This window comes from Fulvimarina pelagi HTCC2506, from assembly GCF_000153705.1.
Lineage (GTDB): Bacteria > Pseudomonadota > Alphaproteobacteria > Rhizobiales > Rhizobiaceae > Fulvimarina > Fulvimarina pelagi.
The window spans coordinates 2899035-2956455 of record NZ_DS022272.1; the positions used below are offsets into that span (position 1 = coordinate 2899035).

Genomic DNA, 57421 nt, shown 5'->3' on the forward strand with positions numbered 1-57421 from the left:
CCAGAAAGCAAGACAGAAGCGCCGTTGGAACCGCGACGATTGCAGCGATGAGAAAGGCGTTCTGCATAAAGGGAAACTGGAAGGGCAAAAGCGCTGTCTCGATCACTGCAGCGCCTCCGTGCAGCCCTCTTCTAGCGCGCTCGGTTCATCCCGAAGGACGGTGGCTGCTTTCCTGCGCGCGGCAAGAAGGCCGTGTTTCGGGGCGAAGACGAAGGCGAGAAGGAAGATGAGTGTCTGGAGCGTGACGATGACACCGCCGGTTGCTCCATCAAGGAAATAGCTGACATAGGCGCCGACCGCGCTCGTCAGAGCGCCAATTATCACCGACAGGACGATCAGCTTCGGAAAGCGGTCGGCCAAGAGGTAGGCGGTGGCCCCGGGCGTGACCACCATGGCGATCACGAGAAAGGCGCCGACGGTCATCATGGCTGCGACCACTGAAGCCGAGAGGAGAACGAAGAAGAGCGCCTTGAGGCGTTCGGGCCTCAAGCCGACGGACCGGGCATGGTTCTCGTCGAAGAAGACGACCATCAGGTCTTTCCATTTCAGAAGGAGTACGCCGAGCGAAATCGTGCCGATCAAAGCGAGCTGAAACGTGTCCTCAGGGGTGATTGCGAGGATGTTACCCATGGTGATCGTCTGTATGGATACGGACATCGGATTGATCGAAACGAGGAACAATCCGAGGCCGAAGAAGGCGGTGAAGATGAGCCCGATGATCACGTCGATCTTGAGACCCGATCGTTCGGACAGGAACAGCATGGAGCCGGCCGCCAGCCCGCCCGCAATGAAGGCCCCCAAGGCGAAGGGAAGGCCGAGAATATAAGCGCCCGCCACGCCAGGGACGACCGAATGAGACAGGGCGTCCCCAATGAGGCTCCAGCCCTTCAGCATGAGATAGGCCGACAGAAAGGCGCAGACCCCGCCGACAAGAGCCGAAACCCAGATGGCGTTGGTCATATAGCCGTAGGAAAAAGGCTCCAGAAGAACGCTCATCGCTCACGCTCGTTGCCGCTCTGCGTCAGCGTCTGCGTCCGGTCGCCGTAGTGGACGAGAGGCCGTTCGTCGTCGGTGAAGATCGTCACCTCCCTGCTGTCGTCCTTGTGGTCGTCATGCAGCGTCTTTCCGCCGAGGGTGAAGTGGCGCAGGACTCCGCCGAACGCCCGTTCCAGATTGCCGCGCGTGAAGGTCGTCTCGGTCGGGCCGTAGGCAAGCACCGTACCCTTGACGAGAATGGTCCGGTCACAAAATTCCGGGACCGAACCGAGGTTGTGAGTCGATACCAGCATCACCCGCCCCTCGTCCTTCAATTCGCGAAGAAGGGCAACGATCTGGTCTTCGGTCTTGACGTCGACCCCGGTGAACGGCTCGTCGAGCAGGATCACCTGACCATTCTGGGCAAGGGCGCGGGCGAGGAAGACGCGCTTTCGTTGTCCGCCCGACAGTTCGCCGATCTGCCGCTCCCGGTATTCCCGCATGTTGACCCGTCCGAGCGCCGTGTCCACGGCGATGCGATCGGCCTCCGAAGGGCGACGCAGAAAGCCCATATGGCCATATCGCCCCATCATGACCACGTCCTCGACGAGGACCGGAAAGGCCCAGTCCACCTCTTCGGCCTGTGGTACGTAGGCGACCAGATTGCTTCTCAGTGCTTCTTTCACCCCACGGCCAAGCAGGCGGATCTCACCTTGAGCGACCGGCACGAAGCCCATAATCGCCTTGAAGAGAGTCGACTTTCCGGCACCGTTGACCCCGACGAGGGCGGTGATGGTGCCTTTCGGGATCGCAAAGCTCGTATTGCGCAGCGCCGTATGGCCGTTGCGATAGGTCACGGTCACATTCCGCGCTTCCAGACCGCTTCCTGTCTCAGCAGCATCGTGAGGCGCGTTCGGCAATCGCGTCGCATTCTTCAGCAAGTTCGGCTCCGTTCGAGGGCGCCATGGAACCGGCGCTATCCTCAGTGTCTAACAAGTGCTCCGAGCGTGATTCGATCCGTCGAAGCGCCAATGTGCGTATGCGTGTCTCAGTTCGTGGTCGCGGTCAGGCCATCCGCAACGGTCTCGGATGTCACACGCAGCAAGTCGAGATAAGTTGGGACCGGCCCACCTTCTTCCGAAAGGCTGTCCACGTAGAGGACGCCCCCATAGGCGGCGCCGGTTTCACGCGCGACCTGTTCGGCTGGCGCTGTATTGACGGTGCTTTCACAGAAGACGACTGGAATCTCGTTCTCGTTGACGCCGTCGATCACGGCACGCACCTGCTGAGGCGTTCCAACCTGATCGGCATTCATCGGCCAGAGATAGAGCTCCTTCAAACCGAAATCGCGAGCGAGATACGAAAAGGCGCCCTCGCAGCTCACCAGCCAGCGTCGGTCCTCCGGGAGTTCCGCGATCCGGTCCCGAAGCGGCTGGATCGTGTCGCGGATCTCCTGTTTGTAGGCCTCCGCATTCAGCTTGTAGGCCTCAGCGCTGTCCGGATCGTACTCACTGAGCGCTTCGGCGATATTGTCGACATAGACCATAGCGTTGTCGAGCCCCATCCAAGCATGGGGATTGGACTGTCCCTCATAGGAACCGGAGGCTATCGGGATCGGATCGATGCCGTCGGTCAGCGTCACAGAGGGAACGTCCGAAAGGTTCGCAAGAAACTGCTCGAACCAGAGTTCCAGGTTGAGGCCGTTCCAAAGGATGAGATCGGCGTCCTGCGCCCGAACGATGTCCTGAGGCGTCGGCTCGTAGCCATGGATCTCCGCACCGGGCTTGGTGACCGATACGACCTCGGCCTCGTCACCGGCGACGTTTTGAGCCATGTCGGCGAGTACGGTAAAGGTTGTGACTACCTTGAACGCGTCTTCCGATTGAGCGTGCGCTGGCAATCCAGCCATGGCGATCGCGGCAATACCCGTAAGCATTGCGCCGGCGCGCCGTATCCTATCGGTCATGATCGATTTTCTCTCTTCCCATGTACTCGTCAAAGCTGATTCCAGGACTGTACGAAGTAAGCTTCTTCGTTATTGCAAATCATTCTCATTCACACAAGGGCCCGATCCGAACGCTTGCCGGCGGTCGCCGACGCTTGTTTGCGCTCGCCCTGTTTTCCGGATTACATCGGTGCATGACGCGCGGCATCGAAACTCATGAGACATTGGATACGTTTGCGGAGCTCCTGCGCGACGCGGGCCTGCGTGTGACCAATCAGCGCGTCGCGATCATGCGAACGCTGTCGGGTGCCGAGGACCATCCGACCGCCGAGGAGATCACCGGCAAGGCGCGCGAACTGGATTCCACCATCTCCTTCGCGACGGTCTACCGGACACTGAGTGTTCTCGAAGAGCTTGGCCTCATCCGCAAATTGTCGCTGGAGAATTCCCCCGCCCGCTACGAACTTTGCGACAGCGAGGATCATGGTCACATCGTCGACCTCGACGACGGCTCGATTGTCGAATTCGAGGACGGTGCACTGACCGCGCGCTACGAGGCGATCGCCGCCGACCATGGTTTCGAGGTCGTGCGCTGCGTGACGATCATCGAAGCACGGAAAAAGAAGTCAGGTTGAGAGGCGACAGGTCCCCGGCGAACAGCACCTATTCTCCCGACGAAGCCTGATCCTTGCTCGAACCCAATTGTGTTCCGCCTGCCGCTAAGTTCGCTGATAGCGCAGAGCGTGAAAGGCACATTTCGAACAACATGTCTCCAGATCTTTTCGATCTGACGCGGGCCTAGGCGACGAGCCGGCTAGTCGCGTCAACCTTCTCTGTTTCTGCCGATTGCGGGCGTATGTGTTGCCTTCGAAAACATCGTGACCGCAGAAAGCCCGACATGAAGAGCCAATTCGCAAGCTCCGTGTTCAGAGCACGAGCGAAGATCCCGGTGAGCCTTCGGCTTGCGATAAAGCGGCGCTCATCCTACCAGAAGGCTCTCTGAATATACCCGCGAACCGGCTTTGAGTGTCCTCATGCCCATCGTTCAGCTCGACGAGTTCCTGATCGACCAGATCGCCGCCGGCGAGGTGGTGGAGCGGCCGGCGAGCGTCGTGAAGGAGCTGCTCGAAAACGCCCTCGATGCCGGCGCCCGGCGCATTCAGATCGCAACGGCGGGCGGGGGCAAGACGCTGATCCGCGTCACCGACGACGGCAGGGGCGTTCCGAAGGATGAACTGCGGCTCGCGGTGAAACGCCACTGCACGTCGAAACTTGCCGGCGGGCTCGACAAGATCATGAGCCTCGGCTTTCGCGGCGAGGCACTGCCCTCGATCGGCTCGGTTGCACGGCTCTCCCTCGCCTCGCGCGCCGAAGGCGCGTCAGAGGCCTTCGAGGTGAAGGTCGAGGCCGGACGCTGCGACGGTCCTATGCCGGCGGGGCTTTCGAAAGGGACCACTGTCGAGGTCCGCGATCTCTTCCAGTCCGTGCCCGCACGGCTCAAGTTCCTGAAGAGCGACCGCGCCGAGGCCTCGGCGATCACAGACATCGTCAGGCGCTCCGCCATCGCCTTTCCGGGCGTGCGCTTCGAACTCTCCGGTCCCGACCGCTCGCGCCTCGTGCTTGAGGCCGCCGCACCCGACGATCCCCTCGCCCGGATCAGCGACGTCGTCGGCAAGGATTTCGCCGACAACGCGGTCGCCATCGAAGCGGTACGCGAAGATGTTTATCTCTCGGGGTTTGCCGGCTTACCGAGTTTCGACCGCGGCAATTCGCTGGCTCAGTATTTCTATGTCAACGGCCGGCCGGTGCGCGACTGGATGCTGGTCTCCGCGCTTCAGGGCGCCTATTCCGACATGATGGCGAAGGGTCGCTATCCAGTCGCTGCCCTCTTCGTCGAACTCGATCCCGCCCTCGTCGACGTCAACGTCCACCCCGCCAAGGCCGATGTGCGCTTCCGCGATCCCCAGCTGGTGCGCGGGCTTATCGTGGGCGCAATCCGCGAGGCGATGGCGACCGAAGGCGTGCGCGGTTCGACGGTTGCCGCGAGCGGCCTCATGGCGCGCTTTTCCGCCGGCCCGAAGCGGGAGCCTCAGGAGCAGGCGGGGCGCTTCGACGGCTTCTCGCCTGGTGCTCCGGACATCGCCATGAAACCACGCCAGTCCTTCGGGGCGTCAAACCTTGCCGGATATGAGGCGACGAAGCGGCCGATGACTCCCTTCGATCCCGCGAGTGCCGCATATCGTCCATTCGAGGCGGGCGCCTTCACCGAAACGACGGATCGACAGGTTAGTTCGGGATTTGCCGAGGACGGTCAGACGCCTTTCGATGCGGGCCTGGCGACTGAGGTATTTGCCGGAACAGCCGACGCCGCTGTCGTAAAATCCTATCCTCTCGGCGCGGCCAAGGCGCAGCTGTTCGAGAACTTCATCCTCGCCGAGACGAAGGACGGACTCGTCCTCGTCGACGGCCATGCGGCTCACGAGCGTCTCGTCTACGAGCGCTTGAAGGCCGCGCTCCACGGCACCCAGATCGCCTCGCAGATGCTGCTTATTCCCGAGATCGTCGACCTTTCGGAAGGCGACGCCGATCGCCTCGCCGAAGCCTCGGAGGCGTTTTCCGTACTCGGCCTCCATCTGGAACGCTTTGGCCCCGGCGCGATCGCCGTGCGGGAGACCCCGGCGATCCTCGGCCAATGCGACGCCAAACGGTTGGTCAAAGACCTTGCTGAAGAACTTGCCGAATTCGGCACCGGGGACAGCGTGCGCTCACGGATCGACTCCGTCGCCGCGACTATCGCCTGCCACGGCTCGGTGCGGACGGGCCGCCGCCTGAAGCCCGAAGAGATGAATGCGCTCTTGCGAGAAATGGAGGTAACCCCTGGCTCCGGCACCTGCAATCACGGCCGACCCACCTTCATCGAGCTGAAGCGCGCTGATCTCGAAGCCCTTTTCAAGCGTTAGCCGGCCTGATCAGACCGCATTCTGGGCTCCGATGTACACGGCGTAGAGCACGAGCATCGCCGCCCCTGCCAACCGTCCGATCCGTTGGTAGGCGAAGAGGAAGGCGAGGCTTGCGAACGACAGCGCCAGCATCAGCGGCCCGTCGATCAAGGCAAAGCGTTCTGCGACCGCAATCGGTTCGATCATCGCGGTGACGCCGAGAATACAGAGAATATTGAAGATGTTCGAACCGACGACATTGCCGAGGATAACGTCGACCTCGCGTTTTCGCGCCGCGATGATCGCGGTGGCAAGCTCAGGCAGCGAAGTGCCAATCGCAACGATGGTGAGCCCGATCACCGCTTCCGAAATACCGAGGTGGAGGGCCAGCGAGGTCGCGCCATCAACCATCAAGCGTGCGCCGAGTACGAGCATCGCGATGCCCGCTAAAACCGCGGCAACCGCGATCAGCGGCTTCATCTCGGGTACCGCGACAACGCTTTCCGTGTTCCGCGAACGAGCGAGCCGCCGCTTTTCAGCGTGATAGCTCATCGCCAGATAAACGAGCAGTGCGGCAAACATTGCGGCCCCGGTAAATCGCCCGATTGTGCCGCCCTGAAAGATCAGGACGATTAGGGCCGAGGCAGCGAGCATCACAAGAAGGTCGCGCCGGATTGCCGGATCATCATTAATCAGCGGCACCATCGCGGCCGAGATTCCGACGATCAGCAATATGTTGGCGATGTTCGAGCCGACGACATTGCCGACTGCGATATCAGGTGCTCCGCCGAGGGCAGCCTGCACCGAGACGAGAAGCTCCGGCGCGCTGGTGCCGAAACCAACGATCACAAGGCCAACGATAAGTCGCGAAAAACCCGAGCGTTCGGCGATAGCGGTGCTCCCGCGCACCAGACCCTCGCCGCCGAAAAACAGGAGCACGAGGCCACCGGCGAGGAAGGCGATATCTCCGAATACATCCACTGGGCTTCGTTCCTCTATGCTGTTTGCTTGTCGCTCGGCTTTGGGGTCGGCAGGCAAGATGGGGACTGACGCCGCGAAATGTTAGGCACCGACAGCGTCAACACTGCCGGTTCGAATGCGAATGCGCCTCCGGTCGCAAAGGGCCGAAGGCGCGATCTTGTATTGGGAAGCAAGCGCGGAGCGGTCGGTAGACCGAAGGGCTCCGACATCGCTCGACCCGGAACCCGGAGAGCTGTCGCGAGATGCAGGAGTCAGTCAAGGCGCTGATAGCCGATCACATTATAGGACTCCCGCGGGGCGTGTCCGCCGGCTGAATGGCGTATCGTCGGCTTGTGCTTGACCTTGTACGTGCCCTGAATGCGAACCTGCCGGTGCTTCGGCCGGGAGATTTTCGCGCCGAGGACGCCGGCGAGAACTCCAATTCCAACGGCGATGGCAATCTCACGGTCCCGCGAACCCGCCGAGGCGGTGGTGGTGGAGACGGAGACGGCCGAGGTCGCGAGGATGGCGGCAGCGATTGTGGAGATGATGATTTTGCGGAGCATGGTTCTCAGTCCTTCTCGGTTTGGGGCGGTCACTTCCGTCCGCCGATAAGGAAATCATGACCAAAGTCTCGCAGGGTTTCAGTGACTTCGGTCACACCGCAAACGCCGACCCTTCCGATCCCATGCGGCGCTCTGCCCGATTTGCCTTTGAGCGCGAAAGCGGCTAGCGCCTGCGGTGCGTGAAGGACAGGCAACGGAATTCTTCGATGAACCGGATGGACGGCGGCGAAGCCAAGCTGAAGTACGGAACGCCCGATTTTCAGGTCGTGCGGTCCGGAGCCTATGTGCGCTGTGCGGTAACCGGCGAGCCGATCCCACTCGATCTCCTCAAGTACTGGAGCGTCGAACGCCAGGAAGCCTATCGCGACGCTGATGCCGTCTTCGAACGTGAGAAGCAGGTTCGCGCCGGTAAGGCCTGAGCGAGACGTTGTGAGCCGAAGAGCGTCAGACGCCGTAGCGGTGGCGATGAAATTCGGCGAGCGTTCGCTTCACGATGGAGCGGGCCGTGGTCTCCCCCTCGAAGCGAAGCGCTACCTCCAGAACCTCACATTCCTGGAGGAACAGCTGCGCCGCTTCATCGCCGGTCCTGAGACGCGCCGCGTCCTTCGCGGTCGTCACCAGTTGAAGCCCGCTCTTCCAGGCTTCTGCAGAAAGAGCTGCAATGTTTGCGGACGTATATCGGTGGTGATCCGGAAAAGCCCTGCTCCGTTCCACGTCGGCGCCACAGCGCTTCAGGCTCTCGACGAACTTCTGCGGATCGCCGATTCCGGCGAAGGCAAGGACCCGCATGCCCCTCAGCCGGTCACCGTCTTTTGCGACGAGATGCGCGCGGTGAACGGCATGGTTTGAGCGGGCAGCTTCACTTACGACCGCCGCACCAGCATCTCCAGAGCCTACGAGGAGGATTGCAGAGAGATGATTGAACTGCGCCTTCAGCGGCGCGCGGAGCGGCCCGGCGGGAAACACCTCCCAATTGCCGAGGCCGCGCCGAGCATCGACCACGAGAAGCGCGTAATCGGAGGCAAGCTGAGCGCTCTGGAACCCGTCGTCCAAGATGACGAGATCGCAGCCCGCCTTTTCGATCAGCAGATCGGCGGCCTTCTTCCGATTGCTGCAGACGGCAGTCGGCGCGATTTCGGCGAGAAGCAGAGGCTCGTCGCCCACGGCTGCGGCTTTATGGGTCTCCGGATCGACCAGCAGCGGCTTGCGACCACGCCGCTTGTAGCCCCGAGAGATGAAACCCGGCTTGCGGCCCAGCGTCTTCGCGGCCTCGGCGAGTGCGATCGCGGTTGGCGTCTTGCCTGCCCCGCCGACAGTGAGATTGCCGACGCATAGGACGGGAACCGGGAGCGCGGCGCGCTTGCCCTTCCTCAGATTGCGCGCGGCGACCAAGCCGTAAAGAAAGCCGAGCGGTGAGAGGAGTGTGGAGGCCGTCGTGGGAGCTGTCCACCAGAATGCTGGTGCCTTCACGATGCCCGCCCGTTGTGGGAACGCTTTTCGAGGCTGATCGCGAGCTTGAGCGGGTTGAGATAGGGCAAGAGAGCCTTCATCGTGCGTTCCTGGGCGCCGCGCATGGCTGCAACGCTCGTCTGGCCTGCGGTACCCATAGCAGAGCGCCGCTCGGGGTCTTTGAGCAGCGCATCGACTTCACGGGTAAGCCCGGCTTCGTCCTTGACGATTGCACAGGCCCCGTCCTCCAAAAGTCGTTGATAGACGTCCCGAAAGTTCTGCACGAAACGGCCGGAAAGCACCGCCCGACCTAGGATCGCTGGCTCCATCGGGTTCTGCCCGCCTTCACCCACCAGCGACTTGCCGATGAAGGCTATCTCCGAGAGCCTCAGATAAAGGCCCATTTCGCCCATCGTATCCCCGAGAAATATATCGGTCACATCGCTCGGCACGCCGCCCGTTGACCGCTGGACAACACGCAGGCCGGTCGATCGTAGCTCCTCGGCAATCTCGTTTCCGCGATCGGCATGGCGCGGCACGATGACCGTGAGAAGGCCCTTATGGCGGCGCTTGAGCCCGATATGGCAAGTCGCGGCAGCCAATTCCTCGCCAGAATGGGTTGAAAGCGCTGCCCAGACCGGACGGTCGCCGATCGCCGCCGAAATTTCCTTAAGCGCGTCCTCATCGACGCTCGGCGCCTCAGAGTCGGCCTTGAGATTTCCCGCGACGCTGACCAGACCGGCCCCAAGCAGCCGATAGCGTTCCGCATCGATCTCCGACTGCGCGATGATCAGCGCGAAATTCTCGATCAACGCCTCTGCGAACCAGTGCGCCTTCTTCCAGCGCTCGAAGGAGCGGTCGGAAAGGCGCGCATTGACGAGGACCTGTGGGACATTGCGCTCGGAAAGCTGGCGAAGGGTCATCGGCCAGAGTTCGCTTTCGGCGAAGATTGCAAGATCAGGTTGCCAGTGATCGAGGAAACGCCTCACGGCGGACGTGACATCGAGCGGTACATATTGGTGTATTACGCAGTCCGAGAGGCGCTTTTCGACGATATCGGCCGAGGTGCGCGTTCCTGTCGTCATCAGGACGCAGAGCCCGTCAGCGGATATCTGCCGGGCGATCGGCGCGACGGCGAGGGTCTCTCCCACGCTTGCGGCATGGATCCAGACCAGCGGCAAGCTTTCCGGCCGCTCGGCACCCGCATAGCCGAAGCGCTCGCGTTTCCTAATCCCGTCTTCCTTTCCCTGGTGCGTGCGATAGGCGAGATAGGGGTGAAGCACCGGCGAGATCACCGAGCCGAAGAACTTGTAGGCCGAAAGAGCGGCGCGTGCCTTGCCTTCGCTCATGTCGCGCTCACGCTTGCTATCGCCTTCACATTGGCGGCCTCGATCGCCTTTGTCACTTCTACCCGCTTGGCCTCCAATACCGTCGCATCGGCATCGGCCGGCACATGTATCGGCTCGCCAACGACAACCGCCATCCGTCCGAAAGGCAGGGGCAGGGTCGTCTTGTCCCACGAGGAGGCGACAATGTGGCGCCGGCTGGTGACAGCGGCGCTCGGCAGGATCGGCCGGCCGGAGATCCGCGCTAGTGTCACGATGCCCTGACCGGCATCGCGCGGCACGCCCTTCGGCACGTCGGCGATCATGCACACGCCATAACCCGACTTCAGCGCCTTGCGCAAAGCAATCACCGCTCGTGCCCCACCCTTTTCCGACCTCGTGCCCCCCTCGCGTCCACCCGACCCGCGCACGGTTTCGATGCCGAAGCGCGAGACGACCTGCGCGTTAATCTCGGCATCGGCATTGCGGGAAAGAAGCGCGACATAGGGGAGTTCGACCGGCCGGAAGATCGGCGCCAGCAGATGCTGCCCGTGCCACATGCCGACGATCGCTGGGTGGTGCTCGAAGATCCGAGCTCGCGCCGCCTGGAAATCCGTTGCGGGCTTCTGCGTGCGCTCGATAAAACGCATCAGGCGAAAGATTGCAGCGCCAGCCAACCGATTGACGAGCTTGGAGCGGCCGATCGAGCGCATCGTCTTACGGCGGAACTTACGCACGCGCTTGACGAATCCCCCTTTATGCGGGCCCTTCACGCGCGCTTTCGCGATCTCGCCGACGCCTTCCTCCATAGTTGGGGGTCCTGGTCAGGTCCTTTCGGGCGTCAGAAGCCGATGCATGTGAACGATGAAATAACGCATCGCCGCATTATCAACCGTCTGCTGCGACTTGGAGCGCCAAGCCGATAGCGCGCTCGAATAATCGGGGAAGATACCGACAATGTCGAGATCGTCGAGGTCTTTGAAGTTCACCGATTGAAGATCGTCCAGTTCGCCGCCGAATACGAGGTGGAGCAATTGTTTTGGTTTCTGCTCGTCCATCAGACTTCTTCGCCTTCTTCGCGTTTCGTTCGGCGGATACGACCGTCGCCGCGTTTATCACAGCCGTTACGGCGATTCCGCGGCATCCTTAAATGACCGCATCCGCGAGAGCGCGGGCATCTGCCATCGCCGCGTTCGAGGCCGCCACGAGAAGTCCATGCCGTCTTGGAAGGCGAGTGTAAAGAATGGGTGCACCATCCGCATCGGCCAGCGCGCCATTCGCCTTTTCCAAAAGAAGATCGCCAGCCGCGACGTCCCAATCGTGTGCCCGCGGCCGGATAAGCGTCGCATCGAGCCGCCCGGCCGCAACCTGGCAGAGTCGGTAGGCAAGCGAGGGCGCGCCGCGTTGAGCATCGACCGGCCGGTAGCCGGAACGATCGAGCCGAGAATAGGCCGATCGAAACTTGTCCGGCATTGCAATCGCCAGGCGTTCGCTCGGCTGGTCGCCTGTCAGCAGATGATCGCCCGCCAGCTTGGCATGGCCGGAGCGAGTTACCGTGAACATCTCGTCCGGCACCGGCGCATAGATCGCGCCGGCCAGCGGTCGATTTCCGGAGATCAGGGCAATCGAAACGCACCATGTCTGCTCGCCGCGCAAATAGGCGCGGGTCCCGTCAATGGGATCGACGATGAAAAAGCGGTCCTCATATGTCGTTGAAGTGAGCCTCTCCAGAACACTCTCTTCCGAAACCCATCCATACTCGGTCCGGGCGCCGAGAAGTCTCTCTTTCAGAAAGCGGTCGACCGCGTAGTCGCCTTCCGAGACTGGTGAGTTGTTGTCCTTCCACCAGATCTCCGGGTCTTTGCCGAAGAACGACATTGCGATGCGACCGGCTTCGCGCGCCGCATCTTCGAGAAGTTCGAGTTCGGCATCTTCAGAAGGAAGGGTTTGATCCACGAGACTTTTCAGCGCCCTGCGATCATCATCTGCGCGACGCGCAGCGTCGGCGCGACAACGGAGAAGCGGGTATCGAGATCGTCTGCGGCGGTCATGGAGAGGAGCATATCCTTCAGGTTGCCGGCGATCGTGATTTCCGAGACGGGCCGCGTCAGCTTGCCGTTCTCGATGAGAAAGCCGGAAGCGCCGCGGCTGTAGTCGCCGGTGACGAGGTTGGCGCCGTGGCCAATCATCTCGTCGACGTAGAGGCCGGTGCCTGTATCGCTGGTCAATTCATCCGACGACATCGCACCGGGGTTCAGGATGACGTTCGTCGCCGATGGCGAGAGCCCGGCGCCGGACCGGGAGGCACGGCCGTTTGTCTGAAGTCCGAGTTCGTTCGCCGTTGCGGTATCGAGCAGCCAGGTCTTGAGGATGCCGTTCTCGACAAGCGTCATCGGCTCGCCGGCTACCCCCTCCCCATCAAAAGGTTTGGAGCCGGGACGCCGCTTGAGGGTCGGCTCGTCGGTGAGCGTCATCGACTCGGGCAAAACCTGTTCGCCCATCTGCCGCTTCAGAAAGCTCGTACCGCGCGCGATCGCCGCGCCGTTGATGGCCGACACGAGGCTTGCGATCAGGCCTCGCGCGACCCGCGGATCGAAGATCACCGGTACCCGTCCCGTTGGCATGCCGCCGGGATCGAGGCGCCTGACCACACGCTCGCCTGCCCGCAGGCCGATCGCGTCGGGGGCATCGAGATCGGAATAATGGAGACGGCTGTCGAAGTCGTAGTCACGCTGCATACGCGTCCCCTCACCGCCGACCACGCTGACGGAGCGGGAAAAAGATGTCCGGGTCCGATGCCCTCTGAAGCCCGTGGTGGTCGCCAGAACGAGGCTGACGCTTCCGGCGCCAGCACTCGCCCCACCCGAATTGGTCACGCCCGGAACGGCTCGTGCAGCATCCTCCATCGCAAGCGCGGCATCCCGCAACTCGTCAGGCGAAACTTCGGTCGGATCGAACTGGTCGAGATCGATGAGGTCTTTGGCGAGCCGGTCTGGATCGGCGAGGCTCGCGTATTCGTCGGGCGGAGACACCTTCGCCATCGCGACCGCACGTTCGGCAAGCATCGACAGATCGGATCGGGTATCACCGGAAACGCTCGCGACGCGCTTACCGACGAAGACGCGGAGCGAAACGCTCTCGGTTTCCGAACTTTCCGTCTCTTCGACCTTGCCGAGCCGCACGTCGACACCCTTGCTCGTCGCAGTCGCGACCGCGACGTCAGCGGCATCCGCGCCCGCCTGTTTTACCCGCTCAAGGAGGCGTTCGGCGACATTCAAGAGCCGTGTCGTGTTCTGATCCATGAAGCTGCGATCCGTCGTGAGGCGTTAACCGGCATTTATAATCCGAGCTCACTGCCATCAAGGCTTCGCGTTTTGCGGTGAGGAATACTAGAGTGGCGGGTATCGCGGCGAAACGACGGAAGAGCTTTGGAACACGCGAACAGCTATTTCCTTGAAATCATCCTGCTTCTGGGCGGCGGCATCGTCGCCGGGACGCTGTTCAAGCGAATCGGTCTTGGCACCGTCCTTGGATATCTCATGGCCGGCATCGCGATGGGTCCTCTTCTCGGGCTGATCCACGACGGAGAGGAAATCCTTCATATCGGCGAACTCGGTGTCGTCTTCCTGCTCTTCATCATCGGTCTCGAACTGAAACTGTCGCGACTTTGGGCGATGCGTCGAAGGATCTTCGGCCTTGGCGCAGCGCAGGTTCTGGTCACGGCCCTCGGCATCGGTGTCATCGCCTTCCTGCTCGGATTCCAGGTGCCGACTGCAATCGTCATCGGTTTCGGATTGGCGCTCTCATCGACTGCGTTCGGCCTGCAGATTCTCGAAGAACAGGGCGAGACCAACACCCGGCACGGCCAGTCGGCCTTTTCGGTTCTTCTCTTCCAAGACCTCGCGGTCGTGCCGATCCTCGCGATCATCCCGTTCCTGGCGCCCTATTCCTCCGATACGCAGATCGACGTTGTCCAGATTGCGGTCTCGGTCGCGGCCGTGGTCGGCCTCATCGTCGGCGGCCGCTTTCTCCTCAATCCGCTCTTCCGCATCATGGCCTCGGCCGGTGCGCGCGAAGTCATGCTTGGCGCCGCTCTTTTCGTCGTTCTCGGGTCGGCCATGCTGATGGCGGCAGCGGGCTTCTCCATGGCGATGGGCGCCTTCATTGCCGGCGTGCTGCTGGCAGAGTCGTCCTACCGCCATGAACTCGAAGCAAATATCGAGCCGTTTCGCGGCCTCCTGCTCGGTCTATTCTTCATCGGCGTCGGTCTCTCGATCGATATCGCAGTCCTATTCGACGACTGGCAGATCATTCTCCTTGCGACGCCGATGCTCATGATCAGCAAGGCGGCACTGCTTTACGGGCTTGCGCGCCTGTTCGGCGAAGGCCACGACAGCGCGGTGAGGGTTTCGGGGCTCCTCTCCCAAGCCGGTGAATTCGGTTTTGTCATCTTCTCGGCCGCTGCAGCGGACCGGATTTTCTCGGCAGAGATCTCGTCACTGCTTATTGCTATCACGACCTTGTCGATGGCGCTGACACCGCTCTCGACGTGGTTCGCGAGACTCGTCCTTGCTCGGGGGGAGGACGAGAACGAAGAGGAGATGGACGAGGATTTTGAAGGCGCCGGCTCGGACGTCCTTCTGATTGGCTTTTCCCGCTTCGGTCAGATGGTCGCCCAGGTGCTTCTCTCGAGCGGCCGTGAAGTGACCATCCTCGATTCTTCGGCAGAACGAATTCGAACGGCGACCAATTTCGGATTTCGCATTTTCTTCGGCTCAGGAATGCGCAAGGACGTGCTGGAGGCGGCCGGCATACGCCGCGCCAAGATCGTTGCGATCTGCACCAACAAGCAGGAAACCACGAACCGCGTCGTCGATCTCATCCGCGAAGAGTTTCCGAATGTGAAGCTCTATGTGCGCGCCTACGACAGGAACCATGCACTCGCCCTGCGGGCTCGGGGTGTCGATTATGAAATTCGCGAGACGGTGGAATCCGCTCTCGCCTTCGGTGGTGCGACACTCACCTCGCTTGGTGTCGAGGACCCGTTGGCGCGGAGGATCATCGAAGACGTCCGGCGCCGCGATGCGAAACGCCTCAAGCTTCAGGAGTCAGAGGGCACGACTGCTGGTGCCGATATGATCATGACTCAGGCCGTGAAACCAGAGCCGCTTGTGGAACCGCATGCCGCCCTTCAAGCCGTCGAGGACGCCGGCGACGGATCGGAAAACCAGGGCGAACTTGTTGACAATACCGCACCGCGACGCAGGCGCCGCGGCCGCCCGTTCCGCGGCCGTAGGCTAAGTTTCAGGAACCAGGCCCAGCGGTGAGAAACCGCTTCTCACCGATCTTGGCAGTTCAATCCTTTGGTTCATGCAACTCGGAAGCGAGCTTCATGACCTCGGAGCCGTCGTCCTGTTCTATGAGATAGGCCTCGTTGCCTTCCTCGCCGTGCCGAGTGATTTCCGAGCCGTCGATTGTCTTCGTGACACTCTCGGCCCAGTGATCCTTGACCTTGCCCTTCGCTTCGCCGTTGCCCCAATCCCAGGCGACGTACTGACCTTTCTGAAAAGCGACCATGGCTCATATACCTCCGTTCGATAACGGTGCCTAAAGCGGCAGCAGGCGCCCTTCGTTCCGACGAAGAACGGTTTGTCGCATTGGCGGCGCCCGCCGACAGGCCAAGTAGACGCGTCAATTGGTAGCGTTCCGGAACCGCTTTCAGCTCCACGGGTTTCGAGACTCGTTTTCAGCTTAATACGGAACGCCCGACCGAAATCACATGGACGCCCGTCTCGCCCATCACGCCGAAATCGTCGGCCTCGCGATCGTCGATCCGGAAACCTTCGAGATCGAGCGGCAAAAACTCGATGAGGGCCATCGTATCTGTTTCCTGTCCGGTGAGGACGTCACCGACAAACGGTTGAAACAGCGGATCGAGGAACTGGTCCTGCCGCCGGCCTGGGAAGACGTTCGCATCTGCATCGACGGCAACGGCCATATCCAGGCAATTGGTCGAGACGAGAAGGGCCGGCTGCAATACCGGTATCACGAGCGCTGGGTCGACGTGCGGAATGCCGTCAAGGCGGAGCGGCTCATGCGCTTCGGTCGCGCGCTTCCCAAGCTCAGAACCGTCGTATCGAAAGACATGAAGCGTCGAAAGCGCGACAAGCGTTTTGCTGCGGCGACCGCGACGCGGCTCGTCGATCTCGCCGCCATGCGTCCCGGCCACGAGAAATACGCCGCCGACGGCGGTCGCGGCGTCGCTTCGCTGCGCCGGAAGAACTTGCGTATCTTGAAGAACCGGATCGCCAAGCTGAGTTTCAAAGGCAAGTCAGGCAAGCAGCACGAGATCGAGATCGGAGACAGGACACTGGTCAGAAACCTCGAAATCGTTCGCAAGGGTCAGGGTTCGCGCCTCTTCAAGTTCCCCGGTAAGAAGCAGAAGAGCCGCACGATGACGGCCGGCGTGCTCAACACCTATATGCGCGAGGCTTCCGGCAAACGCATTTCCGCGAAAGATTTTCGGACCTTTCACGGGACGGCCGAGGCACTGCGCTTCCTCTGCACCGATGAAAAAGCGCTCGAAGCGGAAAGCGAAGCCAAGCGCAGGAAGGCCGTTGCAGCCGCCATGCGCTCTGTCTCGGAACGCCTTCGCAATACGCCGGCCGTCGCACGCTCCTCCTACGTTCACCCGCGCATCGTCTCGGCCTACGAGGAGGGAAGGTTGTCGCCTGACCTCATGAAAGGCCGTCGGCGGAAGGGTCTCAATCAGGAGGAGACCGGCTTGATGCGTTTTCTGAAGGCAACGACGCCGCGATAGAGCAGACGATAGTCGGGACGACCTCGTCGCTAGAAGCGGCTAACGCGCGACGGCCGAATTCTCGTGCTGCTTACCTGAACGATCAGTACCGATCACCTCGATGAACGCACCGGTCTCGACGCCTCGATGGCGGGCTTCGACGGTATTATCGATCGCGTATTTCACGTCGTCTTTGATCGGACTGGTCGCATCCAGGATCTCCTGAGCTCTCAGGAAATCGAGCACCCGGTATGGCGAAACGCGCGGGCGGACTAGAATCGTTGGCGGGTCGGAGCGAATCTTAAGATCGATGACCGCCTGCATCATCAGCTGTGAGGAGCCGACCATCGCCTCCAAAGTAGCCGGCACGATGCTCGGATCGCCTTCCGGCCCACCGTTGACGTCGACCGCAACGGTCACATCGCACCGGCCCTTCAGCCGGTCGTAAGGAAGCGGGTTATAGATACCCCCGTCGACGAGGATGCGGCCTTGCCGGCGTACTGGCCGGAAGATCGCCGGCAACGCAGAGGACGCCGCTAGCGCAGAGACGATCTCACCGGTATCGAGTTCGCATTCGAGGCGGCGGTAGTAGTCCGTCGCCATGACGCCGAGGGGGACCGTCAACTCTTCGAAAGTCTTCGGCACCTGCGCGGGCAGGAAGGCCCCAACTATTCGCTCGACGTTCAACTGGCCGATGCGAAAGCCGCCGTCATTGAAGAAATCGCGCAGGCTCGCAGGCCGAGTATGCCAGAGCTTTGCAACGATATCCCGGCGGTGCGCGAAGGAGCCGACGACGAACTCGGCAATCTCGCGCGCATCCAGTCCAGAGCAATAGCCCGCGCCCATGATCGCGCCGATCGAAGATCCGACGATCCGGACTGGCTTCAAACCAAGTTCGTCGAACGCCGCAAGAACATGGATGTGGGCTATGCCGCGCGCACCGCCGCCGCCCAGGGCAAGGCCGATGCGCGCCATCGTCCGCGTCAGGCTCCGGCGGGGCCGACGGTGATCACGGTCGGCTCGACCGAGAGCAGTTTTTGCGCTGCTGCCTTCACCTGATCCATGGTCACCGCGTCGATCTGATCCTGCCGCGTATCGATATAATCCATACCAAGATCGTCGAGCTGGATTCCGACGAGCGTGCGGGCGATGGCGCCGGAAGAGTCGAGATTGCGCACGGCATAGGAACCTTTGACATAGGTCTTGGCCATGGCGAGCTCATCTTCGGTCGGGCCTTCCTCTGCCATCCGTTCCAGCTCCTCGCGAATGATGCGAATGCTCTCTTCGGCGGCATCGGCGCGGGTCGCAGTCGAGGCGCCGAGGATCGCCGCATGCTCGTAACTCGCGAGCCAAGAGCTCGCCCCGTAGGCGAGGCCACGCTTTTCCCGGATTTCTTCGTAGAGCCGCGAGGTGAAGGAGCCCCCGCCGAGTACGTGGTTCATCAGATAGGCCGCGAAGAATTCCGGATCGTCGCGTTTGACGCCTGGCAGCGCAAACTGAATCGTCGTCTGCGGCACGGCGAGATCGATCGCGACCCTCTCGCCGAACTCCGGCTGAATATCGGCAACCTGGTCGAGCTGAGCCGTCTCCGGAAGATCGCCAAACACCTGATCAAGCACCGCCTTCAGTCGCTCCGGCGTAATATCGCCGACGACGCCGACGATGAGATTGTCTTTGGCGAACTTCTCATCGACGAAACGATCGAGATCGGCGGCCCCTATCGCTTCGAGACTTTCGATCGTGCCTTTGCTGTCGCGTCCATAGGGGTGTCCGGGAAAGAGTGTCGTACGAAACGCTTCCGATGCGAGTTCGCCCGGATCGTTGCGGTCGGCACGAATGCCAGTCATGATCTGCCCGCGAATACGCGAAATCGGCTCTTCGTCGAAGCGCGGCTGCGTCAGGGCAAGATTGGCCAGATCGAAGGCCTCATCCGAGAACTCGGTGATCGCGTTGATGGAGCCTCGAAATTCGTCGCGGCTGTCCTCGAAACTCAGCGAAACGCCAAGATCGTCGAGCCGCTGTTGGAATTCAGCGCTCTCGACATCACCTGCGCCTTCGTCGAGAAGGCCGGAGAGGAGATTGGCAAGCCCTTCCTTGCCGTCTGGGTCCTGCACGGAACCCGCGCCTTCGAAGGCGAAATCCATCGCGATCAGCGGATTGGTGTGATCCTCCACGAGCAAGGCCTCGATACCGCCCTCGCTCGTCACCTTCTGAATGTCGACGGCTTCGGCGGTGGCGGGCAAAACGAGCGAGGCGGCGATGGCTGCCGCGCCTGCGATGGAAGAGGTCTTGAAGAATTTCATCGGTCGTATCCCATCCGGGAATGGTCGTAAGAAGATTGAGACGCGAGACCCGCCACTCTGGCAGTCGCGCAAGGTGCGTAGGTCAGGACCGGCTCTCTTCGTCAGCGACATTTCCGGCCGGCGACATCGCCGGCGTCGAGTCCTGCCGGGCGCCCGACGAATCCTGTGTGCCGGTCGTATTCTCCGGCGTGGCAATTTCAGCGCTTTCGATTTGCTCAGGCAGGAGATAGCCAGTTACCGAACGCTCCGGCTTCAGATATCTTTCTGCAACGGCCTGTACGTCCTTGACTGTCACCGCCTCGATCCGCTCCGGCCAGGTCTCGACGTCCTCAATCGTACGGCCCGTTGCGAGCGCGGTAGCAAAGCGGCGCGCCATAGCCGTCTGGCTGTCGCGCAAATAAATGACGCCCTTGCGCACCCGGTTCTTGGCTCGCTCCAGCTCTTCCTCGGTGATACCATTCTCGATCAGCTCATCGATCTCGGCCTTTACCGCATCCTCTACCGTATCGAGGTTCGCACCGCCGCGAGGCGTACCGTAGACGACGAAAACACCCTCTTCGAGCGCTGAACTGCGATAATAGGCCCCGGCGCCGGCCGCGATACCCTTCTCCACGATGAGGTCGCGATAAAGCCGGCTCGTCGTTCCACCCCCGAGTACGTCGGAGAGGACATCGAGAGCCGGCGCCTCCCCTTCTTCGGCCGTGGTCGCGGAGGGCACGAGGTAGGACGTGTTGAAGGAAGGCTGCGTCACCCGTGCATCGCGAAGCGTCACGGTTCGCTCCGCGAGCGGCTCCGGCTCCATCGGACGCTCGCGCTCGCCCACTTCGGCCCGCTGTTCGATTTGGCCGTAGGTCTTTTCGGCAAGCTCCCGAACCTGATCGACCGTCACGTCGCCGGCGATCAGAAGGATCGCATTCGATGGGGTGTAATATTTGTTGTAGAAAGCGATCGCGTCCTCACGGGTGAGCGAGGAGATCTCGTCCTCCCATCCGATCACCGGCGTGCCGTAGGGCGAATTGGCAAAGAGTGTCGCCTGCACGATTTCCGACAGTTGGGCGCCCGGCTCGTTGCCGACGCGCATACGGCGCTCCTCCAGAATCACGTCGCGTTCCGGCAGCACCACCTCGTCGGTCAGTACCAGATTGCTCATCCGGTCCGCCTCGTAGGTCATGATCATTTCGAGCTGATCGGAGGCGACCTGCTGGTAATAGCCGGTATAGTCGTCCGTCGTGAACGCATTCTCCTGTCCACCGACCTCGGCGATCCTCTGCGAAAACTCGCCTTCCGGATAGTTCGAGGTGCCCTTGAACATCAGATGCTCGAGGAAGTGGGCAACGCCGCTCTCGCCCGGCGCCTCGTCCGCCGCACCGACCTTGTAGTAAATCATCTGCGTGACGACTGGCGCGCGGCGATCCGGCAAAACCACCACCTGCAGACCGTTGTCGAGGGTAAAGCTCGTCACCCGCTCGTCGGGGATGGCAACATCTTGAACGTCGGAGGCAGTGGGTTCGGTCTGGGCGGTCCCGGTCTGGGCATCCCGGGCGAGAACGCCTGGCGCGAAAGCGACGGAGAGGGCGAGAGCGGGGACGAGGGTTCGGCGCAGGGTCGCAGCGATCAACGGGCGGTCCTCATGTGCATGTCGGAATTTGCGTTACCCAGATATGCCCCTCGGACCGCAGCGATGCCAGTTACGGTTTCGTTAGCCGCTTTGCAGCGGTTCCATGGTCTCAGGCGGAGAGCACCAGAAACCGTAATACCGTCTCGCCGATCCGGCGTTCGTCAGAGAGGTCGAAGCCCAGTGGGAGGTCGAACACGCTCGTCGCAGCCTCCTCGACCACAGCAAGCGCGCCGGGTTTCAGCCAGCCGCCGTCGCGGGCAGAGATCAGCGCCTTCTCGCCGAGACGCTTGCCGTAGGGCGGATCAGCGAAGAGGAGGTCGAACGGCTCGAACGTGCCGACGGCGCCGAGCTTCGTCGCGTCGCGCCGGTAGATCTTCGTGCGGCCCTGCAGGCCGAACGTCTCGACATTCTGGCGGATGAGGCCACGCCCCTCGACGCCCTCCTCGATAAAAACGCAGAAGCGGGCGCCGCGCGACAAGGCCTCGCAGCCGAGCGCGCCGGTGCCCGCGAAAAGGTCTAGCACCCGGGCGCCGTCGAGCTTTATGCCCGGATGATGCGAGAGGATGTTGAACAGCGTCTCGCGCGACCGGTCGGTGGTCGGGCGAATGTCCTGCGTCGCCGGGACGCTCAGCTTACGGCCGCGAAATTCCCCGCCGACGATGCGCATCGATCAGCTCTCGGACGGACCGGAGGGCTTGCGGGCTGCTCCGCGCGGACCGCCGGGTTTGCGCGGACCACCGGGACGACCCGGCTTGCCCTTGCCGGTGGCCGAGGGCGGACGGGAGACGCGGCGTTTCGGATCGGCGAGCGCCCGCTTGCCGGTCTTGGGACCGTCTCCATCGGTCTTGGCCGGGCGCGCACCCGGATCTCGTTCGGGCTTGGAGCCGGGCGCCATCCAAACATTCGACATCCGGCGCCCTTGCCCTTCCGGTTTGCGAGAAGGACCATCGCGATCGCCCCCGGGCCGGTCGCCGCCTGACCGGGCACCGCTGACCCGGTCGCCGAAACCTTCGCGCTTGTCGTGCTTGTCGAACCGGCCACCGCCCTTGCCGCCGCGATCCTCGCCGAACGATCGCTTGGGCCCGTCGCTGCGCCGATCGCCCCTGCGTCGGTCGTCACCCGGTTTGTCGCCGAACTTGCCGCGCGGCTTGGTGTCGAGGCGGCCGAGCGCCTCCTCGCGCTTCTTCTCGCCGAAGGTCTTACGGTCGACCTTCCCGCCGGCCGAGACCCAGTCGCTCTTCTTCGAAGGTCGCGCGTCCTGCCGCCCCTCGACCGGCGCGTTGGAGAAGGGCTTGTTGATCGGCCCGTCGAAATCGACGCCGGCTTCCTCGACCAGCCGGTCGCCAAGCTGGTCGCGCAGGGTTCGGCCCTTCACTTCCCGTACCGAACCCTCGGCGAGATCGCCGAGCTGGAACGGGCCATAGGAAAGCCGGATCAGCCGGTTCACTTCGAGGCCGAGCGCGCCGAGCACGTTCTTCACTTCGCGGTTCTTGCCTTCTCGAAGCCCGAGCGTGATCCAGACATTCGAGCCCTGCTCGCGGTCGAGCGTCGCCTCGATCGCGCCATAGAAGACGCCGTCGACCGAGATGCCATTACGCAGCTCGTCGAGTTTGGCTTGGGTGATCGAACCATGGGCGCGAACACGATAACGGCGGAGCCAACCGGTGGAGGGCAGTTCAAGGACGCGCGAAAGTCCGCCGTCATTGGTGAGAAGCAGAAGCCCTTCGGTGTTGATGTCGAGACGGCCGATCGACAGCACCCGCGGCATATCCTCCGGCAGCATGTCGAAGACCGTGCGGCGGCCTTCCGGGTCCTTGTTCGTCGTCACCGTGCCGGCCGGCTTGTGGAACAGCCAGAGCCGAGTACGCTCGGCCTGAGGCAGCAGCGCGCCGTCGACCTCGATCCTGTCGGTCGGTTTCACGTCGAGCGCGGGCGAATCGATGATCTTGCCGTTCACCTTCACCCGGCCGTCGACGATCATCGCCTCGGCATCGCGGCGCGAAGCGATACCGGCGCGTGCAAGCCGTCTTGCAATGCGCATGTCCGCCTGCTGGCCGGCTGCGGCTTCATCCTCCATGGGTCGGCGCTCGCGGCGCTGGTCGTCCCGACCGCGCGACTGGCCACGGTCGTCCCGCTTCTCGAAACGCCTGTTCGGCCGGTCGCCGGATCGTTCCGGCCGGTCGCCTCGCGGCTTGAACCCGCGATCGGGCCGCTCGCCACTCTCGGCGCGAGCCGGCCGATCACCGGACGGGCGCCTCCGCTCAAAACCGCCCTTGCGCTCGCCGCCCGCATCGCGGCCCTCGCCGCGCTTCTGCCAGTCGCGATTTTCGCCGCGCGGCCTCTCGCCGGCCGGCTTCGGCCGGAACGAGCGTTCGCCCGAGCCGGAGGATGCATCGGCATTGCGCGTACCATAACTCTTCGGCTTGCGAGGCGCCTCGCCATCGCGCGCCCCGCCATGGGACTTCATGCCCCGGCTCTTTGGCACGAACGGCCTCTTGCCGCCTTCTCCGGTCTTGCCGCCACGCCTGAAGCCGCCACCACCCGGCCGGCCGCCTTTGCCGCCGCGCTTGTCCTGTTCGTCGTCGCTCATGTCGTTATGTCCTGCGGGCTGACGGCGTTTCGAACCGCGTGCCCTACCGTAGTGCGAGCCCGCCGGCCGCCCAAATCCGTTTTCAGCGCATCTCTGGCGCTTGTCTGCCCTGCGCTCTATCAGGTCGCATGACGCTTGGCGAGAGAAGGACCGCGCTGCCCGCATGACACGGCGTTTCATGGACGAAGCTCTCGAAGAGGCCCGGCGCGCGGCGACACGCGGCGAGGTACCCGTCGGTGCGGTGATCGTCCGTGACGGTGAAATTATCGCGAAGGCCGGCAACGAAACCCGCGCCGCGAAAGATCCGACCGCCCATGCCGAGCTTCTCGCCATCCGCCGCGCCTGTCTGGCTCTCGAAGCCGAGCGTCTCACCGATTGCGATCTCTACGTGACGCTCGAACCCTGCGCCATGTGCGCTGGCGCAATCTCCTTCGCCCGTATCCGCAGGCTCTATTTCGGCGCCGCCGATCCGAAGGGCGGTGCGGTGGAGAACGGAGCACGCTTCTTCTCACAATCCACCTGCCACCACGCGCCGGAGATCTATTCCGGTCTGTCTGAAACTGCCTCGGCAGACCTTCTGAAGGCATTTTTCGCCGAAAGGCGCGGCTGACGGGGCAAGGTGAAACGATACCGCTTCGCCCGCGGCAGCAATGGAAGCGGTAGATTCCCGCGTTGGAACCCTCGAAAACGTCAGTTTTGCGCAGGGCTTGGTCGGTAACGTCCGATAAACCTTCTCGTGCTTTCGGGCGCCGGAAGACATCTCAGGACCCACGATCCGACCCATGACAGGTCGAATACCAAGCGGAAAAGACTTCAGAATGTCCGAAAGCCAGACCGACAAGCGGCCGATCAGACTGAAGGGACGATCCTTTCTGGCGATTCAGCTCTCGCCCGAACTCCCGTTCGAGAACTGGCTTGAACGGCTCGACGACCTCGCCCGACGGTCAACCGGCTTCTTCCTTGGCCGGCCGATCGTACTCGACGTCGAAGGTCTCGACATCACCCAGGACCAGTTGAAGGATCTTATCGGCGAACTCGGCGAGCGCTCCGTCCGCATCATGGGCATCGAGGGCGCGAAATCCTCGCTCCTCGGCATTGGCATGCCGCCGCCGATGAAAGGCGGCCGCCCGGCCGGCGATGTCGAACCGCCGGAGGACGGTGTCAAGCAGCCAGCCGTCGCCGCGAAACCAGTTCACTCCAAGGCGTCCGGCGATACCAAGGTCGCTGACAAGCCTAAGGTTGCGCAGGTTCCCGCTCAGGACACCGGGCAGCAGCTTCCCTCTATTGTCGTCGACCGCCCGGTCCGCTCCGGCCAGTCGATCATCTTTCCGGAAGGCGACGTCACCGTCGTCGGTTCGGTCTCCTCCGGCGCAGAGATCGTCGCCGGCGGTTCGATCCACGTCTACGGCGCGCTTCGGGGCCGAGCGATGGCGGGATCGGTGGGCAATACCAACGCCCGCATCTTCTGCTCGAAGCTCGAAGCCGAACTCGTGGCGATCGATGGGCTCTACAAGATGCCCGACGATCTCGATGCGGGGCTCGTTGGGCAAGCCGTCACCATCTGGCTCGATGGCGAAACCATCCGCGCCGACAAAATCTAGACCAAGCACCATCCCGGCATGAGGCCGAGGAACAGGAGAGACTGAATATGGCAAAGACGATCGTTGTGACATCGGGCAAGGGAGGCGTCGGGAAGACGACGTCGACCGCCGCGCTCGGCGCGGCGCTTGCCCAGCGAGGCGAGAAGGTAGCCGTCGTCGATTTCGACGTCGGACTGCGCAATCTCGACCTCGTGATGGGTGCCGAGCGCCGTGTCGTGTTCGACCTGATCAACGTGGTGCAAGGCGACGCCAAGCTGCCGCAGGCGCTGATCCGCGACAAGCGCTGCGATAACCTGTTCCTGCTGCCGGCCTCGCAGACGCGCGACAAGGACAATCTCACCGCCGAAGGTGTCGAGAAGGTCATGGACGAACTCCGCAAGGACTTCGACTGGATCGTCTGCGATAGTCCCGCCGGTATCGAGCGTGGTGCGACGCTTGCCATGCGTCATGCCGACGTCGCCGTCGTCGTCACGAATCCTGAAGTCTCATCGGTGCGTGACTCTGACCGCATCATCGGCCTTCTCGATTCGAAGACCGCGAAGGCGGAGAACGGCGAGCGAATCGAGAAGCATCTTCTCCTCACGCGCTACGACCCGAACCGGGCCAATCGCGGCGACATGCTCAAGGTCGAGGATGTCCTCGAAATCCTTTCGATCCCGCTCCTCGGCATCATTCCGGAGAGCCTGGAAGTCCTGCGCGCCTCCAACCTCGGCACGCCGGTGACGATGTCGGACAATAACTCCGCGCCATCGATAGCCTATTCGAACGCGGCCAAGCGGCTCTGCGGCGAAGACGTTCCGATGTCGATCCCGGGCGAGAAGCGTGGCCTCTTCGGCAAGTTCTTCAACCGGAGGGCCGCATGAGCCTCTTCAGTTTTTTCCAGAAGCGTAATACTGCGCCGGCCGCACGCGAAAGGCTGCAGATCCTTCTCGCGCACGAAAGGACGAATGGCGAGCATTCCGATCTCGTCAATCTCCTTCGCGAGGAGATCATCCAGGTGATCGCAAGGCATGTGAAGGTCGATGGCGAGAAGGTCGCCGTCAAGATGGACAAGGGCGACCAGTTCTCCACACTGGAAGTCGACATCGAGCTTCCCGCGGATCTCGAACGCAAGAAGGCGGCCTAACGGCCGCCTTTTCAGCATGGAGGCGCCGGTCTCCTCACTCCGCCCGCGCCTCGATCGCTTCCATGTCGTCGTCGGACAGGCCGAAATGGTGGCCGATCTCGTGGATAACCACATGGCGCACGATATCGCCGAGCCGCTCTTCGTGATCGGCCCAGTAATCGAGGATTGGACGGCGATAGATCAGTATGCGGTTCGGCATTTCGCCAGTCGCCGGTTCCGCGAACTGGCCGATCCCCCGGCCCTCGAACAGGCCGAGAATGTCGAACGGGCTTTTCATCCCCATCTCGTCCAAGACATCGTCATCGGGAAACTCGGCGACGAGAAACCGGATATCGCCACACAGCTTTCGAAACTCTTCCGGAAGGTCGCGATAGGCAGCCTCGGCCATGGCCTCGAACTCGGCGAGCGAGGGCGATCTTCGGCGGGTCCAGTCCAGTTCGAGCAGTGCGTCTTGGGGCATCAGTTTCCGCTTCGTACAGGTCGAACCCGAATATAAGAGCAGAGGCGCGTTTCGAGACCGAGGTCGCTTGGCTTCGATCCTATTCCCCCACCGGCCGGCTTTCGTACCAGGCTGCGACAGCCTTGATCTGCTCATCGGTAAGGTTCTCAGCGATCGGCGTCATCAGATGCGAATAGCGGGTGCCGCCACGCGTGATGTCGTGGTCCTTCCAAAGCTTAAGCTGGGCCTCTGTGTACCAGGCAGGCTGGCCCGCAAGATAGGGGTAATGCGCGTTCTTCATTCGGCCCTTGGCGTCGTGACAGCTGTCGCAGGCAGGCAGTTTGCGGGCGGCGATCCCGTCTTCGGCAAGCAGCCGGCCAAGCTCCAGCATTGCTTCGTTGACTTCTTCCGGTCGGCCGCCGGCTGCCGCGGCGACGTCATAGGCCGCCTGCGATCGGTTGGCGCTCGGGAAGATCTGCGGTGGAATGCCGTCAGCGGCGGTCGAGGCCGGAATAAAGGCCGGCGCGTTACCCTGAGCAGCAACCCCGGCAACCGCCTCACCCTCCGGGCCCTCTTCGGCAGCATCGCCTTCGACCGGCTGCTCGGCATACCAGGCCGCGAGCTGGCGCAGCACATCCTCCGGATAGCGCGAGGCGGGGGGCTGCATGTAGCCGGAATGCCGATATCCCTTCGCGTAGGCTTCGAGCGTCGCTGCGAGATAGGTCTCCGGCTGGCCGGCGATTATCGGGAAAGCTCTCGCGCTCTCGCCTTCACCGCGCCCAAGTCCGTCACGTCCGTGGCAACGGGCGCAGTCCGCCAAAGCTTCTCCAACAATTCCGTCGAGACCGGACGTCTGTTCACCGCCCGCTTGAAGGTTCAGATTCTCTCGCTCGCCGCCCAGCGCGAGTTCGGCGTATCTCTCCGCGCTCAGCTCCGGCAGCGCGCGCAGGAAGGCGACGATCGACCAGATCTCGTCCTCGCGGTCCTGGGTCGGCCAGGCCGGCATGCCGGAGTATTTGATGCCGTGGAGGCCGATCCAGAAAAGCTCACGATCCTTCCACTCCGCGACCTTCTCTTCGAGCCGCGGAGGCGCCGGCATCATCGACTCCACGACTGGCGACTGCGGCACACCCGGTGCACCGTGGCAGGGCGCACAACCGGTCGCGAAATGACCTGACGCCCGTTGGACGAGTGCAGGATCGGCAAGATTGACGTCCTCCGGGGGCGCGATGCCGAGCGACTGGCGAGCGACGGCGTTCTGCATGGTCCAGTGCAGGAACCAGCCGACCGGTCCGAAATGTCCCGAGGACGCCGCGATTGATACCATACCGGAGAAGGAGACGGCGAGCGCCAGCATGATCGCGCCAAGGCCCGCCGCGGCGAGTTTCTTCCAGGTGAGAACGAAATCGATGGCGATCCGCTTCTTCATGGGGCCGTCCTCGATGGCGCGTTCAGGATGGAGGCGAGGCAAACAAGCCCGCCGATGAGGTAGGCCGCACCGCCGACGATCAGCATGATGACACCGCCGGCCTGCTGATCGCCAAGGGGCGTCATCGTCGCAGCCGGCGCACAGAGTTCGGCGCAGGCATAGAGCGTGCGCGGGCTAAGGAGCAGCAGTGCGCCGAGGAGCGTCATGTGCATGGAGGTGACGAGAAGGCCGACGACGCCGGCCGCTCGCGCCTTGAGGCGCCCTTCCCCAGTCGGTCCCAGGGCGCTCAGCCAGACGAGAACCCCGGCAACGAGGAAGGAGGCCTGCTCGGCAGTGAAGGCAATCGTCTCTGTCCGAGCGAGATCATGCGGCACGGGTGTGTGCCAACCCCAGACGACAACGAATTCGGCGAATGAAGCAAAGATCGCAAAGCCCGGTGTGATGCGGTTTGCGAGATCTGGGACCGCCCGCGCGATACCTATCGAGATCAGGGGCGCTGCGATCGCAACGACTGTCATATGCATGACCATATGGCTCGCGAAGGAGCCGCCTGCGCGCGCAGGCAAAGGCCCAAACCAGACGATGGCAAGGAAACCCGCCCCCAGCCAGAGCGGCCACAGATGGCGCGACCAAATCTCTCGAGACCCTCGGCTATCCCTCCTGAGCGCCGCTTCGACCATCAGCGGCAATCCACATTGAAGAAGGCAGGCAGCGCAACGAAGACAACAGCGATGAACGAGAGGCCCGCGAGGAGGACGGTTGAGAACTCGAGGAAGCGCTCACGGGCAATTGCCGTATCCTCGTCATTGACCGTACCCGAGCCGTGGCCGCGCCATTCGCCGTATGAACGCCGGAAGATCAGCCCGATGAGGAGAAGGGCGAGGATGGTGATGCCGAGGATCAGCCAGCGCGCGAAGGCGATCTTCTCGAAGATCGCCACGTTCGGCGCACAGTCGACGGAAGCGACAAGATAGGAGGCGAGGAAGTGCAGTGCCCAGATCGTCGGTGCGGCGATGAGGGTTATGAGATTGTCGCGGGTCTGACGGCTTTTTGCGAACATCGTCCCATGTCTCCCGTCAGCTTAACAGCGGCGCGAAGGCAAGGGTCGCCACCGTTACGAAGGCTGTCGCCAGCACGAAGTGCCAGTAGAGCGCGACGTTGCGGATATCGGCATCGTAGACCGGCGTCAGGTGCCCGAAGATCGAACGGGCGAGGCAGTAGAACAGCATGATGGAGCCAGCCGCCGCATGGACCGCAGTCCAGATCGCAATGATCCAGACCGTTGCCGGATAGACGTGGCTGACTGGATCGAGCCCCGTGAGGTAGGGTCCAAGCAGCATCACGACTCCTGCGAGTAACGCGACGACACCGCCCGCGCCCATCGAAAGTCGCGCGATCGTCACCTGGCCGGCCTCGTTCAGCTGACGCGCAGCATAGGCAAGTCCCCAGGTCAGGGCGAAGACGACGAAAGCCGCGACCGGCCAGAAGACGCCGGGTCCGGTCGTTACCGCCGGCGGAAATTCGGCATGGATCGTCACGTAGAAGAAATAGCCGAAGATCAGTGACATGAACGCGGTGCCATCACCGATCATGGTGATGAACATCGCCCACCAGCCGACCGCCTTGGGTCCTGAGACGTAGAGCGGCAAGGTCAGGCCGAGCCCGACATCCTTCTCGCGCTTCTCCGGGACGATCGCCGTGCCGCGCCAGACCCAGACGAGGATCGAGCCGGTCGCAAGAACCATCGCTGCGATCGTCAGATACCACCAGTGGAAGGTCGCGAAGATGAAGACCGCGCCGAGGAAGGCGGCGGCCCACATGGTCATGAAGGTCGGACCCGGCACGCGTAGGCACTGGATCGGCTCTGCGTCGAGAACGCTCGTAACCATAGTCTCGCGCTTCAACTCCTCAGCATCCGGCATGTAGAACCGGCCGTTGTCGACATCGTCGATGAAGTTCGGCTGATCCCAGATCGGATAGCGCGACTTGATGACCGGGATGGAGCGCACGCCCCAGCCCTTGTCCTCAGGCTCGGACAGCCATTCCAGCGTGCCGGCGTTCCAGTGATTGCGCTTGGCATAGGGCAGATGCCCCCGCGGGCGCAAAACGTCGGCGACGAAGACGAGAAAGCCCGCTGCGAAGACGAAGGCGCCCACAGTGGAGACGAGGTTCGGCAGATCGAGTCCGAGCCCGGTCGGATAGGTCCACACTCTGCGCGGCATGCCCATGAGACCGGAAAAATGCATCGGGAAGAATCCGACATTGAAGCCGACGAACATCATCCAGAACGCGATCTTGCCAAGTCGGTCCGACAAGGTCCGGCCGCCGAGGATCGGCCACCAGTAGTAGATGCCGGCGACGATCGGGAAGAGCATCCCGCCGATCAGGACGTAATGGAGATGGGCAACGACGAAATAGGTGTCGTGCGCTTGCCAGTCGAAGGGCGCGAGCGCGACCATGACGCCGGTGAGGCCGCCGATGACGAAGATCGCGAGCGAGCCCGACACGAAAAGCATGGGTACCGAAAAGATCACGCGCCCGACTAGCAGCGTCGCCAGGAAGACGAAGATCTGCACACCCGTCGGAATCGCGACGGCCTCTGAGGCGGCGGAAAAGAAGCCAAGTGAGATGGAGGGCAGACCGGTCGTGAACATGTGGTGCACCCACAGGCCGAACGACAAAAATCCGGTGCCGACAGCGGCGAGAACGATCCACGAATAGCCGACGATCGGACGCCGTGCGAAAGTCGGCACGATCATGGCAATCAGCGCGATCGCGGGCAGGAAGACGATGTAAACCTCCGGATGGCCGAAGATCCAGAAGAGGTGCTGCCAGAGCATCGGATCGCCGCCGCGCTCGGGATCGAAGAAGGGCCAGTTGAAGAGCCGCTCCATCTCGAACAGGATGTCGCCTGCAATCAGTGGCGGGAAGGCGAAGAGGATCATGCCCGCGACGACAAGCACGTACCAGGCGTAGAGTGGCATCAGGTTGAGGCGCATGCCGGGCGGGCGGCATTTCAGCGAACCCACGATCAGCTCGACCGCCGCCGCAATTGAGGCGACCTCGATGAAGGAAAGCCCCAGCAGCCAGATATCCGCGCCATAGCCCGGCGTGAACCGCTCCTGCGTCGTCAGCGGCGGATACATGAACCAGCCGCTCGAGGGCGCAGACGAGAAGAATATCGAGCCACAGACGAAGACGCCGCCGATCAGGAAGCACCAGTATCCGAAGGCCGACAGACGGGGAAACGGCAAATCCCGGGCACCCAGCATCTCCGGTAACAGGATGATCGCCATCGCCTCGAAGATCGGCACGGCGAAGAGGAACATCATCACCGTGCCGTGAAGCGTATAGACCTGATTGTAGAAGTTCGCGGTAAGGAAGTCGTTTTCCGGCACGGCGAGTTGTACACGCACCATGAGGCCGAGAACACCGGCGAATAGCATGAAGATGAAGGCGGTCGAGGTGTACCAGATACCGACCTCGGTGTTGTTGACGGCCGACCAGTACTTCCAGCCTTTCGGCGCTTCCCAAACCCAGATCAGGCGCTTGGCCTGCGCGTCGCGAACGTCGGGGTCCTCCTGGTCCACATGGCTCGCGCCGATCGTCTGGGGCTTGGGCGGATCGGGATAGTTCGGGGTCGCGGGATCAGAGAAGTCGATAGCACCGATGCCGGCCGCGCTGCTCGATGGCAAATCGCTCATTTCAGCTGCTCCAGCCAGGCCGCGATGGCGATGATCTCTTCGTCCGGCAAAATGCCGTAGGACGGCATCTCGACGCCCTGCTTCACATGCTCGGTCGCGCGGATGAATTCGGCGACGTTCTCGGGCGTGTTCTCCAGAAGTCCGGCCGCGATCGTAAGTCGCGAGCCCAGATGGGTGAGGTCCGGGCCGACTGCTCCGTTCGCCTCAGTGCCACGCACGGCATGGCAGGCATCACAGCCGTTCTGCATGAAGGCGTCGTGACCGGGACCGGAGGTCACATCGGCGGGCTTGTTCTGCGCTTCGACATAGGCGGCGTACGCCTCCTCGGACACGACGATGACTCGAAAGCCCATCTGGCCGTGTGCATCACCGCAGAACTCGGTGCAGACGCCGTTGAAGACGCCCTCCTTGGTGGGCTCAACGACAAGCCGGTTCACCCGGCCGGGGATCATGTCCATCTTGCCGGCGATCGACGGAACCCAGAATGAGTGAACGACATCCGGGCTGCCGAGCAGCAGTTCCGTACGGCGACCGACGGGCAGCCAGATTTCGTTGGCGCTCTCGACGCCTCCGGGTGGCAGGCTTTTGACGACCCCTGGCTCACCCTCGACATCATAGGCGACACGGAACCAGAACCGTTCCCCGGAGACCGCGATCATAGGCCCGTCCGCCTCTGCGCGGAACTCCGGCATCAAGGCAAGCCCGTAGACGAGGAGCGCCGTCAGGACGACGGTCGGAAACACTGCCCCGCCCCAGACGATAAGTCGCGTGCCGGTTTTCTCGCTGTGGCGGCCGGGCCTCACCTTAGTGGCGTAGATCGACAGCCCGATTGTGATGAACCAGATCACCACCGCACCGACGAGCATGATCCAGAACAGATGCTCCACCTGGCTCGCCTCGAGTCCGGCGCCGGCAAGTGTCGACTGGGGGCTCGTGCAGGAAGAAAGGGCTGACAGCGAGAAGCCGGAAGTGATAAATAAAGCGACTTTCGAAGGCTTAGAACCGATCCTCATGCCCGAGCACCGGGCTCGGTCTTCGGAACCATCCTCTCGCGACCGTCCATGCGGCATCGGTTCTCCATTTTTCGAGGACGCCTCGACTGCGGTCGGACACGTAAGTGCAAAGTGAAATCGCTCTCAGTTTTCGGCAGTTAGCGGCGGCGCGCAATCCGGAAAGCTCTCCTCTCACAGTCGTCAATGGAAGTTGCGTCCCCGCGGCAGGATCGAGACGACGTTCGATGGTGCGCCAGGCACGTTCCATGTCCAGTCTCGCGAGGCGGACGGGTCGGTCTCGCGGGATTTTTCTTTTCCATCGAACGGACCCAATGCCGCACTGGCAGCGCTCCGGCCATGACGTTTGACGAAGGCCCGCGTTCTTGCATCTTCGTCCACCGGACGTCGCACTTCGTCAGCATTGCATATGGCGGCGGCGAGCGAACCGGCCGCAAACGCCGCAGCATTCGCTTCTTCTTCGCTGAGAGAGTTCTTGCGCTTGGAGCCGTGGTAGCGCAGGGGCGCACGTACGTGATCGGCGGGCGCGATGCCCTCCCGACCGATTTCGGTGCCCGAGGCGATCGGTGCGAGGAGAGCTGTGAGATCTTCGATCATCTCGGCGACCACATGGATGACGCCGTGATCGGCCTGCATCCGACCCTTCACGCGGATGAAGCGAGCACCGAGCACAAGCGGGCGGAAACGCTCGAAGACCTTCGGCCAGACGATGATGTTGGCGGTGCCGCTCTCGTCCTCGATGGTGATAAAGATGACGCCCTTGGCCGAGCCGGGCCGCTGGCGCACCAGAACGAGACCGGAGACATCGACCTGACTTCCCGAGCGCAGGGTCTCGAGACTGCGGTTCGTGCGTATCCGCCGCTCTGTCAGGATTTCCCGGACGAAGGACACCGGGTGGGCTTTCAAGGAGAGCGATATGAAGCGGTAGTCGTTGACCACCTCCTCGCCCGGCCGCATGGGCGGCAGGAAGGCGTCCGGTTCGCGCTGAAGATCTTTTGCCGCCGCACCTTCGAAAAGCGGCAGGCGCTCGGCGGCTCCCTTCGGGTCGAGCGCACGCACGGCCCAAAGCGCATCGCGGCGGGACAGCCCCAGAGAGGCGAAGGCATCGGCCTCAGCAAGACGCTCGATGACGGCACGCTTCAGCCCCGTGCGCAGCCAGACATCGCGCACGGAGTCATAGCCCGCGCCCCGCCTTTCGACGAGGATCGCCATATCGGGCTCGGAAAGCCCCTTCACCTGCCGAAAACCGAGCCGCACCGCGTGAGCGCTCCAGATGGCGGGGCGCATTCCGGCATGCCTGTCCTCGATCTTCGACGCATCGAAGGGTTCTTTTTCGAGGCTCTGATCCCAGCCGGACTCGTTCACCGAAACCGGGCGGAACGAGACGCCGTGTTCGCGGGCATCGCGCACGATCTGGGCCGGGGCGTAAAAACCCATCGGCTGAGCATTCAGAAGTGCCGCCGCGAAGACATCCGGATAATGGCATTTCAACCAGCAGGAGGCATAGACGAGGAGCGCGAAGGAGGCGGCGTGACTCTCGGGAAAGCCGTACTCCCCGAAGCCCTCGATCTGCTTGAAGCAGCGCTCGGCGAAGTCCGGCTCGTAGCCCCGCGCGACCATGCCTTCGACCATCTTCTGGCGGAAGGTGTGGATCGTACCGACCCGCCGGAAGGTCGCCATCGCGCGGCGCAGCTTGTCGGCCTCACCCGGCGTGAAGCCGGCGGCGACGATGGCGATCCGCATCGCCTGCTCCTGAAAGAGAGGAACGCCGAGGGTGCGGCCGAGAACCTCGGCCAGTTCGGGCTTCGGGTAGGTCACCTGTTCGAGGCCCATCTTCCGCCTGAGATAGGGGTGGACCATGTCGCCCTGGATCGGCCCGGGCCGGACGATCGCGACCTCGATGACGAGATCGTAGAACTTGTCCGGCTTCAGCTTGGGCAGCATGGTCATCTGCGCCCGCGACTCGATCTGGAAGACACCCAGCGTGTCGGCCCGCTGGATCATCCGGTAGGTCGCAGGGTCGTCCTGACCTTCGGAGAGTTCGGCGAGCGTGATCTCCCGGCCGTAATGGACCTTCAGGAGATCGAAGGCGCGGCGGATGCAGGAGAGCATGCCCAGCGCCAGAATATCGATCTTCAGAATGCCAAGTTCGTCGATATCGTCCTTGTCCCATTCGATGATGGTGCGCCCGTCCATCGTCGAATGGAGGATCGGGACGGTCTCGTCGATCCGCCCGCGTGTGATGACGAAACCGCCTACGTGCTGGGAGAGATGGCGTGGAAAGCCGGAGATTTCCTCGGCATATTTCATGACCGCCGCCGTCATCGGGTCGGCCATGGACAGCCCTGCGGCCTTGGCCTCGCGCTCGCCCACATCGGACGAGTGATAGCCCCAGACCGAGCCGGCAAGCGCTGCGATCGTATCCTCCGAAAGCGAGAACGCCTTGCCGACTTCGCGAAGAGCCGACCGCGCGCGATAGGTGATGACGGTCGCGGCGAGGGCTGCGTTGTCGCGGCCGTAATGCTCGAAGATGTACTGGATCACCTCCTCGCGCCGCTCGTGCTCGAAATCGATGTCGATGTCCGGCGGCTCGCGACGGTCGGGCGAGATGAAACGCTCGAAGAGGAGCCCGGCGCGCTCGGGCGAGACCTCGGTGACGCCGATGCAGTAGCAGACCACGGAATTGGCCGCCGATCCGCGCCCTTGGCAGAGGATACCCTTTGACCGGGCAAAGTTGACGATGTGGTGGACGGTGAGGAAATAAGGCTCGTATTCGAGCTCCGCGATGATCTCAAGTTCGTGCTCGATGCGCTCCGTCACGCTCGCCGGCACGCCGTCCGGGTAGCGCCAGTTCGCGCCCTCATAGGCGAGATGCCGCAATTCGTCCTTCGGCGAGCGCGTGAGGCCAAGAGCCTCGTCGGGATATTCGTATTTCAAACTTTTCAGATCGAAGGAGAGCTCGGAAAAGAACCGGCTCGCCTCTTCAACGGCATGGGGACAGGACGAAAAAAGCCGGGCGATCTCATGTCCCGGCTTCAGGTGGCGCTCCGCGTTCATGGCAAGGTGCCGACCCGCCCCGTCAAGGGGTACGTGCTCGCGGATCGCCGTCATGACGTCAGCAAGGCGTCGGCGCTGCGGGGCGTGGGCGAGCGGTTCGTTCGTCGCCAGAAGCGGCGTGCGGCAGGTTTTGGCGAGATCGTCCAGACGGGCGAGCCGGCGCTGGTCGAAACCTTCATGGGCATAGCGGGCGGCGAGACGGACGCGGTCGGGAAAAGCCGAACGCAGGGTGTTCAGAACCGCGGCGAGCTTGCCGATTTCGCTTTCGGCAATCGTCCCCTCGCCATGGCCGATCGCCATCGGAGCGAGAACGGCGCAGTTGATCTCTTCACCCCATTCGAGAAGATCTGTCAGGAAAAGCTCGCACCGCCCCTTTTCGGCCCTGAGATTGCCGAGGCTCAGGAGACGGCAGAGCCGCCCCCAGCCGGCCCGATTGCGCGGATAGGCGAGAACATCCGGCGTTCCGTCGGAAAAGACGAGCCGTGTGCCCGGCGCGAAGGCGAGCCCTTCCTCCCTTGCCACCTGATAGGCCCGCACCACGCCGGCGACCGTGTTGTGATCGGCGAGCCCCAGCCCGCCGAGGCCGAGACGCCGCGCGGTCACTGTCAGTTCCTCCGGCTGGGAGGCGCCGCGCAGGAAGGAGAAGCAGCTCATCGTGCCGATTTCGGCAAAGGGGATGTCGGCCATGCCCGTCATGCGAAGAGCCCGTGCATGAACCAGGCCGGCGAACCGGCGGAAATCACGAAATCCGGATCGAGATCGGCATCGTGCATTCCTTCGCGAAACAGCCAGAAATGGCGGCCGGTCTCGTCCTCGACACGGAAATAGTCACGCGTCGGGCGATCTTCGTGCCACCATTCCCCGGCGATCCGCTCCGGCCCCTCGGCCCGGCGCACCCGGTAGAGCGCGCGACGCCAGCGGAACGAGATCGGCGCGCCGTCGGGGATCGCGAAACTCGCCTCGATCGGCTCCGGCCGGGCAAGCATGCGCAAGGGGCGCGGTGCGGTTTCTGCCCGATCTTCGCTGATGGGCAAACGAACGGGCCTCTCCCCGTCCATCAGGTCGAGGACAGGTCGCCAGCCGGCGGCGCGCTCGGGCTGCCAGCTGTCGCGCCGGCAGGGCGCGAGCACGGTTTTCGGGCCCAGCCGCGCGCCGATCCGGTCGACGAGATGGGTGAAGGCCGCATTCGTCTCAACCTCGCCCGACAGGTCGGTCTGGATAGTCTCCAGACGGTCGGTCTCGTAGACGGCGAGCTTGACGAGATCGTAGCCGAAGCCTGCATCGAATTCCTCGCCGAGACCTTTCAGCTTCTCGCGGAAAAGCCGGGCGACGGCTGTCGGCTCGCGCACCGGCCGTGCCGCACCCACGGAAGCGCGATTGACGACGCCATCGACGCGAAAAAGCGAGAGTTCGAGCGTGCGCGCGCCGAGCCCGCGCTCTTCGAGATCGCCCTTCAGGCGGCTCGCGAGGGCAAAGAGAATGCGCGCGACGTCCTCTTCGAGCGCGATCGGCTCGAACAGCCGGCGCTCGGCGATCAGCTGCGGCACCGGGCGACGCGGCGAGATCGGACGCCGGGCGAGCCCCGTCGCCTCGTCGAGCGTGCGAACCAGAGATTTGCCGAAACGCCGGGCAAGGCCCGCACGCGGCTGGTCGAGCAGCGCAGCGACGGTCTTGAGGCCAAGGCGAGAGAGAAGCCCACTCGTCTCCGGGTCAAGCCGCAGGACCTTGATCGGAAGCGGTGCGACGGCAGCCCGCTCCCCACCCGAAGCGACGATCGCCGGTTTTGCGGGAACGCCTACAAGGGCGATCGCAGCCCCGGCCGAACCCGCGATCGCGGCCTGAGCGAGAAAACCCTGATGGAAGAGCCGCATCAGAAGATCGTCCATCAGCCCGCGCTCGCCGCCGAAGAGATGGGCGCAGCCGGATATATCGAGGATCAGACCGAAGGGCGGATCGAGCGCGACGAGAGGCGTATATCGGTCGCACCAGTCGGCGATCGCCGCCAACAACCGGCGATCGGCCGCCATGTCGGCCATCAGGGTTTCGAGACCTGGAAACCGGGCCCGGGCTTCCGAAAGACCGGTGCCGACGGCAAGACCCTGTCGCTCCGCCATCTCGCAGACGGCGGTGACCCGATTGGCGTTCGCCGCGTTCTGGTAGAGCGCGATCGGCGCCATCTCTGCCCCGGCCGATACGGCTTCAGCCAGTGAGCCGAAGCGCCAGGTTCGCCCCAGCCGGTCGCGCAGGATCCGGTCGGTCGGCAGTTTCGGCAGCGACAGCGCCAGGAAGCGGTTTTCCGCCTGACGATGGGGCGCAAAGGAACGAGCGGTCATGTGAACTCCAGACGAGATCGATCCGGCAGGGCGGCGCGAAACGGTTCTTCTCGACGGCGAGGCGAAAGACCGGCGCACCGATGAGGCGGGGTCGGTCGGCAAGATCGGCGACGGGGCGCGCAGGGCTTGGCCGGATGCGCAGGCGCAGGGGCGCCGCGGTCGCCTCCGCATGGCCGCTCTGGCGCAGGAGAAGCAGCGGGATCTTCGTGCCACGCGCCCGCAGATGAAGGCGCCGGGTCCCTTCGAGACCGAGCTGCCGGGGATTGCCGCGCACCTCAAGAACGACGAGCGACAGCGCCGCACAGCGCGCCGCCTCCTCCGCCGCCCAGAGCGCCTCCTCCAGCCGCCGGGCCGCGACGAGGGTAAGCGCCTCCGCCGGAACGCCGAACGCCTGAAGGCCCATCGGATAAGGAAGCCCCGCCTCCGAAAGCGCCGGCGCCTCGGTGATCCAGAGAACCGGACGTGAAGGCGCCGCCTCCAGCCGGCCGGCCAGCGCCATGGCAAAGCCCGCAAGACTCCCCGCATCACGAACCGCATCGCCATGAAGCTCTGCAAGGCCCCGAACCGGAAAGCCACCGCCGAGAGCGCTGTCGAGAACATCATCGCCTAGAGAGGCCGTCTCGCCGGCCGAAAGTCCGCATGGCCGAGGCTGCAGCGCCGTGCCTGACATGGCGGCCGGAACCGTAGAGGTTCTCTTCAGTCGCCCCGATTTAGGAAAATCCTCTTTATGACCGCGTTTCATGGGCCAATCGGAAGACCGAGCCTCTCCGGCCTCCCAACGGTTCCAAGAACCGCTTCCCGCCTCCGCCCGACGCGGAACCTCGTTTCCGTCCTGAAACCAGGTGGCAGGCTTGTCCTCGATCCGGGCGATTTCCTCGCGGAGATGCTCCACGAGTTGCGGTCCCGACCGACCGAAGCCCGGCCTTTCAGGAGCTCGCGGCCATTCGGACGCACTTACCCGAGGCCCGGATCGCGCCGCCGCGATGCAGACAGACATGACTTCCTCCTTCCGCCGCCCCAATGAAGGACAGCCGGCGGTTCGACTCGAAATCGTTATCGTTCCCGATATGTTCTTATGGATTCCAGAGGCAACCGAAAGAGTCAAGAATGCCTATAACAGCAAATTTTCCTAGCTAAAGATTCGTACGGAACGGGCTTTCCTGAAACAGCCCTCACGGTCGGCAAACGGCTCGAAAAGTTCGATCAGCGCCGAAGCTCGTAAACGCCCTCGGGCCGCCAGCGTGGGAGAGGGACGTTGAAGAGGGCCGCATCGGCAAGGGTTTCGAAGGTGTAACTGCGGGGCTCGGAGGAAGGCTGGAGATAGCTCGTCTCGCCGGGAAGGCCCATGGGGTAGAGCTCGTTGCGGCTCGCTTCGTAGGCCGCCGTCTCGGCGCTGCAGACGCGCATGCGCATGTCCTCGGGCTGAAGATCCGGCCGGTTCGGGAGCGATTCGAGATCGGTGCCCGCGGGCCGAAGCGCACCGGCGAAGGCTTCGCTCATCAGCTTGGCGGCCCGTTCGGCGCGCTCGCGCCCGGTTGTCGCACCAAGGAGGACGACGAGGATACGCCGACCGTCCCGCTCGGCCATGGCCACGAGATTGCGGCCCGAGGCACAGAGGAAACCCGTCTTCAGGCCGAGCGTGCCCGGAAAATCGGTGAGGAGTACGTTCTCGGTTTCAAGTTTCTTGCCGTCGATGACCACGATCGAGGTCGTGAAGAGCTCGCGGTATTCCGGGAAGTCGCGCGTCGCGGCGAGTCCGAGAAGCGCCAGATCGCGCGCCGTCGTATGCTGGCTAGCCGCGAAGAGGCCGTTCGGATTGTCGAAACGGGTCGCCGTCATGCCGAGGCGAGCGGCGGTCGCGTTCATGCGCGCGGCGAAGGCCTCGACACTGCCGGCGACCCTCTCGGCGAGCGAGATCGAGACCTCGTTGGCCGAACCGACGACCATGGCGAAGAGCGCATCCTCAAGCCGCATGGCGCGGCCGGCGCTGAGGCCGGCATGGAGCGAGGCCTCCGTCATAGCGCGCTTGGAGATGGTGACCGGCGTGTCGAGGCTCACCTCGCCGGCCCTCAAGGCCTCGAAGGTGACATAGGCCGACATCAGCTTCGTCGTCGACGCAGGATACCAGGGGTGGCCGGCCTCTTCGGCGAAAAGGACTGCGCGCGTCCCGGCATCGACGACAAGAGCAGGCGTCGCATGGGCGAAGGGCGTTGTGAGAATCAGCGGCAGACCGATCACCGCCCGGGCGCGGAGCCGGCGAAGGCTATCCCTCATAACCGGGACTCCAGCCCATACTAAAGCGGCCCAAAGGACCGACGCGATACCGGCTCTTCATGCGGCTGGCGGTCAGAACGGGAGGTACTCTCCCACTTTCGACAACAGCGACTGCGAACCGCGCAGCCGGCGCTCCTTCGTCGCCTCATCGACGCCGAACTCGCCGACAGGTGCGGCGGCGGAGGGCTGACGGTAATCGAGCGGCGGCTCGGACAGCAGCTTTCGCGTTTGCCGATCTGCGGCGTTACGTTCGGCCATTCTCTGTTTGTAAAGCTCGGAACGCCTGGCGAGTTCATCCGGCCGGAGCACGTTGGCCTCGCCGTACTTCTGCGTCTTGGCGAAGTCATAGCCGCTGCCGCGGGTCCGATCGAGATAGTCCTGCGTCACGCCTTCCTTCTGCCGGTTCATCTCGGAAGCCGGCACCGGGCCTTCGCCCTGATAGGCGGCCGCTTGCAGGCGGGCAGCGCGCTGCCGTGCAGTCTCCGGGCCGGTCCGCTGCTGAGGCGCTGGAAGGACCGACGTGTTCTCGGGTGTGCGCAGAGCCTCACGCTCGGTATAGGCGATCGGTTCGGCATCGCTGGACCCACCGAGGGCGACGATGTTGTTCAGATCATCGAACAGCATCTGACCCTGGCTCTTGCCAGTACCGTAGGTCGGCCCGAGACAGCCTGAAAGCGCGGCTACACCTGCGAACAGGACGGCCTGTCCGGTCCGTTTCATCAGGATACGGCGTGCGTCGATCGAAATCATCAAACTGGCCCCCTCGGCCCTCGTCCCCATGGGCGCGCGACTGGACCCCCCGCATCAGCGCGCCGCTTTTCCGGCTCTTGTCAGCGGAATCAGGCGACAATGCGCCGTTATGTTAGTCCGCGAAGCGATGTCATAAAACTTCGTCGCCCGCTGTGGCAAGGCGGCGACGCCTGCCGCCTCGCACGTCTTTGCAAACTCAGGCAGCCGTGGTCAGACGGCCGTCCGCCTTCAGTTCGCGCAGGGCTTCGGCATCCCGCACGGAGACGTCCGGGAATTCCGGATCGGAGCCGACATCGCCGGTGATCTTCCAGGAACGGGCGCATTTCGCCCCTTGCGCCTTTTCGAAGACGACGGCGACACCTGCGATCTCCGGCAGACGGAAGGCGTCCGCCGGTCCATCGCCGGCTTCGATCCGAAGGCCCGAGGTGATGGCGATCTCGGCAAAATCCACCGAATCTGCGAGCGCGCGGAGCTGGTCATCGGTAATATGAACCGTTGGCCAGGCTTCGAGCGAAGAGCCGATCACCTTGTCCCTGCGCTTTTCTTCCAGCGCGCCCATGACGACGCGGCGCACCTTGCGGATTTCCTTCCAGCGCGCCGCCAGCGCCTCGTCGCGCCAGGCCGGATCGGTGGCGACGAACTGTTCCAGATGAACGGACTTCGCCTTCGGATAACGCGAGAGCCAGGCTTCCTCCGTGGTGAAGGGCAGCATGGGCGCAAGCCAGGTCACCAGCCGGTCGAAGATCATCCGCACGACTTGCAGCGATGCCTTGCGGCGGGTCGCGGACGGCGGATCGCAATAGAGCGAATCCTTCCTCACATCGAAGTAGAAGGCCGACAGTTCGGTGACGACGAAATCGAGAAGCGCGCGGGAGATGCGCTTGAAGTCGAACCCGTCGTATCCCTTGCGAACCAGTTCGTCGAGCTCGGCGAGGCGGTGGAGCATCAGCCGTTCGAGTTCCGGCATCTCGTCATGGGAGACCGTCTCGCCGCGATCATGGGCGAGCGTGCCGAGCATCCAGCGGACCGTGTTCCTCAGCTTGCGATAGCTGTCCACATTGGTCTGGAGGATCGTCTTGCCGAGCCGAAGGTCCTCCGAATAGTCGGACGAAACAACCCAGAGGCGCAGGATATCGGCGCCGGACTGCTTGATCACCTCTTGCGGCGTGACGACGTTACCGAGGGACTTCGACATCTTGCGCCCCTCCTCGTCCATGACGAAGCCATGGGTGAGGACCGCGTTGTAGGGCGCTCGGCCGCGCGTGCCGCAGCTTTCCAGCAGCGAGGAGTGGAACCAGCCGCGATGCTGGTCGGAGCCTTCGAGATAAAGGTCCGCCGGCCATTTGAGGTCGGGCCGCTTCTCGAGGCAGAAGGCGTGGGTGGAACCGGAATCGAACCAGACGTCGAGGATGTCGCGGACCATTGCCCAGTTCTCGTTCGCCTTCGAGCCGAGGAAACGCTCTCGCGCGCCGTCGGCGAACCAGGCATCCGCGCCCTCCTCACGGAAGGCCTGAAGGATGCGCTCGTTGACCGCGTCGTCCTTCAGGATCTCGCCGTCCTCGTTGACGAAGACGCAGATCGGCACGCCCCAGGCCCTTTGCCGTGAGAGAACCCAGTCCGGCCGATCGGCGATCATGCCGCGCAGGCGGTTCTGGCCGGAGGTTGGGACGAAGCGGGTCTGGTCGATCGCGGTCAGGGCGCGGTTGCGCAGGGTATCCTCGCCAGCGGTCTGACCGACCGTGTCCAGCCTATATCCACCGAGATCCTTGTCCATCTCCACGAACCATTGCGGCGTGTTGCGATAGATCACCGGCTTCTTGGAGCGCCAGGAATGCGGGTAGGTGTGCTTCAGCCGGCCGCGCGCGATCAGGTTGCCGCGCTCGGTCAGCGCCGCGATGACGCGGGCGTTCGCATCACCCTTCTTGCCCTTGTCGTCGAGAACGCGGGCCGCGCCGCCTTCGGAAGCTTCGTCGAAGCCCGGCGCATCCTTGGTGTAGAAACCCGCATCGTCGACGGGGAACGGGATTGTCGGATCGATGCCGCGTCTTTCGAGATCACGCTTGGCGTCGATGAAGGCGTCGAAGTCCTCCCGGCCGTGGGACGGTGCGGTGTGGACGAAGCCCGTGCCTGCATCGTCTGTGACGTGCTCGCCATAGAGCAGCGGCACCGGAAACGCGTAGCCGCCGGCAAGGCCCTTGAGGGGATGATCGCAGACGAGGCCTTCCAGATCAGCCGGTGCGACGTCGCCCACGCGCTGCCAGCCGCCCTGCGGAACGCGGGCCTTGGCGAAGACCTCGCCCGCGAGCGCATCAGCCAGGAGGTAGCGCTCGCCGTGCTTGGCCCAGCGCGGGCTCTCTGGATCGTCCGGCGCGGTCACGGCATAGACGCCGTAGGAGATGCGGTCTGAGAAAGTGATCGCCCGGTTGCCGGGGATCGTCCAGGGTGTCGTCGTCCAGATGACGACTTTCGCGTCCTTCAGAAGGAGCGCTGATTCCGTACCGCCAGACAGTCCGTCCACGTCGAGCGCCTGCATCATCGCGCCCATCTGCGCTTCTTGGGACATGCGCACCGGGAAAGTCGCCCAGATCGTGTCGGACTCGTAGTCGTGATATTCGACCTCGGCCTCGGCGAGCGCGGTCTTTTCGACGACCGACCACATCACCGGCTTGGAGCCACGATAGAGCTGTCCGCTCATCGCGAACTTCAGGAGCTCGCCGGCGATGACGGCCTCTGAATCGAAGTTCATCGTCAAATACGGCGTCGCGAAATCGCCCTCGACGCCAAGCCTGCGGAACTCCTCGGTCTGGACGCCGATCCAGTGGGTGGCGAAGTCGCGGCATTCCTGCCGGAACTCGTTGATCGGCACCTGGTCCTTGTCGAGGCCCTTGGCGCGGTACTGCTCCTCGATCTTCCACTCGATCGGCAGGCCGTGGCAGTCCCAGCCGGGCACGTAGTTGGAATCGTAGCCCCGCATCTGGAAGGCTCGGGTGATGACGTCCTTCAGCACCTTGTTGAGGGCATGGCCGATGTGGAGATTGCCGTTGGCGTAGGGCGGGCCGTCGTGCAGCACGTATTTGGGCCTTCCCCGCCCGGCTCTACGCAATTCGCCATAAAGATCCATCGCGTCCCATTTGGCGATCCATTCCGGCTCGGCCTTGGGAAGCCCGGCTCGCATCGGAAAATCCGTCTGCGGCAGGAAGAGGGTGGTGGAGTAGTCGAAGGTTTCCGGCGTCTTTGCGCTCGGAGATTTCGTCTCGCTCATAGGTGTCTTTGATCCAGACTAGCGGCCACATCTCGCATCGAAAACGTCTTGTGGCGCGTGAAAATCTTGGGCTGCGCCACAGAAAGGGACGCAGATCTCGCGCGGCTTCGTCCCGGTCCCTCGTCGCTCTTGTCAGGCGGCGTTCAGAGGGCCGGGCGGCTAATTCGTATCTTGTGGATGATCGCGCGCGACTTTGACATGGCTGTGCCTTTAGCAAGTGCACAAGCGATTGGAAAGAACGTCAACCGCTCACCAGACACTGCGGTCGAACTTGTCGTAGATAATCTTTCGCATCACACGGGTCGCGAGGCCAGGCGCAAACCGGCCGAAAAGGGAAAAAGCGCGGTTCGAAACGCCGGGAACGACCAGGAAACGCCTGGCCAAAGCGGCCTTTAGGATCGACCGCGCGGCGGCCTCTGCCGTCATTCGCTTCTCCGCCCGCGCATCCGGCGGCGCATGGCGCGCGGCCTGCGTGGTGCGCATCGGCCCCGGACAGGCGAGCGTCACCGAAAAGCCCCGCCGCTTCATCGGCTTGCGAATGCTCCTCGCATAGATCGCGATCGCCGATTTCGAGGCTGCGTAGCTCGCCGCGCCCGGATAGCCGACGAAATGCGACAGGGAGGACACGAAGACGAGATGGGCACCGTCGTTCAACGATCCCGACCGGACGAGGCCGTTCGCAAGCACGATCGGTGCCTCGGCATTCACTGCGAGCACCTGGCTATGGGCTTCGGCGGGTATCGTCTCGAACCGGCCGGTCGCGGAGATCCCTGCATTCAGCACGACAAGATCGAACGGCCCCGCCGCGATCGCCTCACCAAGCGCCTGGTCGACCGCATCGCGCCACACGAGATCGGCTCGGATCGCCACGTGCTCGCCCTCGTCGCGATCGTGGCCGACCACCTTCCAGCCTTCGTCGATAAGCCTGTCCGAGATCGCGCGGCCGAGACCAGCTGCCGCTCCGGTGACGAAAGCGCGCTTCAAAACCGCGCTCCATGGATCAGTTTGTGTCTAAGGGTTCGACCAAGGCCCAGTACGGCTCGCGCCCGCTCGGCCGCGATTGTCTCCTCGACCATCGCGGCCATCCTTTCGGGCGAGGCGAAGATCCGACGCATACGCTTCGGATCGAAACCGGCCTTATCGTGCATTCCCGTCGCGATCGGACCCGGATGGATCATCGAGACGCCGATACGGCCGCGCCACTCCTCGCGCAAGGCGCGGGCGAACGCTTCGAGCCCGCCCTTGGAGGCAGCATAGCTGGCGAGATTGGCCGAACCGCCCTGCGCCACCGATCCGATGAGCACGAGCCGACCGTGTGCTCTTTCGAGGAACGGGAAGAGATGGCGAGCAAGGAGTACCGGCGTTGCGAGGTTTACGGAGAGCGTCTCGCGAATGCTCTCCGCGTCCTCGTCGAACGGATCGCCGTAGCGGCCGGTCCCGGCATTGAGGACGGCGAGATCGAGACGGTCGATACTCGCCGCGTCGAGCGCTCTTAAGATCGAGGCCACTGCGTCCGCACCCGCAGAAAGATCCGCCGACACGTAAACTGCATCTTCAGGCACCTTGTCGGGAAACGAGGTACGCCGCCCGGTCAGCACGAGGCGATATCGCAAGGCCCAGCGCCGCGCGAGAGCCAGCCCCAGACCGGCAGTCGCCCCGGTGATCAGAGCGACAGGCTTGCCTCTGGCGTCCGACATTAGAAACTGAGAGCCCGGTCGAGCGGGGAGAGCGGAACAATCTCGGCGAGCACCGCCCGCGCCTCCTCCGCGTCCCGGTCCATCTGGGCGACCAGGGCTCCCGCGCTGTCGAACTTGGCCTCGCCGCGCAGCCGCGAGACAAGCGCGACCTCCACCGTCTCGCCGTAGAGATCGCCGGCAAAGTCGAAGATGAAGGTCTCGAAGAGCGCAGCGCCGTCGTCGAAGGTCGGGCGGCGGCCGTAGCTCGCAACGCCATCGTGAAGACTGCCGTCGGCGCGCCGCAGCCGCACCGCATAGATGCCGTGGGCGAGCAGTTCGTCCTGCAGCACCAGATTGGCCGTCGGAAAGCCCAGTGTCCGACCCAGCTTCTTGCCATGCACGATCTCGCCCCGGATTGTGAAGCGATAGCCGAGAAGCCCGGCTGCCTCCTCCACCCGGCCTTCCCTCAAGGCGGCACGGATGCGGCTCGACGAAACGGTCTCGCCGCCCTCGTCCTCGAAGGCGGGCACCAAGGTCGCACCAAAGCCAAGCCGCAAGCCCGCCCGACCAAGACTTTCCGGTGTTCCGGAGCGTTTTGCACCGTAATGAAAGTCGAACCCGGCCACCACGTGGGACGCACCGAGGGCCTCCACGAGCACGTCATCCTCGAACTTTTCCGGCGCGATGCCGGCAAAGTCCCTCGTGAACGGCTGTTCGATCACAGCATCAAAGCCGAGAAGGCCCAGTATCCGTGCCTTCATCGGCGCTGGCGTGATGCGGGCGACGGGCCTGTCGGGCTTGAAGACCGTGCGCGGATGCGGCTCGAAGGTGAGGCATAGAAGTGGCTTGTTCTCGGCGGCACCGATCTCCACGGCCTTTTCCAGAACCGCGCGATGGCCCCGATGAACGCCGTCGAAATTACCGATCGCGACCACGCCGCCGCGAATATCGGCCGGACAATCCTCGACCGAGCCGAGCCGCTGGATTGCTTCGTAACGCCCGGCCAAGATCACCTCAGGGCCGGCATGAAGTATTGCGCCGAAAGGCCGTTCTGGCCGAGGAGTCGCGTCACGCTCTCGGCACTCGGGTCGACAGAATTAAGCTCGTCACCGTGGATGCCACGCGTAATGAAAAGCACGTCGAGGCCAAACGCCTTCGCACCCTTGATATCGGTCGGCATACCATCGCCGATCGCCAGGATCCTGTGACGCTCAGCCTCTCCGAAGCCGATCCGCTCGGCGGCCAGCTCATAGATCGGACGGTGCGGTTTGCCGGCAAAGGCGACTTCGCCACCGAGCGCCGCGTATTCCCTCGCAATTGCGCCAGCGCAATAGATGAGCTTCTCGCCGCGCTGGACGACAACGTCGGGATTGGCGCAGATCATCGTCAGTTCACGATCGCGCAGATCTTTGAGAAGCTCACGATAGTCGTCCGGCGTCTCGTTCTCGTCGTCGAAAAGGCCGCTCGCCACGATGCGCGAAGCCTCGTCCATCGGCACCCGCTCAACTTCAAGGCCCTTGAAGAGATCGAGGTCACGCTCCGGGCCGATGTGGTAGACCGGACCGTCGCCCTTCGCGATCAGGTCGCGCGTCGCATCGCCCGAGGTCACGATGTGGTCAAATGCGTTTCGGTCGAAGCCCATGCTTTCAAGTTGTGCCACGACCCCATCGTGGGGCCGCGGCGAATTTGTAAGAAGCACCACCTTGAGCCCGTCGTGGCGCGCCGAAAGCAGTGCCTCCTCGGCGGCGGCGAACTTGGAAACTCCGTTGTGAACAACACCCCAGACATCGCAGATGATGGCGCCGTAGCCTTCGGTGACGTCCTCCAACCTTTCGATCCTGCGACTTTCTTCGGCGGTCGTCTCTGCCATCAACGGCTCCTTCGGTGTCTTTCTGCCAACTGGCGTTAGGGGCAATTGAAGAGCGGGGTCAAGGCCGCCCCTTGCGCGCGCTCGACGGCGTGGCCAAATGGAGCACGTGCTGCGACATTTTTTGCATTTCCCCGCTTGACGCCGGCGCGCCTCCTCCCCTATTTCCGCCGCCGTTAGCACTCTCGACCGATGAGTGCTAAAGTTCATTCGAGCCGGATGCCTCGTCCTGAAGAAGGGTCCGGCATTTCGCACAACAAGGGTTCAAAGAACATGGCAGATGCGAACTTCCGTCCGCTTCATGACCGCGTGCTCGTCCGCCGCGTCGAGTCCGAAGCGAAGACCGCAGGCGGGATCATCATCCCGGACACCGCGAAGGAAAAGCCGCAGGAAGGCGAGATCGTCGCCGTCGGCTCCGGCGCGCGCGACGATAGCGGCAAGGTCGTGCCCCTCGACGTCAAGCAGGGCGACCGCGTCCTCTTCGGCAAGTGGTCGGGCACCGAGGTCAAGCTGAACGGCGAAGACCTGCTCATCATGAAAGAGTCCGACATCATGGGCATCGTCGGCTGACCGCCGGCGCGTTTCAGCCTTTCGAACTCTTCCCATTCACTCGATCAAGCGTGGCCGCAGGCGGCACGCTGAGGAGAAACCCAAATGGCAGCTAAAGAAGTCAAGTTCGGCCGCGACGCTCGCGAGCGCATGCTGCGCGGCGTCGATATTCTCGCCGATGCGGTAAAGGTCACCCTCGGTCCCAAGGGCCGCAACGTCGTCATCGACAAGTCCTTCGGCGCTCCGCGCATCACCAAGGACGGTGTCTCGGTCGCCAAGGAAATCGAACTCGAGGACAAGTTCGAGAACATGGGCGCGCAGATGGTGCGCGAAGTCGCCTCCAAGACCAATGACAAGGCTGGCGACGGCACGACAACGGCGACCGTTCTCGCTCAGGCCATCGTCAAGGAAGGCGCAAAGGCGGTTGCCGCCGGCATGAACCCGATGGACGTCAAGCGCGGCATCGATGCGGCCATCGCCAAGGTCGTCGAAGCGCTCGGCGAGGCAGCCCGCTCGATCGACACCTCGGACGAAGTCGCCCAGGTCGGCACGATCTCGGCGAACGGCGAGAAGGACGTCGGCGAGATGATCGCCAGCGCCATGCAGAAGGTCGGCAACGAGGGCGTCATCACGGTCGAGGAAGCCAAGACCGCCGAGACCGAGCTCGAAGTCGTCGAAGGCATGCAGTTCGACCGTGGTTACCTGTCGCCATACTTCGTCACCAACGGCGAGAAGATGGTCGCCGAGCTGGAAGATGCCTACATCCTGCTTCACGAAAAGAAGCTCTCGAACCTTCAGGCGATGCTGCCGGTTCTGGAGTCCGTCGTCCAGTCGTCCAAGCCTTTGGTCATCATCGGTGAAGACGTCGAAGGCGAAGCGCTCGCGACCCTCGTCGTCAACAAGCTGCGCGGCGGCTTGAAGATTGCCGCTGTCAAGGCGCCTGGCTTCGGCGACCGCCGCAAGGCAATGCTCGAAGACATCGCAATCCTCACCGGCGGCACGGTCGTTTCGGAAGACGTCGGCATCAAGCTCGAAAACGTCACCCTCGACATGCTTGGCCGCGCCAAGAAGATCTCGATCACGAAGGAAAACACCACCATCGTCGATGGTGCCGGTGAGACCGAGCAGATCAAGTCGCGCGTCGGCCAGATCAAGGCGCAGATCGAGGAGACCACCTCGGACTACGACCGTGAGAAGCTGCAGGAGCGCCTCGCAAAGCTCGCGGGCGGCGTCGCCGTCATCCGCGTCGGTGGCTCGACCGAAGTCGAAGTGAAGGAGAAGAAGGACCGCGTCGACGACGCCCTCAACGCGACCCGTGCGGCCGTCGAGGAAGGCATCGTGGCCGGTGGCGGTGTCGCGCTTCTTCGCGCTTCGAACGCCGTCGATCTTAAGGGTGTCAACGCCGATCAGGACGCAGGCATCGCCATCGTCCGCAAGGCGCTTCAGGCTCCGCTGCGCCAGATCGTGCAGAACGCGGGTGCCGAAGGCTCCATCGTCGTCGGCAAGATCCTGGAGAACGAGTCGCTCTCCTTCGGCTACAACGCCCAGACCGGCGAATACGGCGACATGATCCAGATGGGCATTGTCGATCCGGTCAAGGTCGTCCGCTCGGCCCTTCAGGACGCTGGCTCCGTTGCCGGCCTTCTCGTCACCACCGAGGCGATGATCTCGGAAGCGCCGAAGAAGGACAATGGCGGCGGCGGCATGCCCGCCGGCGGCATGGGTGGTATGGGCGGCATGGGTGGTATGGACTTCTAAGTCCGACACTCAGGCGCAAGAAGCACCTGAATTCTGTGGGGGCGGTCCTTCGGGGCCGCCCTTTCTCATGTGGCGGACGGGAAGCAACCCCTATTCGGGGGCATTCGCCCCACCGTCACATCAGCCAGCAGACGACCTGACCCGCCGCTCTTGCGGCTTGACGCCTCGACTTCGCGAGATCAAATGGCCGCATGATTTCCCAACGCGCCCGCTATGCGATCCGTGCGGTGTTCAATGTCGCCGACCGTTCCACACCGGTCTCGGCTGCAGTGATCGCCGAGGAGGAAGCGATCCCGAAGAAGTTCCTCGAGGCGATTCTCGCGGATCTCAAGCAAGCCGGGTTCTTGGCGAGTTCGCGTGGGAAGAACGGCGGATATCTCCTCGCCCTCCCCCCCGCAGAAATCAGTTTCGCCGACATCCTGCGGGTGATCGACGGTCCGCTCGCTCTTGCGCCATGCGCGAGCCGCACCGCCTATCGCCGATGCGCCGACTGCAAGGACGTGGAAACCTGCGAGACGCGAAAGGCACTTCTTCGGGTCCGCGACGCGACGGCCGAAATTCTCGAAAACCGGCGCTTCGACGAGACTGGGCGAACAGAACGTCCATAACGAGATTATTTCCAAAACCGGCGACATTCGCGGCTGAAAATGGAAAATCCGACTAAAACCGAAAGCGATTTTGGTTCGTAAATACCTACTGGATTAGTATGTTATTACGATAGGATCGCTCCATCGCGGCGGATGGAGTTTTATGTGACCGAGTTTCTCCTTTTCCTCCTTGTCGGCGGACTTGCCCAGCTTGTCGACGGTGCGCTTGGGATGGCCTACGGAGTCGTCTCTTCGACGGTCCTGATCTCTTTCGGAGTCGCGCCGGCTACGGCCTCGGCCTCGGTCCACACAGCTGAGCTTTTCACCACGGCCGCCTCCGGAACGGCTCACGCCCTCAACCGCAATATCGACTGGAAGCTGTTCTGGCGGCTGGTCCCGTTCGGCGTCCTCGGTGGCGTGGTCGGAACCTATGTGCTGACCAGCTTTTCAGGTTCGGTCGCAAAGCCCTATGTCGCGACATATCTCGCGATCATCGGCGTTTATCTCGTTGTCCGCTCCTTTCGAAAGATTCCCTCCAAACCCGTTCCGGGTCGCGTCGTGCCACCGCTCGCGCTGACCGGCGGATTTCTCGACAGCGTCGGTGGCGGCGGTTGGGGTCCAGTTGTCGCGACCGGCCTCCTTGGTGCGGGCGGCGCGCCGCGCTACGTGATCGGCACTGTGAATACGGCGGAGTTCGTCGTCACCCTCGCGGTTTCGCTGAGCTTCCTCTTCGCGCTTCTGACCGGCCATTGGGAAGAAGCAGGCGACCTTGCTTCACATGGTCTTGCGATCCTCGGCCTCATCGTCGGCGGCATTATTGCGGCGCCCTTCGCCGGTTTCGTCGTCCGACGGCTCGCCGAACGGATCCTGTTGCGGCTCGTCGGCGGTCTCATCACCATTCTGGGCGTGATCCAGGCTGTTCAGCTACTTGGTTGAGGTCTTTACAAGCGTGCCTGATCGGAGGTTTCAACTCTCCGATCCCGCTACCTAAAATTGATCCCGCCTCACCGCGCCGTTCGCCACTCAGATCACCGAAACTGCACTGGCAGCAAGCGTTAACCCTTTGTTAACCGGGGTTTCGCGCAAGCTTCCCGACGCATGGTCCGCCCGAGGTAACCAATTCTTAAGCGTCAATGCGGGGGTGCGTCATGGCCGGTCTTCTGGGCGGACAGGCACAACAGATCGTCTCCAACCTCTCACAGCTCGGTCCGAAGAAGTTGGGCGCGCTCGGCATCGTCGGACTTCTGGTCGTCGTGCTCGTGGGCCTCGGCAGCTATTTCCTCTCGCGGGCCGACATGGAGACCCTCTATTCCGGGCTCGACCGGCAGGACGTCACCCGCATAGGCGCCGCCCTCACCGAGGCCGGCATCCCGTTCGACGTCACTGCCGAAGGCGATGCCGTGCAGACGCCGTTCTCGCAGACCGGCGAGGCGCGTATGCTGCTTGCCGAAAAAGGCCTGCCGCGTTCGGAAAATGCCGGCTACGAACTCTTCGACAATATCGGCTCGATCGGCCTCACCTCATTCATGCAGGAGGTGACGCGCGTCCGCGCCCTGGAAGGCGAGATCGCCCGCACGATCCAGACCCTTGCAAACATTCGGGCCGCACGGGTTCATGTCGTGCTCGCCGACGAGGGCTCGTTCCGCCGGGAGCGACGCAAGCCTTCGGCGAGCGTCGTCATTCGCACCGACGGTTCGGAGGATTTCGGATCCGCTTCCGCAATCCGCTCGCTCGTCGCTGCTGCCATCCCCGGCATGACCCCACAAGAGGTCACGGTCCTCAATTCCGACGGCACGCTTCTGGCGTCCGGCGAGGAAGGCGTCTCCTCCGCGCCCAGCAAGCTCTTCGGCATCGAGAAGATCATGTCCGGCAGCGTCGAGGAATCGATCCGCCGCACGCTGGCGCCCTATCTCGGCGTTGGCAACTTCCAGACCTCGGTGACTGCGAGCCTCAACACCGATCGCCAGCAGATCTCGGAGCGCATCTTCGATCCTGAAAGCCGTGTCGAGCGCTCTGTGCGTTCCATGAAGGAGATGGATCAGAGCCAGAACACCACCCAGAATGAAGCGGTGGGCATCGAACAGGACATCCAGGCGGCCGACGAGGTGGAGGGCGCGCCCGGCGGCGAGAGCTCGTCGGACGAGAAAGAGCGCCGCGAAGAGCTGACGAATTACGAAATCAACGAAAAGACCATCCAGACAACATCTGAAGGTTACGAAGTTGAGAAGCTCTCGATCGCGGTCGTGATCAACCGACAGCGCCTTGCCGCTGCGATCGGAGAGAATGCGACCGACACCGACATCGACGCACGGATCGCCGAAATCGAATCCCTCGTCGCGTCGGCATCGGGCTATTCCGAGGCGCGCGGCGATCAGTTGAAGGTGACGGCCGTCGATTTCGTCGACGCCGCGGGCAGCCTCGAACCTATCCCGGGGCCGGGCTTCAGCGAGATGTTCATGCGCCAGTCGGGCACGCTCATCAACGCCTTGACGATCCTCGTGGTGGCGGTCCTCGTCATCTGGTTCGGTCTCAAGCCGGCGATCCGCGCCCTTGCCGCACCGGAACCTGCAGAAAGCGAAGCCGACAACGACAATTCGATCGAAACCTTGCAGCGCGTCGGCGAAGGCATGGAGTCAGGTTCGGTGGGTAGCCTCGCACCAGCGAACGGCACGCAAGGCTTCGTCGAGGATCTGTCGGGGGCGGCTCGCTCGCCTCAGGCACGTCTGGAAGCGCTTGTGGACATCGACGAAAACCAGGCTGCCAATGTTCTCAAGCAATGGCTCAAGCAGAAAGAGGCCGCATAAATCATGATCCCTCTCGCACAATATCTCAATGAGCGCGACGGCGATGGCGGCTTCCAGAGCTTCGCCCCGAAGCGGCAGACGCGAGGCGGCAAGCGGCCCGGCGATTTCAGCGCAGTCGGCAATGACCGGGCGGTTCAACAGACGAGGCCCGAGACCTTCGAGGGGTTCGCTGGCAGCGAGGATGGAGTCGATACGGCCGAGCTGTTCAAGGAAATGGAAAGCGAGCTTCGTAGTCGGGCAGCGCCGCAGCAACCGACGAAGGACGCGCGCGCGCTGCAGGACGATCTGAGAAGCAAAGCAAGCCGGCTCAACGCATCGAAGGCTCTCGAAGCTGCGCGCAAGGCTGCCTACGATGAAGGCCGCTCCGAAGCGCTCGCGGAGGCCGAGGCCGACCGTGAGGCAGCGATCGAGGCCGCCGTCGAAGAGGAGCGCACTGCCGCCGAAGAGCGGCAGAAATCGGCGATCGAAGCAGCCCGTGCCGAATGGGCGGAGGCCGAGGGCGAACGCCTCGCCGCCGCACTCGCCGATCAAACGGCACGCTTGAGCGAAGCGATGCGCAAGACGCTTTCAAGCATTCTGAAACCGCTCGCAATCAACACGCGTCAGCGGCAGAGCATCGACGAACTCGTCCAGTCGATCGGCATGTTGTCTTTCGACGGGAAGGCGATCTCAGTGAAGGCAAGCGGGCCCGCCGATCTTCTGGATCGACTTGAGACCGCTCTTGGTGATCGCGCCGCGCATGTCACCTTCCATCCGTCCGACGATAGATCCGAGGTCAAGATCGAAATCGGCCAGACCGTCCTGCAGTCGCGCCTCGGCGAATGGCGCTCGGCGTTGGAGACGGCGCTGTCATGAGCGAAGCAGGCCACCGCGACCACCAAGAAATCATCGTCGTGCGCCGCCGCGGCGGTGGGCACGACGAGCATCACGGCGGTGTATGGAAGATCGCGTTTGCCGATTTCATGACGGCGATGATGGCGTTTTTCCTCGTGATGTGGCTGACGAATTCCACCGACGAGGCGACCCGAACCCAGGTCGCGCAATATTTCAATCCGATCCAGCTTACAGATTCAACGCCGGCCTCGAAGGGACTTAAGGAGCGTCAGGCTCAGTCGGAGGTGGAAGACGAAAATCAGGGTCTCGTCGAAGAGGAGATCGTCGGCAAGTCCGGCGGCCAGCCGCTTGCGGGCGACGAGACCGGCGGTGAGGAACAGGCACTGTTCCGCGACCCTTATGCCGTCCTAGCCGAAATCGCGGCCAATTCCGTCTCGACCGGTTCGGGCGATAACGAGGGTGAGCCGGACGGGACCGGCCTCACCGGCCTTAACGGCGGCGATGCTTATCGCGACCCGTTCGATCCCCAGTCATGGCAGCTCTCGCCGAACATGCGCGAGAGCGGCGGCGAACTCGACGATCTGCCTCCCGCAGAATTCAAGACTGCCGTCCTGCCGCCGGAAGGCACCGAGGCGAGCGAAACCGAGTCCAGTGCCGAAGAAACTGGCGAGACGACCGTTGCCGCGAAGGCCGCGACGGGCGCCGAGACAGATCTGGAAACGGAAGCTGAGACTGCCGAGGCCGCGGCGACGAGCCGGACAGCCGATCTCAAGAGCGATATCGAGGCCGAACTTGCCGATATGGGTGAAGGCGTGCCCTCCCAGGTCGAAGTCTCTGAAGGGGAAGGCGGTCTGATGATCTCGCTCGCCGACGACTTCGACTCGGGCATGTTTTCGGTGGGTTCGGCCAAGCCGAACGGCGCGGCCGTCCAGATGATGGAGAAGATCGCCAATGTTCTGAAAACTCGGAACGGCAGGATCATCATCCGAGGCCACACCGACGCGCGGCCGTTCACCAGCGAGAATTACGACAACTGGCGGCTTTCGACCGCGCGCGCCCATATGGCCTATTACATGCTTACCCGGGGCGGCCTCGGCGCCGAAAGGGTAGAGTCGATCGAAGGCTTTGCCGATCGCCAGCCGAAGGATGCGGAAAACCCCGAAGCCGACATCAACCGTCGCATCGAAATTCTTCTCGTCGAGGATGCCTGACGTGGTGCATGCAGGTGTCCGCTTGCTCCTTGTCAGCAGTTGCCTCGCGCTAGCCGGGGCCGGGGCGGCGCTGTCAGCTGAAGCAGCCCGTCAAAACGTTTCGGACGAGGTTCGCGCTGCTGCGGAAGCCGCTCGCGGCGAAGAGAGCCAGACGGACGCAATCGGTGAGGGGCATCCTGGCGAAGCCGCCCATCCGGCAGCCGGCCATGAAGAAAATGCAGGCGACGAAAGCGATCACGCAGGCGATCCGCCAGAAGAAGAGCATGCGGGCGCGATCTGGCAGACTGAACGCGAGCCGATGCCCTTCGAGGTCATCCGGTCCCTGCAATATCTCCAGGATCAAGCCGCCCGCGGCAACAAGGCCGCATTGCAGGTTCAGCGCCGATTGCTGCGTCGCTTTGGCCCTTCGCTCTCTGCGCGGTCCTCGGACGTGTGGACCGATAAGCGCAATGTCCGCGCGGTGGTCCTCTTTGTCCTGTCCGGCGGTCCTTCCGCGCCGCTTTCGGAGCTTTATCGCGCAGGCGTTTTCGAAGAAAAGCACCGGCCGCTGATCGAAGGCGTGCTGGCCTATGCGGACAACCGCATGGACGAGGCGGAAGCCAAGCTCTCGACGATCGATCTTTCTCGCGAGGAGACGATCTTTGCCGCGCAGGTCCGCCTCGCGCTCGCCCAGCTCCGCGAGGCCGAGGATCCCGCCGGCTCGCTGATGCTCCTGGAACAGGTGATGCTGGCCGCCCCCGGCACATTGCTTGACGAAGCGGCACTTCGGCTTGGGGTGCTCCTTGCCGAAAATGCCGGCGAGACCGAGAAGGCGGACCGGTACGCCCGGCAATATTTCGACCGCTATGCGGCATCGGTCTATGCCGGCAACTTCCGCACGCGCTTCTCCGCCGTCTATTCCGACAGGCCGAAGGGCAGCGAGGAAGCAACGCTCGATACCCTCGCGGGCACATTGCGTCTTCTCCCCGACGATCAGAAGCTCGCGATGTATCTTTCCGTCGCCCGGCGCGCCCTGGTGGGCGGCAATCTGGAACTTGCGGCCGAGGCCTCACGGGAAGCGCTGACCATCGAAGCGGCCGATCCCGCCGACCGTCAGCGCGCGCTCCTCTACGAGGTCGCCTCGACTCTTTCGGCACTCGATGAAGGCGAGATCCTCGCGACGCTCGGCGCCATAGAGGACGAGCAGCTTCACCCCTCCGACCTCGCGCTGAAGGAAGCCGCGCTCGATGTCGTCGACGCGATCCGCGAACCGGCGGAGATTTCAGCCTCGGCTGGCAATACCGATCCCGCACTCGACAACCAGACGCTGAAACGCGCCGCCTCCCTTATCGATGCCGTCGAAAGAGATCTGGAGAACTTCGCCCCATGAGCGCGCTCATTTCTTCTTCGCTGCTCGAAAGCACCAGCCTCACCAAGCGCGCGGGGACAACACCACGCGGCAAAGAGGAACAGACCGGTTTCGACCTTCTCCTGAAGGGCGGGCCGGGCCGCAAGCCGGGTGGGTCGAGCGAAGGTGAAGACCGTTCGGCGCGCGCCATCGCGGCAAGCGACGTCTCTGGCACGGCGGAAGACGCCAGCCCCGAAACAGTTGAGCCGCAACGTGGGAAGAGTGCGAGCCCTCTCGGTCGCCTCAGCTTCGAGCGCACGCTTCTCACGGCTCGCAACGATCAGGAACAAGCCA

General features: G+C 63.2%; 52 protein-coding genes (2 of these 52 only partly in view). 18 read left to right on the forward strand and 34 right to left on the reverse strand.

Features of this window, described 5'->3' with window-relative positions; all coding sequences use genetic code 11:
* The 4 genes from FP2506_RS13565 to FP2506_RS13580 all read right to left on the reverse strand — a co-directional run.
* A protein-coding gene (locus tag FP2506_RS13565) for a metal ABC transporter permease (protein WP_187289082.1) crosses the window boundary here: on the reverse strand, positions 1 to 67 show its beginning. The gene continues 749 nt to the left of window position 1, outside the view; the window shows 67 of its 816 coding nt (coding positions 1-67); the start codon lies at positions 65 to 67; its stop codon lies off the left edge, out of view.
* Positions 68 to 102: 35 nt separating this feature from the next.
* Positions 103 to 996: a metal ABC transporter permease gene (locus FP2506_RS13570; protein ID WP_007068099.1), complete on the reverse strand. Its 894-nt coding sequence runs from the start codon at positions 994 to 996 to the stop codon at positions 103 to 105.
* Positions 993 to 1895, reverse strand: a complete 903-nt coding sequence (locus FP2506_RS13575; RefSeq protein WP_274533408.1) for a manganese/iron ABC transporter ATP-binding protein — start codon at positions 1893 to 1895, stop codon at positions 993 to 995. Before FP2506_RS13575 ends, FP2506_RS13570 begins: the two co-directional genes overlap by 4 nt.
* Before the next feature lie 128 nt (positions 1896 to 2023).
* Positions 2024 to 2941 carry a metal ABC transporter substrate-binding protein gene (locus FP2506_RS13580; RefSeq protein ID WP_202814200.1) on the reverse strand — a complete coding sequence of 306 codons (918 nt, stop codon included), beginning with the start codon at positions 2939 to 2941 and terminating at the stop codon, positions 2024 to 2026.
* A 173-nt stretch (positions 2942 to 3114) separates the two neighbouring features.
* On the opposite strand from FP2506_RS13580, the gene FP2506_RS13585 reads away from it, so the two are divergent.
* Positions 3115 to 3555 carry a Fur family transcriptional regulator gene (locus FP2506_RS13585; RefSeq protein ID WP_050765159.1) on the forward strand — a complete coding sequence of 147 codons (441 nt, stop codon included), beginning with the start codon at positions 3115 to 3117 and terminating at the stop codon, positions 3553 to 3555.
* 399 nt (positions 3556 to 3954) lie between these two features.
* Positions 3955 to 5880 (forward strand): DNA mismatch repair endonuclease MutL, encoded by a 1926-nt coding sequence (mutL, locus tag FP2506_RS13590; RefSeq protein WP_007068103.1) that lies wholly within the window; start codon positions 3955 to 3957, stop codon positions 5878 to 5880.
* Positions 5881 to 5889: 9 nt separating this feature from the next.
* Here mutL and FP2506_RS13595 read toward each other — a convergent pair whose 3' ends face one another.
* Together FP2506_RS13595 and FP2506_RS13600 are read right to left on the reverse strand one after the other, a co-directional pair.
* Entirely contained in the window at positions 5890 to 6840 is a 951-nt protein-coding gene (locus FP2506_RS13595) for a calcium/sodium antiporter (RefSeq protein WP_007068104.1), read from the reverse strand.
* Between the two features lie 251 nt (positions 6841 to 7091).
* Complete coding sequence (locus FP2506_RS13600; protein WP_007068105.1) at positions 7092 to 7385, reverse strand: hypothetical protein; 294 nt, start codon at positions 7383 to 7385, stop codon at positions 7092 to 7094.
* A 206-nt stretch (positions 7386 to 7591) separates the two neighbouring features.
* On the opposite strand from FP2506_RS13600, the gene FP2506_RS13605 reads away from it, so the two are divergent.
* Positions 7592 to 7804, forward strand: a complete 213-nt coding sequence (locus FP2506_RS13605) for a DUF2093 domain-containing protein (protein WP_040489151.1) — start codon at positions 7592 to 7594, stop codon at positions 7802 to 7804.
* Positions 7805 to 7829: 25 nt separating this feature from the next.
* On the opposite strand, the gene lpxK is transcribed toward FP2506_RS13605, so the two are convergent.
* The 6 genes from lpxK to FP2506_RS13635 form a co-directional block, all read right to left on the reverse strand.
* On the reverse strand, positions 7830 to 8855 hold the full coding sequence (gene lpxK / locus FP2506_RS13610) for a tetraacyldisaccharide 4'-kinase (RefSeq protein WP_007068107.1): 1026 nt from the start codon (positions 8853 to 8855) through the stop codon (positions 7830 to 7832).
* Positions 8852 to 10183, reverse strand: a complete 1332-nt coding sequence (locus FP2506_RS13615; protein WP_007068108.1) for a 3-deoxy-D-manno-octulosonic acid transferase — start codon at positions 10181 to 10183, stop codon at positions 8852 to 8854. The genes lpxK and FP2506_RS13615 overlap by 4 nt, the downstream gene beginning before the upstream one ends.
* Positions 10180 to 10968: a lysophospholipid acyltransferase family protein gene (locus FP2506_RS13620; protein ID WP_007068109.1), complete on the reverse strand. Its 789-nt coding sequence runs from the start codon at positions 10966 to 10968 to the stop codon at positions 10180 to 10182. Before FP2506_RS13620 ends, FP2506_RS13615 begins: the two co-directional genes overlap by 4 nt.
* A 15-nt stretch (positions 10969 to 10983) precedes the next feature.
* Positions 10984 to 11217, reverse strand: a complete 234-nt coding sequence (locus tag FP2506_RS13625) for a DUF4170 domain-containing protein (protein ID WP_007068110.1) — start codon at positions 11215 to 11217, stop codon at positions 10984 to 10986.
* 88 nt (positions 11218 to 11305) lie between these two features.
* Positions 11306 to 12115: a 3'(2'),5'-bisphosphate nucleotidase CysQ gene (locus FP2506_RS13630; protein WP_007068111.1), complete on the reverse strand. Its 810-nt coding sequence runs from the start codon at positions 12113 to 12115 to the stop codon at positions 11306 to 11308.
* Between the two features lie 8 nt (positions 12116 to 12123).
* Positions 12124 to 13461: a TldD/PmbA family protein gene (locus FP2506_RS13635; protein WP_007068112.1), complete on the reverse strand. Its 1338-nt coding sequence runs from the start codon at positions 13459 to 13461 to the stop codon at positions 12124 to 12126.
* Positions 13462 to 13587: 126 nt separating this feature from the next.
* On the opposite strand from FP2506_RS13635, the gene FP2506_RS13640 reads away from it, so the two are divergent.
* Positions 13588 to 15486, forward strand: coding sequence for a monovalent cation:proton antiporter-2 (CPA2) family protein (locus FP2506_RS13640; RefSeq protein WP_007068113.1), 1899 nt, complete (start codon positions 13588 to 13590; stop codon positions 15484 to 15486).
* A gap of 28 nt (positions 15487 to 15514) precedes the next feature.
* On the opposite strand, the gene FP2506_RS13645 is transcribed toward FP2506_RS13640, so the two are convergent.
* On the reverse strand, positions 15515 to 15736 hold the full coding sequence (locus FP2506_RS13645) for a hypervirulence associated TUDOR domain-containing protein (protein WP_007068114.1): 222 nt from the start codon (positions 15734 to 15736) through the stop codon (positions 15515 to 15517).
* A 202-nt stretch (positions 15737 to 15938) separates the two neighbouring features.
* Between FP2506_RS13645 and FP2506_RS13650 the strand changes: the two genes are divergently transcribed.
* Entirely contained in the window at positions 15939 to 16979 is a 1041-nt protein-coding gene (locus FP2506_RS13650) for a DNA topoisomerase IB (RefSeq protein ID WP_007068115.1), read from the forward strand.
* Positions 16980 to 17018: 39 nt separating this feature from the next.
* On the opposite strand, the gene FP2506_RS13655 is transcribed toward FP2506_RS13650, so the two are convergent.
* The 5 genes from FP2506_RS13655 to FP2506_RS13675 form a co-directional block, all read right to left on the reverse strand.
* Complete coding sequence (locus FP2506_RS13655) at positions 17019 to 17933, reverse strand: patatin-like phospholipase family protein (protein WP_007068116.1); 915 nt, start codon at positions 17931 to 17933, stop codon at positions 17019 to 17021.
* Between the two features lie 8 nt (positions 17934 to 17941).
* On the reverse strand, positions 17942 to 19261 hold the full coding sequence (locus tag FP2506_RS13660; protein ID WP_007068118.1) for a M16 family metallopeptidase: 1320 nt from the start codon (positions 19259 to 19261) through the stop codon (positions 17942 to 17944).
* A gap of 82 nt (positions 19262 to 19343) precedes the next feature.
* Entirely contained in the window at positions 19344 to 20879 is a 1536-nt protein-coding gene (locus FP2506_RS13665; protein ID WP_007068119.1) for a M16 family metallopeptidase, read from the reverse strand.
* Between the two features lie 109 nt (positions 20880 to 20988).
* Positions 20989 to 21546, reverse strand: a complete 558-nt coding sequence (gene rsmD / locus FP2506_RS13670; RefSeq protein ID WP_007068120.1) for a 16S rRNA (guanine(966)-N(2))-methyltransferase RsmD — start codon at positions 21544 to 21546, stop codon at positions 20989 to 20991.
* A gap of 3 nt (positions 21547 to 21549) precedes the next feature.
* Positions 21550 to 23469, reverse strand: a complete 1920-nt coding sequence (locus FP2506_RS13675) for a pseudouridine synthase (RefSeq protein WP_007068121.1) — start codon at positions 23467 to 23469, stop codon at positions 21550 to 21552.
* Between the two features lie 163 nt (positions 23470 to 23632).
* Between FP2506_RS13675 and FP2506_RS13680 the strand changes: the two genes are divergently transcribed.
* The 4 genes from FP2506_RS13680 (at position 23633) to minE (ending at position 26196) form a co-directional block, all read left to right on the forward strand.
* Positions 23633 to 24079 carry a nucleoside deaminase gene (locus FP2506_RS13680; RefSeq protein WP_007068122.1) on the forward strand — a complete coding sequence of 149 codons (447 nt, stop codon included), beginning with the start codon at positions 23633 to 23635 and terminating at the stop codon, positions 24077 to 24079.
* Between the two features lie 208 nt (positions 24080 to 24287).
* On the forward strand, positions 24288 to 25070 hold the full coding sequence (minC, locus tag FP2506_RS13685) for a septum site-determining protein MinC (protein ID WP_007068123.1): 783 nt from the start codon (positions 24288 to 24290) through the stop codon (positions 25068 to 25070).
* A 47-nt stretch (positions 25071 to 25117) separates the two neighbouring features.
* Positions 25118 to 25933 (forward strand): septum site-determining protein MinD, encoded by an 816-nt coding sequence (minD, locus tag FP2506_RS13690; protein ID WP_007068124.1) that lies wholly within the window; start codon positions 25118 to 25120, stop codon positions 25931 to 25933.
* Positions 25930 to 26196, forward strand: coding sequence for a cell division topological specificity factor MinE (minE, locus tag FP2506_RS13695; protein ID WP_007068125.1), 267 nt, complete (start codon positions 25930 to 25932; stop codon positions 26194 to 26196). The genes minD and minE overlap by 4 nt, the downstream gene beginning before the upstream one ends.
* Positions 26197 to 26230: 34 nt before the next feature.
* Here minE and FP2506_RS13700 read toward each other — a convergent pair whose 3' ends face one another.
* The 16 genes from FP2506_RS13700 to FP2506_RS13775 all read right to left on the reverse strand — a co-directional run bounded on the left by FP2506_RS13700 (position 26231) and on the right by FP2506_RS13775 (position 48000).
* The gene (locus tag FP2506_RS13700) at positions 26231 to 26656 is read right to left on the reverse strand and encodes a metallopeptidase family protein (protein WP_007068126.1); all 426 of its coding nucleotides are present in this window, start codon (positions 26654 to 26656) and stop codon (positions 26231 to 26233) included.
* 79 nt (positions 26657 to 26735) lie between these two features.
* Complete coding sequence (locus tag FP2506_RS13705; protein ID WP_007068127.1) at positions 26736 to 28064, reverse strand: c-type cytochrome; 1329 nt, start codon at positions 28062 to 28064, stop codon at positions 26736 to 26738.
* Complete coding sequence (locus tag FP2506_RS13710; RefSeq protein WP_007068128.1) at positions 28061 to 28744, reverse strand: cytochrome c oxidase assembly protein; 684 nt, start codon at positions 28742 to 28744, stop codon at positions 28061 to 28063. Before FP2506_RS13710 ends, FP2506_RS13705 begins: the two co-directional genes overlap by 4 nt.
* The gene (locus FP2506_RS13715; RefSeq protein ID WP_007068129.1) at positions 28744 to 29124 is read right to left on the reverse strand and encodes a hypothetical protein; all 381 of its coding nucleotides are present in this window, start codon (positions 29122 to 29124) and stop codon (positions 28744 to 28746) included. The genes FP2506_RS13710 and FP2506_RS13715 overlap by 1 nt, the downstream gene beginning before the upstream one ends.
* A 16-nt stretch (positions 29125 to 29140) precedes the next feature.
* A complete protein-coding gene (gene ctaD / locus FP2506_RS13720; RefSeq protein ID WP_007068130.1) occupies positions 29141 to 31768 on the reverse strand; it encodes a cytochrome c oxidase subunit I in 2628 nt (875 codons plus the stop codon).
* Positions 31765 to 32781: a cytochrome c oxidase subunit II gene (locus FP2506_RS13725; protein ID WP_007068131.1), complete on the reverse strand. Its 1017-nt coding sequence runs from the start codon at positions 32779 to 32781 to the stop codon at positions 31765 to 31767. Before FP2506_RS13725 ends, ctaD begins: the two co-directional genes overlap by 4 nt.
* Positions 32782 to 32961: 180 nt before the next feature.
* Positions 32962 to 36522, reverse strand: coding sequence for an error-prone DNA polymerase (locus FP2506_RS13730; protein WP_081448339.1), 3561 nt, complete (start codon positions 36520 to 36522; stop codon positions 32962 to 32964).
* A 5-nt stretch (positions 36523 to 36527) separates the two neighbouring features.
* A complete protein-coding gene (locus FP2506_RS13735) occupies positions 36528 to 38012 on the reverse strand; it encodes a DinB/UmuC family translesion DNA polymerase (RefSeq protein WP_007068133.1) in 1485 nt (494 codons plus the stop codon).
* A gap of 22 nt (positions 38013 to 38034) precedes the next feature.
* Positions 38035 to 39165, reverse strand: coding sequence for an ImuA family protein (locus FP2506_RS13740; RefSeq protein WP_148227577.1), 1131 nt, complete (start codon positions 39163 to 39165; stop codon positions 38035 to 38037).
* A 206-nt stretch (positions 39166 to 39371) separates the two neighbouring features.
* Positions 39372 to 40442, reverse strand: a complete 1071-nt coding sequence (locus FP2506_RS13745; RefSeq protein ID WP_007068136.1) for a D-alanyl-D-alanine carboxypeptidase family protein — start codon at positions 40440 to 40442, stop codon at positions 39372 to 39374.
* A 72-nt stretch (positions 40443 to 40514) separates the two neighbouring features.
* Positions 40515 to 41192, reverse strand: a complete 678-nt coding sequence (locus tag FP2506_RS13750) for a hypothetical protein (protein ID WP_007068137.1) — start codon at positions 41190 to 41192, stop codon at positions 40515 to 40517.
* 196 nt (positions 41193 to 41388) lie between these two features.
* Positions 41389 to 44454 (reverse strand): isoleucine--tRNA ligase, encoded by a 3066-nt coding sequence (gene ileS / locus FP2506_RS13755; RefSeq protein WP_007068138.1) that lies wholly within the window; start codon positions 44452 to 44454, stop codon positions 41389 to 41391.
* Positions 44455 to 44703: 249 nt separating this feature from the next.
* Positions 44704 to 45438 carry an SDR family NAD(P)-dependent oxidoreductase gene (locus FP2506_RS13760; protein WP_007068139.1) on the reverse strand — a complete coding sequence of 245 codons (735 nt, stop codon included), beginning with the start codon at positions 45436 to 45438 and terminating at the stop codon, positions 44704 to 44706.
* Positions 45435 to 46151 carry an SDR family NAD(P)-dependent oxidoreductase gene (locus FP2506_RS13765; RefSeq protein ID WP_007068140.1) on the reverse strand — a complete coding sequence of 239 codons (717 nt, stop codon included), beginning with the start codon at positions 46149 to 46151 and terminating at the stop codon, positions 45435 to 45437. Before FP2506_RS13765 ends, FP2506_RS13760 begins: the two co-directional genes overlap by 4 nt.
* Entirely contained in the window at positions 46151 to 47143 is a 993-nt protein-coding gene (locus FP2506_RS13770; protein WP_007068141.1) for a bifunctional riboflavin kinase/FAD synthetase, read from the reverse strand. The genes FP2506_RS13765 and FP2506_RS13770 overlap by 1 nt, the downstream gene beginning before the upstream one ends.
* Complete coding sequence (locus tag FP2506_RS13775; RefSeq protein ID WP_007068142.1) at positions 47140 to 48000, reverse strand: TIGR01459 family HAD-type hydrolase; 861 nt, start codon at positions 47998 to 48000, stop codon at positions 47140 to 47142. The genes FP2506_RS13770 and FP2506_RS13775 overlap by 4 nt, the downstream gene beginning before the upstream one ends.
* Before the next feature lie 270 nt (positions 48001 to 48270).
* Between FP2506_RS13775 and groES the strand changes: the two genes are divergently transcribed.
* The 9 genes from groES to FP2506_RS13820 all read left to right on the forward strand — a co-directional run.
* The gene (groES, locus tag FP2506_RS13780; RefSeq protein WP_007068143.1) at positions 48271 to 48567 is read left to right on the forward strand and encodes a co-chaperone GroES; all 297 of its coding nucleotides are present in this window, start codon (positions 48271 to 48273) and stop codon (positions 48565 to 48567) included.
* A gap of 84 nt (positions 48568 to 48651) precedes the next feature.
* Positions 48652 to 50304 carry a chaperonin GroEL gene (gene groL, locus FP2506_RS13785; protein ID WP_007068144.1) on the forward strand — a complete coding sequence of 551 codons (1653 nt, stop codon included), beginning with the start codon at positions 48652 to 48654 and terminating at the stop codon, positions 50302 to 50304.
* Between the two features lie 191 nt (positions 50305 to 50495).
* Positions 50496 to 50912, forward strand: a complete 417-nt coding sequence (locus FP2506_RS13790) for an RrF2 family transcriptional regulator (protein WP_007068145.1) — start codon at positions 50496 to 50498, stop codon at positions 50910 to 50912.
* 144 nt (positions 50913 to 51056) lie between these two features.
* A complete protein-coding gene (locus FP2506_RS13795) occupies positions 51057 to 51827 on the forward strand; it encodes a sulfite exporter TauE/SafE family protein (protein ID WP_040489951.1) in 771 nt (256 codons plus the stop codon).
* A 212-nt stretch (positions 51828 to 52039) separates the two neighbouring features.
* Complete coding sequence (gene fliF / locus FP2506_RS13800) at positions 52040 to 53695, forward strand: flagellar basal-body MS-ring/collar protein FliF (protein WP_007068147.1); 1656 nt, start codon at positions 52040 to 52042, stop codon at positions 53693 to 53695.
* Positions 53696 to 53698: 3 nt separating this feature from the next.
* Positions 53699 to 54550, forward strand: a complete 852-nt coding sequence (locus FP2506_RS13805; RefSeq protein WP_007068148.1) for a hypothetical protein — start codon at positions 53699 to 53701, stop codon at positions 54548 to 54550.
* Complete coding sequence (locus FP2506_RS13810; protein ID WP_040489952.1) at positions 54547 to 55740, forward strand: MotB family protein; 1194 nt, start codon at positions 54547 to 54549, stop codon at positions 55738 to 55740. The genes FP2506_RS13805 and FP2506_RS13810 overlap by 4 nt, the downstream gene beginning before the upstream one ends.
* Before the next feature lies 1 nt (position 55741).
* On the forward strand, positions 55742 to 57109 hold the full coding sequence (locus FP2506_RS13815) for a hypothetical protein (protein ID WP_148227579.1): 1368 nt from the start codon (positions 55742 to 55744) through the stop codon (positions 57107 to 57109).
* Positions 57106 to 57421: the beginning of a flagellar hook-length control protein FliK gene (locus FP2506_RS13820; RefSeq protein WP_007068151.1), read on the forward strand. The gene runs 1586 nt beyond the window's last position; 316 of the gene's 1902 nt are visible here — the first part of the coding sequence; the start codon lies at positions 57106 to 57108; its stop codon lies beyond the right edge, outside the window. The genes FP2506_RS13815 and FP2506_RS13820 overlap by 4 nt, the downstream gene beginning before the upstream one ends.

What these genes read in the sequence shown, in the direction of transcription:
- FP2506_RS13660 (WP_007068118.1), bottom strand. Translation starts at nt 19,261, where the DNA reads ATGAAATTCTTCAAGACCTCTTCCATCGCAGGCGCGGCAGCCATCGCC.
- mutL (WP_007068103.1), top strand. Translation starts at nt 3,955, where the DNA reads ATGCCCATCGTTCAGCTCGACGAGTTCCTGATCGACCAGATCGCCGCC.
- FP2506_RS13605 (WP_040489151.1), top strand. Translation starts at nt 7,592, where the DNA reads ATGAACCGGATGGACGGCGGCGAAGCCAAGCTGAAGTACGGAACGCCC.
- FP2506_RS13810 (WP_040489952.1), top strand. Translation starts at nt 54,547, where the DNA reads ATGAGCGAAGCAGGCCACCGCGACCACCAAGAAATCATCGTCGTGCGC.
- FP2506_RS13710 (WP_007068128.1), bottom strand. Translation starts at nt 28,744, where the DNA reads ATGGTCGAAGCGGCGCTCAGGAGGGATAGCCGAGGGTCTCGAGAGATT.
- FP2506_RS13650 (WP_007068115.1), top strand. Translation starts at nt 15,939, where the DNA reads ATGGACGCCCGTCTCGCCCATCACGCCGAAATCGTCGGCCTCGCGATC.
- ctaD (WP_007068130.1), bottom strand. Translation starts at nt 31,768, where the DNA reads ATGAGCGATTTGCCATCGAGCAGCGCGGCCGGCATCGGTGCTATCGAC.
- groL (WP_007068144.1), top strand. Translation starts at nt 48,652, where the DNA reads ATGGCAGCTAAAGAAGTCAAGTTCGGCCGCGACGCTCGCGAGCGCATG.
- FP2506_RS13675 (WP_007068121.1), bottom strand. Translation starts at nt 23,469, where the DNA reads ATGAGCGACGACGAACAGGACAAGCGCGGCGGCAAAGGCGGCCGGCCG.
- FP2506_RS13745 (WP_007068136.1), bottom strand. Translation starts at nt 40,442, where the DNA reads ATGAGGGATAGCCTTCGCCGGCTCCGCGCCCGGGCGGTGATCGGTCTG.
- FP2506_RS13625 (WP_007068110.1), bottom strand. Translation starts at nt 11,217, where the DNA reads ATGGACGAGCAGAAACCAAAACAATTGCTCCACCTCGTATTCGGCGGC.
- FP2506_RS13740 (WP_148227577.1), bottom strand. Translation starts at nt 39,165, where the DNA reads ATGTCTGTCTGCATCGCGGCGGCGCGATCCGGGCCTCGGGTAAGTGCG.
- FP2506_RS13715 (WP_007068129.1), bottom strand. Translation starts at nt 29,124, where the DNA reads ATGTTCGCAAAAAGCCGTCAGACCCGCGACAATCTCATAACCCTCATC.
- FP2506_RS13805 (WP_007068148.1), top strand. Translation starts at nt 53,699, where the DNA reads ATGATCCCTCTCGCACAATATCTCAATGAGCGCGACGGCGATGGCGGC.
- FP2506_RS13735 (WP_007068133.1), bottom strand. Translation starts at nt 38,012, where the DNA reads ATGGCGCCGATCGCGCTCTACCAGAACGCGGCGAACGCCAATCGGGTC.
- FP2506_RS13765 (WP_007068140.1), bottom strand. Translation starts at nt 46,151, where the DNA reads ATGTCGGACGCCAGAGGCAAGCCTGTCGCTCTGATCACCGGGGCGACT.
- FP2506_RS13585 (WP_050765159.1), top strand. Translation starts at nt 3,115, where the DNA reads ATGACGCGCGGCATCGAAACTCATGAGACATTGGATACGTTTGCGGAG.
- minC (WP_007068123.1), top strand. Translation starts at nt 24,288, where the DNA reads ATGTCCGAAAGCCAGACCGACAAGCGGCCGATCAGACTGAAGGGACGA.
- rsmD (WP_007068120.1), bottom strand. Translation starts at nt 21,546, where the DNA reads ATGCGCATCGTCGGCGGGGAATTTCGCGGCCGTAAGCTGAGCGTCCCG.
- FP2506_RS13775 (WP_007068142.1), bottom strand. Translation starts at nt 48,000, where the DNA reads ATGGCAGAGACGACCGCCGAAGAAAGTCGCAGGATCGAAAGGTTGGAG.
- FP2506_RS13580 (WP_202814200.1), bottom strand. Translation starts at nt 2,941, where the DNA reads ATGACCGATAGGATACGGCGCGCCGGCGCAATGCTTACGGGTATTGCC.
- FP2506_RS13750 (WP_007068137.1), bottom strand. Translation starts at nt 41,192, where the DNA reads ATGATTTCGATCGACGCACGCCGTATCCTGATGAAACGGACCGGACAG.
- FP2506_RS13725 (WP_007068131.1), bottom strand. Translation starts at nt 32,781, where the DNA reads ATGAGGATCGGTTCTAAGCCTTCGAAAGTCGCTTTATTTATCACTTCC.
- fliF (WP_007068147.1), top strand. Translation starts at nt 52,040, where the DNA reads ATGGCCGGTCTTCTGGGCGGACAGGCACAACAGATCGTCTCCAACCTC.
- minE (WP_007068125.1), top strand. Translation starts at nt 25,930, where the DNA reads ATGAGCCTCTTCAGTTTTTTCCAGAAGCGTAATACTGCGCCGGCCGCA.
- FP2506_RS13635 (WP_007068112.1), bottom strand. Translation starts at nt 13,461, where the DNA reads ATGGATCAGAACACGACACGGCTCTTGAATGTCGCCGAACGCCTCCTT.
- FP2506_RS13615 (WP_007068108.1), bottom strand. Translation starts at nt 10,183, where the DNA reads ATGAGCGAAGGCAAGGCACGCGCCGCTCTTTCGGCCTACAAGTTCTTC.
- FP2506_RS13705 (WP_007068127.1), bottom strand. Translation starts at nt 28,064, where the DNA reads ATGAAGAAGCGGATCGCCATCGATTTCGTTCTCACCTGGAAGAAACTC.
- FP2506_RS13680 (WP_007068122.1), top strand. Translation starts at nt 23,633, where the DNA reads ATGACACGGCGTTTCATGGACGAAGCTCTCGAAGAGGCCCGGCGCGCG.
- FP2506_RS13655 (WP_007068116.1), bottom strand. Translation starts at nt 17,933, where the DNA reads ATGGCGCGCATCGGCCTTGCCCTGGGCGGCGGCGGTGCGCGCGGCATA.
- FP2506_RS13730 (WP_081448339.1), bottom strand. Translation starts at nt 36,522, where the DNA reads ATGGCCGACATCCCCTTTGCCGAAATCGGCACGATGAGCTGCTTCTCC.
- FP2506_RS13700 (WP_007068126.1), bottom strand. Translation starts at nt 26,656, where the DNA reads ATGCCCCAAGACGCACTGCTCGAACTGGACTGGACCCGCCGAAGATCG.
- FP2506_RS13600 (WP_007068105.1), bottom strand. Translation starts at nt 7,385, where the DNA reads ATGCTCCGCAAAATCATCATCTCCACAATCGCTGCCGCCATCCTCGCG.
- FP2506_RS13570 (WP_007068099.1), bottom strand. Translation starts at nt 996, where the DNA reads ATGAGCGTTCTTCTGGAGCCTTTTTCCTACGGCTATATGACCAACGCC.
- minD (WP_007068124.1), top strand. Translation starts at nt 25,118, where the DNA reads ATGGCAAAGACGATCGTTGTGACATCGGGCAAGGGAGGCGTCGGGAAG.
- FP2506_RS13790 (WP_007068145.1), top strand. Translation starts at nt 50,496, where the DNA reads ATGATTTCCCAACGCGCCCGCTATGCGATCCGTGCGGTGTTCAATGTC.
- ileS (WP_007068138.1), bottom strand. Translation starts at nt 44,454, where the DNA reads ATGAGCGAGACGAAATCTCCGAGCGCAAAGACGCCGGAAACCTTCGAC.
- groES (WP_007068143.1), top strand. Translation starts at nt 48,271, where the DNA reads ATGGCAGATGCGAACTTCCGTCCGCTTCATGACCGCGTGCTCGTCCGC.
- FP2506_RS13620 (WP_007068109.1), bottom strand. Translation starts at nt 10,968, where the DNA reads ATGGAGGAAGGCGTCGGCGAGATCGCGAAAGCGCGCGTGAAGGGCCCG.
- FP2506_RS13645 (WP_007068114.1), bottom strand. Translation starts at nt 15,736, where the DNA reads ATGGTCGCTTTTCAGAAAGGTCAGTACGTCGCCTGGGATTGGGGCAAC.